The 42,023-nt window shown below is 72.4% G+C and carries 46 protein-coding genes and 1 pseudogene; 23 read left to right on the top strand and 24 right to left on the bottom strand.

The window, feature by feature from the left end:
• Nucleotides 1–317: 317 nt before the first annotated feature.
• Genes ABFX51_RS39660 through ABFX51_RS22710 form a run of 3 tightly spaced genes read right to left on the bottom strand, consistent with a single transcriptional unit; the run spans nt 318 to nt 3,096 of the window.
• A complete protein-coding gene (locus ABFX51_RS39660; RefSeq protein ID WP_177228848.1) occupies nt 318–509 on the bottom strand; it encodes a transposase in 192 nt (63 codons plus the stop codon).
• A gap of 24 nt (nt 510–533) precedes the next feature.
• Nucleotides 534–1,769 carry an LCP family protein gene (locus tag ABFX51_RS22715; RefSeq protein ID WP_091511681.1) on the bottom strand — a complete coding sequence of 412 codons (1,236 nt, stop codon included), beginning with the start codon at nt 1,767–1,769 and terminating at the stop codon, nt 534–536.
• A 55-nt stretch (nt 1,770–1,824) separates the two neighbouring features.
• A complete protein-coding gene (locus tag ABFX51_RS22710) occupies nt 1,825–3,096 on the bottom strand; it encodes an LCP family protein (protein ID WP_428832492.1) in 1,272 nt (423 codons plus the stop codon).
• A 168-nt stretch (nt 3,097–3,264) separates the two neighbouring features.
• Between ABFX51_RS22710 and rfbB the strand changes: the two genes are divergently transcribed.
• Together rfbB and rfbD are read left to right on the top strand one after the other, a co-directional pair.
• Nucleotides 3,265–4,257, top strand: coding sequence for a dTDP-glucose 4,6-dehydratase (gene rfbB / locus ABFX51_RS22705; protein WP_346054845.1), 993 nt, complete (start codon nt 3,265–3,267; stop codon nt 4,255–4,257).
• Nucleotides 4,258–4,265: 8 nt separating this feature from the next.
• Complete coding sequence (rfbD, locus tag ABFX51_RS22700) at nt 4,266–5,156, top strand: dTDP-4-dehydrorhamnose reductase (protein ID WP_346054844.1); 891 nt, start codon at nt 4,266–4,268, stop codon at nt 5,154–5,156.
• On the opposite strand, the gene ABFX51_RS22695 is transcribed toward rfbD, so the two are convergent.
• The 3 genes from ABFX51_RS22695 to ABFX51_RS22685 all read right to left on the bottom strand — a co-directional run bounded on the left by ABFX51_RS22695 (nt 5,132) and on the right by ABFX51_RS22685 (nt 9,748).
• Nucleotides 5,132–6,217, bottom strand: coding sequence for a glycosyltransferase family 4 protein (locus ABFX51_RS22695; protein ID WP_346054843.1), 1,086 nt, complete (start codon nt 6,215–6,217; stop codon nt 5,132–5,134). The two genes, rfbD and ABFX51_RS22695, sit on opposite strands and share 25 nt — an antisense overlap.
• Nucleotides 6,210–8,717, bottom strand: coding sequence for a glycosyltransferase (locus tag ABFX51_RS22690; RefSeq protein ID WP_346054842.1), 2,508 nt, complete (start codon nt 8,715–8,717; stop codon nt 6,210–6,212). Before ABFX51_RS22690 ends, ABFX51_RS22695 begins: the two co-directional genes overlap by 8 nt.
• Before the next feature lie 83 nt (nt 8,718–8,800).
• On the bottom strand, nt 8,801–9,748 hold the full coding sequence (locus tag ABFX51_RS22685; protein WP_346054841.1) for a glycosyltransferase family 2 protein: 948 nt from the start codon (nt 9,746–9,748) through the stop codon (nt 8,801–8,803).
• Here ABFX51_RS22685 and ABFX51_RS22680 point away from each other — a divergent pair.
• Together ABFX51_RS22680 and ABFX51_RS22675 are read left to right on the top strand one after the other, a co-directional pair.
• Nucleotides 9,729–10,766, top strand: coding sequence for a glycosyltransferase family 4 protein (locus tag ABFX51_RS22680; RefSeq protein WP_346054840.1), 1,038 nt, complete (start codon nt 9,729–9,731; stop codon nt 10,764–10,766). The two genes, ABFX51_RS22685 and ABFX51_RS22680, sit on opposite strands and share 20 nt — an antisense overlap.
• A gap of 55 nt (nt 10,767–10,821) precedes the next feature.
• Nucleotides 10,822–11,949 carry a glycosyltransferase family 4 protein gene (locus tag ABFX51_RS22675; RefSeq protein ID WP_091511711.1) on the top strand — a complete coding sequence of 376 codons (1,128 nt, stop codon included), beginning with the start codon at nt 10,822–10,824 and terminating at the stop codon, nt 11,947–11,949.
• 89 nt (nt 11,950–12,038) lie between these two features.
• On the opposite strand, the gene ABFX51_RS22670 is transcribed toward ABFX51_RS22675, so the two are convergent.
• Both ABFX51_RS22670 and ABFX51_RS22665 read right to left on the bottom strand, forming a co-directional pair.
• Nucleotides 12,039–12,581: a hypothetical protein gene (locus ABFX51_RS22670; protein ID WP_346054839.1), complete on the bottom strand. Its 543-nt coding sequence runs from the start codon at nt 12,579–12,581 to the stop codon at nt 12,039–12,041.
• A gap of 165 nt (nt 12,582–12,746) precedes the next feature.
• A complete protein-coding gene (locus ABFX51_RS22665; protein WP_091511714.1) occupies nt 12,747–13,277 on the bottom strand; it encodes a hypothetical protein in 531 nt (176 codons plus the stop codon).
• Between the two features lie 354 nt (nt 13,278–13,631).
• Here ABFX51_RS22665 and ABFX51_RS22660 point away from each other — a divergent pair, with 354 nt between their 5' ends.
• Nucleotides 13,632–14,495: a glycosyltransferase family 2 protein gene (locus tag ABFX51_RS22660; RefSeq protein ID WP_245783215.1), complete on the top strand. Its 864-nt coding sequence runs from the start codon at nt 13,632–13,634 to the stop codon at nt 14,493–14,495.
• Between the two features lies 1 nt (nt 14,496).
• Here the strand turns inward: ABFX51_RS22660 and ABFX51_RS22655 are convergent, their stop codons facing one another.
• Nucleotides 14,497–14,844: a hypothetical protein gene (locus ABFX51_RS22655; protein ID WP_177228850.1), complete on the bottom strand. Its 348-nt coding sequence runs from the start codon at nt 14,842–14,844 to the stop codon at nt 14,497–14,499.
• Nucleotides 14,845–14,985: 141 nt separating this feature from the next.
• Here ABFX51_RS22655 and manB point away from each other — a divergent pair, with 141 nt between their 5' ends.
• Complete coding sequence (gene manB / locus ABFX51_RS22650; RefSeq protein WP_245783216.1) at nt 14,986–16,065, top strand: mannose-1-phosphate guanylyltransferase; 1,080 nt, start codon at nt 14,986–14,988, stop codon at nt 16,063–16,065.
• Nucleotides 16,065–16,961 (top strand): DNA-3-methyladenine glycosylase family protein, encoded by an 897-nt coding sequence (locus tag ABFX51_RS22645; protein WP_091511717.1) that lies wholly within the window; start codon nt 16,065–16,067, stop codon nt 16,959–16,961. The genes manB and ABFX51_RS22645 overlap by 1 nt, the downstream gene beginning before the upstream one ends.
• A gap of 237 nt (nt 16,962–17,198) precedes the next feature.
• Here the strand turns inward: ABFX51_RS22645 and ABFX51_RS22640 are convergent, their stop codons facing one another.
• Genes ABFX51_RS22640 through ABFX51_RS22620 form a run of 5 tightly spaced genes read right to left on the bottom strand, consistent with a single transcriptional unit; the run spans nt 17,199 to nt 21,123 of the window.
• On the bottom strand, nt 17,199–17,555 hold the full coding sequence (locus ABFX51_RS22640) for a GntR family transcriptional regulator (RefSeq protein ID WP_346054837.1): 357 nt from the start codon (nt 17,553–17,555) through the stop codon (nt 17,199–17,201).
• Nucleotides 17,552–18,079 (bottom strand): NUDIX hydrolase, encoded by a 528-nt coding sequence (locus ABFX51_RS22635; protein WP_346054836.1) that lies wholly within the window; start codon nt 18,077–18,079, stop codon nt 17,552–17,554. Before ABFX51_RS22635 ends, ABFX51_RS22640 begins: the two co-directional genes overlap by 4 nt.
• Nucleotides 18,076–19,410 carry a coenzyme F420-0:L-glutamate ligase gene (locus ABFX51_RS22630; protein ID WP_346054835.1) on the bottom strand — a complete coding sequence of 445 codons (1,335 nt, stop codon included), beginning with the start codon at nt 19,408–19,410 and terminating at the stop codon, nt 18,076–18,078. The genes ABFX51_RS22635 and ABFX51_RS22630 overlap by 4 nt, the downstream gene beginning before the upstream one ends.
• Nucleotides 19,403–20,398 (bottom strand): 2-phospho-L-lactate transferase, encoded by a 996-nt coding sequence (gene cofD, locus ABFX51_RS22625; RefSeq protein WP_091511728.1) that lies wholly within the window; start codon nt 20,396–20,398, stop codon nt 19,403–19,405. The genes ABFX51_RS22630 and cofD overlap by 8 nt, the downstream gene beginning before the upstream one ends.
• Entirely contained in the window at nt 20,395–21,123 is a 729-nt protein-coding gene (locus ABFX51_RS22620) for a GNAT family N-acetyltransferase (protein WP_346054834.1), read from the bottom strand. Before ABFX51_RS22620 ends, cofD begins: the two co-directional genes overlap by 4 nt.
• A gap of 108 nt (nt 21,124–21,231) precedes the next feature.
• Between ABFX51_RS22620 and fdxA the strand changes: the two genes are divergently transcribed.
• Together fdxA and dapC are read left to right on the top strand one after the other, a co-directional pair.
• Nucleotides 21,232–21,552 carry a ferredoxin gene (gene fdxA / locus ABFX51_RS22615; RefSeq protein ID WP_091511729.1) on the top strand — a complete coding sequence of 107 codons (321 nt, stop codon included), beginning with the start codon at nt 21,232–21,234 and terminating at the stop codon, nt 21,550–21,552.
• Nucleotides 21,549–22,634: a succinyldiaminopimelate transaminase gene (gene dapC, locus ABFX51_RS22610; RefSeq protein WP_346054833.1), complete on the top strand. Its 1,086-nt coding sequence runs from the start codon at nt 21,549–21,551 to the stop codon at nt 22,632–22,634. The genes fdxA and dapC overlap by 4 nt, the downstream gene beginning before the upstream one ends.
• Here the strand turns inward: dapC and ABFX51_RS22605 are convergent.
• Nucleotides 22,631–23,203, bottom strand: a complete 573-nt coding sequence (locus ABFX51_RS22605) for a TetR/AcrR family transcriptional regulator (RefSeq protein ID WP_346054832.1) — start codon at nt 23,201–23,203, stop codon at nt 22,631–22,633. The two genes, dapC and ABFX51_RS22605, sit on opposite strands and share 4 nt — an antisense overlap.
• Before the next feature lie 70 nt (nt 23,204–23,273).
• Here ABFX51_RS22605 and ABFX51_RS22600 point away from each other — a divergent pair, with 70 nt between their 5' ends.
• Nucleotides 23,274–24,662 carry an FAD-dependent monooxygenase gene (locus ABFX51_RS22600; protein WP_346054831.1) on the top strand — a complete coding sequence of 463 codons (1,389 nt, stop codon included), beginning with the start codon at nt 23,274–23,276 and terminating at the stop codon, nt 24,660–24,662.
• On the opposite strand, the gene dapD is transcribed toward ABFX51_RS22600, so the two are convergent.
• Nucleotides 24,637–25,617: a 2,3,4,5-tetrahydropyridine-2,6-dicarboxylate N-succinyltransferase gene (gene dapD / locus ABFX51_RS22595; RefSeq protein ID WP_346054830.1), complete on the bottom strand. Its 981-nt coding sequence runs from the start codon at nt 25,615–25,617 to the stop codon at nt 24,637–24,639. The two genes, ABFX51_RS22600 and dapD, sit on opposite strands and share 26 nt — an antisense overlap.
• 25 nt (nt 25,618–25,642) lie before the next feature.
• Nucleotides 25,643–26,065 carry a lipoprotein gene (locus tag ABFX51_RS22590; protein ID WP_346054828.1) on the bottom strand — a complete coding sequence of 141 codons (423 nt, stop codon included), beginning with the start codon at nt 26,063–26,065 and terminating at the stop codon, nt 25,643–25,645.
• Between the two features lie 36 nt (nt 26,066–26,101).
• Here ABFX51_RS22590 and dapE point away from each other — a divergent pair, with 36 nt between their 5' ends.
• Genes dapE through ABFX51_RS22575 form a run of 3 tightly spaced genes read left to right on the top strand, consistent with a single transcriptional unit; the run spans nt 26,102 to nt 28,522 of the window.
• Complete coding sequence (dapE, locus tag ABFX51_RS22585; RefSeq protein WP_346054827.1) at nt 26,102–27,166, top strand: succinyl-diaminopimelate desuccinylase; 1,065 nt, start codon at nt 26,102–26,104, stop codon at nt 27,164–27,166.
• Between the two features lie 10 nt (nt 27,167–27,176).
• Nucleotides 27,177–27,953, top strand: a complete 777-nt coding sequence (locus tag ABFX51_RS22580) for an LOG family protein (protein WP_425425853.1) — start codon at nt 27,177–27,179, stop codon at nt 27,951–27,953.
• On the top strand, nt 27,953–28,522 hold the full coding sequence (locus ABFX51_RS22575) for an LOG family protein (RefSeq protein ID WP_346054826.1): 570 nt from the start codon (nt 27,953–27,955) through the stop codon (nt 28,520–28,522). Before ABFX51_RS22580 ends, ABFX51_RS22575 begins: the two co-directional genes overlap by 1 nt.
• Here ABFX51_RS22575 and ABFX51_RS22570 read toward each other — a convergent pair.
• From ABFX51_RS22570 to ABFX51_RS22560, 3 genes and pseudogenes are all read right to left on the bottom strand, one after another.
• A complete protein-coding gene (locus ABFX51_RS22570) occupies nt 28,515–28,790 on the bottom strand; it encodes a PIN domain-containing protein (RefSeq protein WP_346054825.1) in 276 nt (91 codons plus the stop codon). The two genes, ABFX51_RS22575 and ABFX51_RS22570, sit on opposite strands and share 8 nt — an antisense overlap.
• Before the next feature lie 39 nt (nt 28,791–28,829).
• Nucleotides 28,830–29,060: pseudogene (locus tag ABFX51_RS22565) on the bottom strand (type II toxin-antitoxin system Phd/YefM family antitoxin); the annotation flags it as partial.
• 16 nt (nt 29,061–29,076) lie between these two features.
• Entirely contained in the window at nt 29,077–29,748 is a 672-nt protein-coding gene (locus ABFX51_RS22560; RefSeq protein WP_091511747.1) for a lysophospholipid acyltransferase family protein, read from the bottom strand.
• A gap of 98 nt (nt 29,749–29,846) precedes the next feature.
• Between ABFX51_RS22560 and ABFX51_RS22555 the strand changes: the two genes are divergently transcribed.
• From ABFX51_RS22555 to ABFX51_RS22545, 3 genes are read left to right on the top strand one after another with little or no spacing between them, the layout of a single operon-like run.
• Nucleotides 29,847–30,149, top strand: coding sequence for a DivIVA domain-containing protein (locus ABFX51_RS22555; protein ID WP_091511749.1), 303 nt, complete (start codon nt 29,847–29,849; stop codon nt 30,147–30,149).
• The gene (locus ABFX51_RS22550) at nt 30,149–30,604 is read left to right on the top strand and encodes an SRPBCC family protein (RefSeq protein WP_091511752.1); all 456 of its coding nucleotides are present in this window, start codon (nt 30,149–30,151) and stop codon (nt 30,602–30,604) included. The genes ABFX51_RS22555 and ABFX51_RS22550 overlap by 1 nt, the downstream gene beginning before the upstream one ends.
• On the top strand, nt 30,601–31,167 hold the full coding sequence (locus tag ABFX51_RS22545; RefSeq protein WP_091511754.1) for a DNA-3-methyladenine glycosylase I: 567 nt from the start codon (nt 30,601–30,603) through the stop codon (nt 31,165–31,167). Before ABFX51_RS22550 ends, ABFX51_RS22545 begins: the two co-directional genes overlap by 4 nt.
• Before the next feature lie 4 nt (nt 31,168–31,171).
• On the opposite strand, the gene ABFX51_RS22540 is transcribed toward ABFX51_RS22545, so the two are convergent.
• A complete protein-coding gene (locus ABFX51_RS22540; protein WP_091511756.1) occupies nt 31,172–31,966 on the bottom strand; it encodes an enoyl-CoA hydratase-related protein in 795 nt (264 codons plus the stop codon).
• Nucleotides 31,967–32,150: 184 nt separating this feature from the next.
• Here ABFX51_RS22540 and ABFX51_RS22535 point away from each other — a divergent pair, with 184 nt between their 5' ends.
• A complete protein-coding gene (locus ABFX51_RS22535; RefSeq protein WP_081617745.1) occupies nt 32,151–32,318 on the top strand; it encodes a DUF3117 domain-containing protein in 168 nt (55 codons plus the stop codon).
• A gap of 79 nt (nt 32,319–32,397) precedes the next feature.
• Nucleotides 32,398–33,765: a leucyl aminopeptidase family protein gene (locus ABFX51_RS22530; RefSeq protein ID WP_091511759.1), complete on the top strand. Its 1,368-nt coding sequence runs from the start codon at nt 32,398–32,400 to the stop codon at nt 33,763–33,765.
• Here ABFX51_RS22530 and ABFX51_RS22525 read toward each other — a convergent pair.
• Nucleotides 33,756–34,673 carry a LysR family transcriptional regulator gene (locus tag ABFX51_RS22525; RefSeq protein WP_346054824.1) on the bottom strand — a complete coding sequence of 306 codons (918 nt, stop codon included), beginning with the start codon at nt 34,671–34,673 and terminating at the stop codon, nt 33,756–33,758. The two genes, ABFX51_RS22530 and ABFX51_RS22525, sit on opposite strands and share 10 nt — an antisense overlap.
• A 63-nt stretch (nt 34,674–34,736) precedes the next feature.
• Between ABFX51_RS22525 and ABFX51_RS22520 the strand changes: the two genes are divergently transcribed.
• A complete protein-coding gene (locus ABFX51_RS22520; RefSeq protein ID WP_346054823.1) occupies nt 34,737–35,945 on the top strand; it encodes an MFS transporter in 1,209 nt (402 codons plus the stop codon).
• 696 nt (nt 35,946–36,641) lie between these two features.
• On the opposite strand, the gene ABFX51_RS22515 is transcribed toward ABFX51_RS22520, so the two are convergent.
• Nucleotides 36,642–37,430 (bottom strand): helix-turn-helix transcriptional regulator, encoded by a 789-nt coding sequence (locus ABFX51_RS22515; RefSeq protein ID WP_091511766.1) that lies wholly within the window; start codon nt 37,428–37,430, stop codon nt 36,642–36,644.
• 54 nt (nt 37,431–37,484) lie between these two features.
• Nucleotides 37,485–38,117 carry an O-methyltransferase gene (locus ABFX51_RS22510; protein ID WP_091511769.1) on the bottom strand — a complete coding sequence of 211 codons (633 nt, stop codon included), beginning with the start codon at nt 38,115–38,117 and terminating at the stop codon, nt 37,485–37,487.
• 177 nt (nt 38,118–38,294) lie between these two features.
• Here ABFX51_RS22510 and sigE point away from each other — a divergent pair, with 177 nt between their 5' ends.
• The 4 genes from sigE to tatB all read left to right on the top strand — a co-directional run bounded on the left by sigE (nt 38,295) and on the right by tatB (nt 41,610).
• The gene (gene sigE, locus ABFX51_RS22505; RefSeq protein WP_091511771.1) at nt 38,295–38,918 is read left to right on the top strand and encodes an RNA polymerase sigma factor SigE; all 624 of its coding nucleotides are present in this window, start codon (nt 38,295–38,297) and stop codon (nt 38,916–38,918) included.
• Entirely contained in the window at nt 38,915–39,574 is a 660-nt protein-coding gene (locus ABFX51_RS22500) for a zf-HC2 domain-containing protein (protein ID WP_091511774.1), read from the top strand. The genes sigE and ABFX51_RS22500 overlap by 4 nt, the downstream gene beginning before the upstream one ends.
• A gap of 80 nt (nt 39,575–39,654) precedes the next feature.
• On the top strand, nt 39,655–41,169 hold the full coding sequence (locus ABFX51_RS22495; RefSeq protein WP_091511777.1) for a S1C family serine protease: 1,515 nt from the start codon (nt 39,655–39,657) through the stop codon (nt 41,167–41,169).
• A 42-nt stretch (nt 41,170–41,211) separates the two neighbouring features.
• Nucleotides 41,212–41,610, top strand: coding sequence for a Sec-independent protein translocase protein TatB (tatB, locus tag ABFX51_RS22490; RefSeq protein WP_091511779.1), 399 nt, complete (start codon nt 41,212–41,214; stop codon nt 41,608–41,610).
• Nucleotides 41,611–42,023 lie beyond the last annotated feature (413 nt).

Below are 42,023 nucleotides of genomic sequence, written 5' to 3'. Positions count from 1 at the left end.
GCACGACAGGCCACCAACGGTCACCTCAACCCGGGACAACGTCCCTGAACATCACACCTAGGTCATGGCTGACAACGTTGTGGTTCAGGTGATGACGGCGTGCAGGACGATGGCTGCCCGGTAGTCGGTGGCCAGCTTGTGTCCGCACCGGCCCTCCGGATGGGCGGGGCACGTACAGGTGTCGCATCAGGGGCAGGAACGTCGTCGAGTCCCCGGCCTGCCCCGCGGTCAGCAGCGTGACCAGTGGCCGTCCGTTCCCGTCGACGAGCTCGTGAATCTTCGTGGACGGCCCACCTCGTGAGCGGCCGAGCGCGTGGTCAGGCGGCTCGGTCCGAGGATGCGTGTAGTTCGACCCGGCCCCCTGTGGTGCGGGTGATATTCGTCTGCCACGGCCCGAACACCGGCGGCACATCCCGCCACGCGATTCCACACCGGTACCGGTAGATGATGCCCTCGACCATCGCCCGCGCATCCGAAAACGGCCGCCCCGGCTTACCGGTCCGAACCACGCCCGATCTTTCTCAGACACGCCACTAATTCACACACGTCACGCCGTTGATGCTGGTCTGCGCGTACCCGCCCGAGGCCGCCGCGCCACCACCGCCCGTGTGGCCCACGAGCCCGGCGACGTACTGCTGCACCGCCTTCGGGTCCACCTGCACGATGCTCTGCCCGTCCGGGCTGCGGCCGTTGATGGTCAGCACGGGGATGGTCTCGAACGACACGTCACCCGACGCCAGGCCCTTCGCCTTCTCCGCGAACTGCAGCAGGTCGAAGTCCGGGTCCAGCACGAGCGACCGGTGCAGCGCGTCGGTGAGGTCCGTCAGCTTCCCGGGGTTGGTCAGCACACCGGCCGACAGCACCTTGTGCAGTGCCGACCCGAGGAACACCTGCTGCCGCACGATCCGGTCGAGATCGCCCCGGGGCAGGTTCTTCCGCTGCCGCACGAACGACAGCGCCTCGCCGCCGGTCACCGTGTGCAGCCCGGCGGTGAAGTCCGCCCCGGAGTCCTTGTCCTCGGTCGCGTGGTTGAGGCACACCTGCACGCCGCCCAGCGCCTCGGTGATGAGGTAGAAACCGAGCAGGTTGACCTCGGCGTAGTGGTCGATGCGCACCTGCGTGAAGTTCTGGATGGTCTGGACCAGGGCCTTGCGGCCGGCCTGGTCCGAATCGCGCTCGACCGCCGCGGAGTCGCGCTCGCCCCGGGCGCGCAGCTGGTTCGCCGCGGCGGCCTTCGTGGTGCCGAACACCGAGTTGATCTTCGCCTGCCCGCCTTTCGGCACGTCCACCCACGTGTCGCGGGGGATCGAGAGCGCGACGGGCTTGCCGCCGTTCTTGGGGACGCGCAGCAGGATGAGGGTGTCGGTGTTGATCGTGCCCGTCTGCTCGGTGCGCAACGTCTTCAGCATCGACAGCGGCAGCGGGTTGCCCTGCATGTCGGTCCGCGCGTCCACGCCCACCAGCAGGATGTCCTCGGCGCCGTCGTCCGCGGGCGGTGGGGGTGGCAGGTCCGGGCTGTCCGGTTCGCCGAGCACGTCGGTGGTGTGCAGATCGCCCTGCACCTGGTGGTAGGTCAGGTACGCGTAGCCCGTGGCGGCCAGCGCGACCACCGACAGCAGGGCCAGTGCGACCTTCGCCACCCGCGCCGGGACCCGCCCCCGCCGCCGCGGCTCCGGCTCGGTCCCGGCTTCGGGTCCGGCCTCCGGTTCGGTCGTCCTCGGGTGCGGCGTCGGCTTCTGCTGCTCAGCGCCGTCGTCGTCGGTGTCCAAACCGGTTTCTCCCCCTGCTCGCCCCTGCCTGTCGTCCCAGGTTAAGGCACGGGGGTCAGTTCACACAGGCGACTTCGCCACCCGTGATGGGCGGGGGCGCGCTGGACGGCGGCGGCAGCGACCGGCCGGCGGCACCGGCGTTGGCCCGGCCGGCGGAACTCGGTGGTGCCTTCGAGGACGGGGGCGCCGACGAGGTGGTCGGCGGGGTGGCCGTGGTGGACGTCGCGCCGGGGTCGGCGGTGAGCCCGTCGACGAACTGGTGCACCTGCGCCGGGTCGACGCGCAGCACGTCCGCGCCGCCGATGACCGCGTTGCCGAGCGTGGGGATGGTGCGGAACTCGATGCGGCCGCTGTCGAGACCGCGCATCTGGCCGGCGAACTGGGTCAGGTCCCAGTTGTCGGAGAGCACCACGGACTTCTTCACGGCGGTGATCACATCACCGAGTTTCCCGGGGTTCATCAGGACGTCCCGCGACAGGACCTTGCGCGCGAGCCCCGACAGGAACGCCTGCTGCCGCGCGATCCGGTCCAGGTCCCCGTTGGGCAGGTCGTAGCGCTGCCGCACGAAGGCCAGCGCCTGCACGCCCTCGACGGTCTGCCTGCCCGCGGGCAGGTCGACGCCGGACTTGCGCTCGTGCACCGGGCCGTTCAGGCACACCTCGACCCCGCCGAGGGCCCTGGTCACCTCGTAGAAGCTGGCGAGGTTCACCTCGGCGTAGCGGTCGATCATGCCGGGCTTGCCCATGAAGTTCTCGAGCGTGGCGACGAGGTTCTGGCGGCCGGCGTTCTTCGCCTGCCGGTCGGCCTCCTTCAGGTCCACGCCCCGCTGCTGCAACTGGCGGAACCGCTCGTTGTAGGCGTAGACGAACGCCCCGTTGAGCTTGTGCTTGCCGAAGCCCCCGGCGAGTTCCACCCAGGAGTCACGCGGGAACGAGATCGCGACGGCCCGGCGCCCGTCCTGCGGGATGTGCACGAGGATCATCGTGTCGGTCTGCTTCTCGCCGTCGGCGTCCCCGGCGTGCAGCATGTCCAGCACCTCACGCGGCAGCGGGTTGCCCTGCCCGTCGGTGCGGCTGTCCATGCCCACGAGCAGGATGTCCACCGCGCCGTCGAGCGGGACCGCGTGCAACTCGTTGTCCGCGAACACTTCGCTGGTCGTCAGCCCCTGGTTCGGGTCGCCGACGAACTGCCAGCCGTACCACGTCAGCACCAGCACGGCGACGGACACGAGTGCCACGATGGCCTTGCCGCCCCGCAGGGCGAAGACCGCGAACCACGGCCTGCGCCTCCTGGGTGAAGGGATGGGCGGCGGGGGCCATTCGGGTATCTCTTCCGTGGCGTCCTGGCGGGTCGCAACCCCGTCGGTCACGGTCGCTCCTCCTGCCCCCACCATTTTGTGAATGCTTCCAGATTACTGTTCCCTCTACAGAGACGTGTCTCGGCTGGGTTACGTTGCCCGGGTTGCGGGAATCGATGTTCGGAAGGGCGGAAGCCGATGCGGGTGCTGGTGACCGGGGGAGCGGGTTTCATCGGGTCGCACTACGTGCGCCAGGCGCTGTCGGGTGCGTACCCGGCACTCGCCGACGCCGAGGTCGTGGTGCTGGACAAGCTGACCTACGCGGGCAACCCGGCGAACCTCGCCCCGGTCGCCGACAGCCCGCGGTTCGAGTTCGTGCAGGGCGACATCTGTGACGGCGCGCTGGTGTCGGAGCTGATGACGGGTGTCGACCTGGTGGTGCACTTCGCCGCCGAGTCCCATGTGGACCGGTCGATCCTCGGTTCGGCGGACTTCGTGCTCACCAACGTGCTGGGCACGCAGACCCTGCTGCAGGCCGCGCTCGGCGCCGGGGTGGGCAAGTTCGTGCACGTGTCGACCGACGAGGTGTACGGCTCGATCGCCGAGGGCTCCTGGCCGGAAGACCACGCGCTGGAGCCGAATTCCCCCTATTCGGCGTCGAAGGCGTCCTCGGACCTGCTGGCACGGGCCTTCTTCCGCACGCATGGCCTCCCGGTGTGCGTCACGCGGTGCTCGAACAACTACGGTCCGTACCAGTTTCCCGAAAAGGTCATCCCGCTGTTCGTGACGAACCTGCTCGACGGCGCGAAGGTGCCGCTCTACGGCGACGGCCTGAACGTCCGTGACTGGCTGCACGTGGACGATCACTGCCGCGGCATCCAGCTCGTCGCGGAGTCGGGCCGGGCCGGGGAGGTCTACAACATCGGTGGCGGCACGGAACTCACCAACCGGGAGCTGACCGAGCGGCTGCTCGCCGCGCTCGGCGCCGGCTGGGACCGGGTCGAGCCGGTGCCCGACCGCAAGGGTCACGACCGCCGGTATTCCGTGGACATCACGAAGATCAGCACCGAGCTGGGGTACCGGCCCCAGGTGCCGTTCGACGAGGGCCTGGCCGGCACCGTGCGCTGGTACCGCGAGAACCGCTCGTGGTGGGAGCCGCTCAAGGAGCGCGCCGCGCTGGCCGGGAAGTGAGGGCACCGATGCTCAGTGTGCTGGTACCCGGCGGATCCGGGCAGCTCGGCCGGGACCTGGCGGCGCTGGCGTCGCCGGAGGTGGACGTCACCGCGCCGGGGTCGGCGGAGCTGGACGTGACCGACGCGGGTGCGGTCATCGCCGCGGTCGGCGCGCTGGCCGAGCGGGCGCGGGAAGGCGGCCGGAAACCCCTGGTGGTCAACGCGGCGGCCTACACCGCGGTGGACAAGGCGGAGACCGACGAGCGGCGCGCGTTCGCGGTCAATGTGGACGGTCCCCGCGTGCTCGCGGCCGCGTGCTCGTCACGCGGGGTGCCGCTGGTGCACGTGTCGACGGACTACGTGTTCCCCGGCGACGCCGACCGGCCGTACGAACCGGAGGACGAGGTCGGCCCGCGCAGCGCGTACGGGCGGACGAAGGCCGCCGGGGAGGACGCCGTGCTGGGTTCCGGCGCGCGGGCCTGGGTGGTGCGCACGGCCTGGGTCTACGGGGTGAGCGGGGCGAACTTCGTGAAGACCATGATCCGGCTGGAAGGGGAACGGGACACGCTGTCCGTTGTGGACGACCAGCGGGGCTCGCCCACGTGGTCGGCCGACCTAGCCGCCGGACTGCTCGAACTCGGTCACGCCATTGTGGACGGTCGTGGACCCGACCGGCGGGTGCTGCACTGCACCGGCGGCGGCGAGACGACGTGGTACGGCTTCACGAGAGCGATCTTCGAGGAGCTGGGCGCGGACCCGGAGCGGGTGAAGCCCTGCACCACCGAGGAGTTCCCCCGCCCGGCGCCGCGCCCGGCGTGCTCGGTGCTGTCGAACAAGTCGTGGGCCGAAGCGGGGCTCACGCCGTTGCGGCACTGGCGCGAGGCGTTGTCCGCCTACTTCGCGGCCGCCCGCCGGTAGGCCTCGACGGTGGCGTCGGCGCACCGGCGCCACGTGAAGCCACCGGCGTGCGCACGGCGCTCGGCGGACAGCGACGGGTCGCGGACCTCGGAAACCGCTTCCCGCAGTGCTGCGACCAGCGCGTCCACTTCGCCGTAGGGCACCAGGTGGGCATAGCCGCCCGAGATCTCCCGCAGCGCCGGGATGTCGGTGCACACCACCGGCACGTCGCAAGCCAGCGCCTCCAGCACCGGGAGGCCGAACCCCTCCTCACGCGAGGGCAGCACCAGGGCCGAGGCGCCGGCCACCACGTTGCGCAAGTCCACTTCGGACAGGTAACCGGCGTGCCGGGCCCGGCCCGACACGTGCACCGGGCCTGGGCCGGAGAACACCAGCGGCGGCAGCTCGGGGGCGGCCGCGTGTCCCTTGAGCAGCCAGTCCAGCCCCTTGCGCGGGTTCGAGGCGCCGACGTAGAGCAGGTACTCCGCGGGCAGCCGCAGCCGCTCGCGCGTCTCCTTGTTCGGCGGCCGCCCGGTGAACCACGCCGCGTCCACGCCCAGCGGCGTCACCTGGATCTTCTCGCGGGGCACGGCGAGGCGTTCGGCGACCGTTTCGGCCACCGCCTCCGTCGGTGTGCAGACGACCCGGGCCTGAGCCGCACCCTGGCGCACCAGCCTGGGCAGCTCGCGGTCGCTCGGCGCCAGTTCCTCCGGCGCGTCGAGGAAGGCGAGGTCGTGGATCGTCAGCACCCCGGCGGCGCGCAGCGAACGCGGCAACACGAAGTTGGTGCCGTGCACGACGTCCGCCCGCCCGGCGAACAGTTCGACCGGCGGGAACGGCGAGTGCAGCCAGCTGGCCCGCAGCAGCCGCGCCGCGACGGGCATGCCGCGGGCGCGGGCACCGTGCGGGAGGACGTGCCGCAGCCGCCGCCAGCCGCGCAGCGTGAACGCCACCGCGCGAGTGTCCACATCGGAGCGTGAAGCCAGCTCCTCGGCCAGCGAAGCGGTGTAGCGGCCGATGCCCGTCCGCGCCCCGAGCAGGGGGGTGCCGTCGAGCAGGACTTTCAACGGCCGGTCAGCCACGGCTTCTGGCCAGCTTCTTCAGGCGTCCGGCGGCGCGCCGGGCCAGCTCCTTCGGACCGCCGTCGGCGAGGTACTCCCGCACCAGCGCGAGGTCGCGGCGGAGGGCTTCGGTGCCCCGCAACGGTGCCGAGACCACCAGGTCCGCCGACCCCGGCAGCCGGTCGGCGGCGGGACGCGGGTTCCGGCAGAACTCGACGAGCGGCTTGAGCGCCTCCGGCCAGGCGTACCGGCGGGCGACCGCGGCGATCCGCTCCTTGCACGCGGCGGCGAACTCCTCGTCGTACATCGCGCGTTCCAGCGCGTCCGCGAGGGCGTCGGCGTCCTCCGCCGGCACGACCACGCCGAGCTTCTCGTCCCGCACCAGGTCGGCGAACGCGTCGCCGTCGGTCGTCACGATCGGCAGCCCGGCCCACAGGTAGTCCAGCACGCGGGTGCGGAAGGCGAACGTGGTCTCGACGTGCTCGAAGTGCGTCGTCACCCCGCAGTCGGCGTCGAGCAGCCAGTTCTGCCGCTCGCCGTAGGGCACCCAGTGCTCGTTGAAGAACACGTGCTTGCCGGTCAGCCCCAGCCGGTCGGCGAGCCGCATCGTGCGCGCGCCGATGTCCATCTCCGCGACCTCGGGGTTCGGGTGCTTCATGCCGAGGAACACCAGCCGCACGTCGGGCCGCCGCTGCCGCAGCCGGTCGATCGCGCCGACGAGCGTGAGCGGGTCGAACCAGCTGTACACGCCACCGGCCCACAGCACGACGTGGTCGGTCTCGGCGATGCCGTCCAGCGTCGCGCGGAGACCGGGGCCGGTGCGCACGGGCGGTTCGGCGGGCAGGCCGAACGGGACGACGGCGAGCAGCGACTGCGTGGTCGGGTCGGCGTCGTACAGGCGGGGGGTGAGCCTGCCGAGCGCGGCGAGGTGGCCGAGCCAGAAGTGGCGCTGCCGCTCGGAGGCGCAGAGGAAGAAGTCGCCGCGCTCCAGCTGCGCGTCGAGCACGCGCGTGACGCCCACGAGGTCCGCGGCGCGCTTGTCGTCCGGTGCGCTCTTGCCCTGTTCGAGCAGCTCCAGGTGCATCGGGTCGTACAGGTCGCAGACCACGATCTTGTGCGAGTGCTCCGCCTTGAGCGCGGGTGCCATCTCCAGCACGTGCCCCTGCAGGATCACCACGTCGGCCCACTCGACCGGCTCGGTGAGGTCGCGCTTGCGGGCGGCGCTGACGGGGAACGGCGCGGGCGGGGGAGCGGCGACCGGGTTCACGGTGACCAGCCGGACGTCGTGCTCGGGGGCGAGGGCGCTCGCGATGTTCCAGGCGCGGATCGCCGGGCCCGCCATCCGCTCGGTGATCGCGTCACCGGTCAGCACGAGGATCCTGCGCCGCTGCCCGAACACGCTTTCGATGCCGAAGGCTTCGACGAGGATCTCGTGTGCGGCGAGGTAGCGCGGCAGCGGGTAGGCGGGCTCAAGTGCCTTGCGCAGCAACGGGATCAGGTCCGCGTCGGTGCGCACCCTGGCGGCCTGCTCGGCCTTGCGGGACTCGGCCAGCGAGGGCAGCAGCTCGACGAACTGGTCGATCGCCAGCACTCCCGCGAGCGTCGTCCTCGGCACCTCGACCGGCGTCGTGTCGACGGGCTTCACGCCCTTCGCGAGGTCGAGCTGCGTCGCGTCCAGCTCGCCGCGGGCGGTCGCGCGGCGGACGGCCAGCGCGAGCGCGGCGGGCAGCACCTTCGCCAGCGTTTCGTCGGAGACGTTCTTGTACAGCGCGGCGAGTGCGTTGCGCTCCAGCAGGAACGTCTCGCGGCCCGTGTCCGGAGCGTCCACTTCGGACATCGTGGCGTGGTGGCGGTGGTAGGCCAGCGACTCCGGCACGTACCGCACGCGCCAGCCCCGCAGGTTCAGCCGCCAGCCGAGGTCCACGTCCTCGTAGAACATGAAGAAGCGTTCGTCGAAGCCGCCGAGCTCGGTGAACACGCTCGCGCGCACGAACATCGCCGAGCCCGTGGCGAACAGGACGTCCTTGGCGGCCTCGTGCTCGCCGGACGGCAGGTCGGCGAGCGGGCTGCCCGCGTGCCGCTTGTAGCCCATGCCGAACCACGTCAGCCCGGCGTCCACGAAGTCGGTACCGGTGCCGTCCCAGTCCAGCACCTTGCTCGCGACGGCGGCGACGGTGGGTTCCGCCGTCAGGGTCGCGACGGCCGCGCGCACCCAGTTCCGGTCGGGGCGGGCGTCGTTGTTGAGGAACGCGAGAACGCTGCCCTGGGCGTGCCGCGCGCCGAGGTTGCAGCCGCCGGCGAAGCCGAGGTTCTCCGAAGACTCGACCAGCTTGATCCCGGGGACCGCCTTGAGCCGGGCCACGTCGTCGCCGCCGGAGGCGTTGTCGACGCAGATCACCTCGAGCCTGGGGTAGTCCAGGTCCTCGCTCAGGGCGCGCAGGCACGTGATCGTGTCGTCCGCGCCGCGGTAGTTCACCACGATCACCGAGACGAGCGGTAAAGGCGAATCCCCCTGGCCCAATGCCGACCTCCGTGCTCCGGTTGAAAGGAGCTTAGCGGCGCGTCAGCGCCTCCGTTGAGGGCGGTGGTGGGAGACGGGTGGGGTTACTGGCGCGCCCAGTGTCGCCAGACCTGCCCTCGGGGCACTGTCGACCGCCGGGTGATCGCCCGGCGGGCGCGCAGGGCCGCGGGTACCCGGAGGAGTACCTCGGTGAGCACCCGCACACGGAGCGCGATGCGGAAGTTCGCCGCCTCAGGCACGTTGCGGCGCAGGGGAAGCAGTGCGGTGATCGCGGCGAACCGCGCCAGCTCGCGGAGGGCGACCCACGCGGGTGCACACCGTACAAGGGTGAGCAGGCGGTTGCGCTCGTTCCACAGGTGGAACTGCCGCGACCCGGGCCTGGTGCTCACGCCATGACGGTGGGTCACCCGCGCCTCCGGCACCGTCACGATGTCGTGCCCCGCCAGGCGCAGCCGCCACGCGGTGTCGGTGTCCTCGTAGTAGCAGAAGAAACCCGCCGGCACGCCGCCGATCTCGCGCAGCACGTCCGTGCGCAGCAGGGCCGCGCCGCCGCAGAACCCGAAGGCCGGTGCGTCGAGCGTGTCCGCGCCGTAGCCGTCCGCGGTCAGCCGGACCCCGACGCACTGGGGAGTGCCGTCGGGGCGGTTCAGCCGGGAGCTCGCGGCCGCCGCCGGGCCCAGCGCGTCCTCCAGTGCGCCCAGCCAGCCGGGCTCAGGTTCGGCGTCGTCGTTGAGCCACGCCATCAACGGCGTGTCCACAAGGGACAGCGCGGCGGCCATCGCGCCCGCGTACCCGGCGTTGCGGGGCAGGCGCACGACCCGTGGCTTCGACGGGTGCCCGGCGAGCAGGCGGGCGGTGCCGTCGTCCGAGGCGTTGTCCACCACGAGCGTCCGATGTGGACGATCCTGGGCGGCGAGCGCGTCCAGGCAGGCGGTGATCTGCCCGGCACCCCGCCACGTGACGACCACCACCGTGGAGCTGACCTCGGTCACGGCGAGCACAATACGGCTCGTGCCGGAACTCGTGGTCATCGCCGAGCAGCTGCTGGCGCCTGTGCCGGGCGGCACCGGCCGCTACACCGCCGAGCTGCTGCGCGCGCTGGGCGAGACGGCGCCGCCGGGCTGGGAGGTCACGGGTGTCGTGGCTCGGCGACCGAAAGGGCAGGTGACGGGCCTGCGGATGCTGCCGCTGCCGCCGCGGGCGCTGGTCGCCGCGTGGCAGCTGGGGGTGCCGTACTGGCCGGGCGGGGACGCCGTCCACGCGCCCACCCCGCTCGCGCCGCCACGCGGGCCGGTGTCGGTGACGGTGCACGACACGGTGCCGTGGACGCATCCGGAGACGCTCACCCCGCGCGGGGTGTCGTGGCACCGGCGGATGATCGGCAGGGCCGCGCGGCGTGCTCGCGGGCTCGTCGTGCCGACGCGCGCGGTGGCCGACGACCTGTGGCGGTGGATCCCGGTTTCGGTGCCCGTGCACGTCGCCGGGCACGGGGTGGCGGCGGCGTTGTCGGCCCCCGAGGACGTTCCTGACCTGCCGGAACGTTTCGTACTGGCGGTCGGCACGCTCGAACCCCGCAAGGGCATCGACGTGCTGCTCGACGCGATGGCGGAGCTGGACGTGCCGCTCGTGCTGGTCGGCCAGCCCGGCTGGGGCGGCGTCGAGGCGCGGCGGGACGGCGTGGACGTGCGGGTGCTGGGGCGGCTGCCGGACGCGCGGCTCGCGGGTGTGTTGCGGCGGGCGGCGGTGCTGGCGGTGCCGAGCCGGGCCGAGGGGTTCGGGTTGCCGCTGCTCGAAGCGATGGCGGCCGGGGTGCCGGTGGTGCATTCGGACGCCCCGGCGCTCGTGGAGGTGGCCGGAGGGGCCGGGTTGTGCGTGCCGAGGGGCGACGCGCGGGCGCTCGCCGCGGGGCTGCGGGAGGTGCTGGGGTCGCCATCGCGGGCATCCGCGCTGGTCGAAGCGGGCTGGGCGCGGGCGGCGGAGTTCTCGTGGCGGCGGTCGGCGGAAGCCGTGTGGCGGATCCACACCGGGAGCGAAGTTGTGAGTTCCTGACCAAACGGACTTTGATCGGTCGTACTCTGCACTGGTGGGACGGAGCGAACCGAGTGTGCTGATCGACGCCACGGCCGTGCCCGCGGACCGCGGCGGCGTCGGCCGCTACGTCGACTCGCTCGTCCAGGCGCTCGACGAGGGCGGTGCGCCGGTCAGCGTGGTGTGCCAGCCCCGGGACGTCCGGTTGTTCGCGCGGCTCGCGCCGCGGTCGCGGATCGTGCCTGCCGGGCCGTCGACGGTGACCAGGACGGCGCGGCTCGCGTGGGAGCAGACGACGCTGCCGATGCTCGCGCGGCGGCTGAACGTGCAGGTCGTGCACTCGCCGCACTACACGATGCCGCTGGCGAGCCCGGCCGCGTCGGTGGTGACCCTGCACGACGCGACGTTCTTCACCGACGCGGTGCTGCACTCGTCGGTCAAGGCGCGGTTCTTCCGCGGCTGGACGGTGACGGCGCTGCGCCGCGCGACGATGTGCGTCGTGCCGAGCCACGCGACGGCGAACGAGCTGGCGCGGGTGACGCGGGCGAGGCCGAGGGCGCTGGAGATCATCGAGCACGGGGTGGACGTGGAGCGGTTCCACCCGCCGTCGCCGGAGGAGGTTCGGGCCGCGCGGGCGGCGATCGGGCTGGAGACGCAGCCCTACGTGGCGTTCCTGGGGGCGCTGGAGCCGCGGAAGAACGTGCCGGCGTTGATCCGGGGCTTCGCGAAGGCGGTCGAACACCGCGCTTCGCCGCCCGCTTTGGTGCTCGCGGGGCAGCCGGGGTGGGACACGCAGGTGGAGAAGGCGCTGGACGCCGCGCCGCTGCGGCTGCGGGTGATCCGGGCGGGGTACCTGCCGTTCGGGACGCTGGCCGGGTTCCTGGGCGGGGCGGAGCTCGTGGCGTATCCCAGCCTCGGGGAGGGTTTCGGACTGCCCGTGCTGGAGGCGATGGCGTGCGGGGCGTGCGTGCTGACCACCCGGCGCCTCTCGCTGCCCGAGGTAGGCGGGGATGCGGTGGCGTACTGCGGCGTCGGCGCGGGTGACGTGGCAGTGGCCCTGTCGGAGCTGCTGGACGACCCGGGTCGCCGTGCGCAGCTCGCCCAAGCGGCACAGCGGCGGGCGAAGGACTTCTCGTGGACCACCAGCGCGGAGCGGCACCGCGAGGCGTACGGAAAGGCGTGGCTGGCCCACCGGCGGGGCTGACTGGTAGCGTTGGGGGTGCGAGGCCCCCGTAGGGCCGAGAAGTGAGCCCGTGGTGCGTCCGGACGGTCGTGTCGCGGGCTTTGCGCTGTCTAGAGCTGGGTGATCCGCCCGATGCCGGCCGAGACGCGCCGCCGCCAGTCGCCACCCGCGCCGTAACACCAGGCCACGGCGTCGGGGATCCACAAGAGCGGGGTGGCAGTGGATTCGTGGTGTTGATGCACCACCGGAGGGGACGTCTCGTAGGTACCCAGCACCCGGTAGATCGTTGCCTGATCATGCCGGTCCTGCTCCTGCCGACTGTCGATCACCACGCGGTGCGCGCCCGCCGCGACGAGATCGCGCACCGCTTCCGCGAGGCACCGCTGCCGGTCCTGTTCCTCGGTCTTCGGGGTGCACGAGGTCGTGTAGATCCACGAGATCGCCGGAAGCGCCGCGATCCGGTCGGCGAGTAGCCGGCGCCTGCGCGGCTTCTCCTTTTTGAAGTGCAGCTCACGTTGTCCCGGGAGGAGCAACGCGGCGAGCTGCTTCCGGGTGGGGACGAGCTGAGCGGGGTCGACAACGCTCACGCAGACGATGTAGGCACCGTCCCGCCCGGACTCGTCGATGAAGGCATGCACTGGCACCTCGAACATCCTGCTCGGAGGGGGCGACAGTTTTGCGCGGGAACGCGGAGCGCCGCGCAATGCAGTGGCGCTCCGGAGCAGCTCCCTGCTACCGTCGTTGGTGCGAGGCCCCCTTAGGGCCGAGAAGTGAGCCCGTGGTGCGTCCGGACGGTCGTGTCGCGGGCTTTGCGCTGTCTAGACCACGATGACCTTCGAAACGACCGGCATGACCCGGCGGCGCCAGTCGCCGCCGGCGCCGTAGCACCACGCGACGGCGTCGGGCACCCACAGCAGGGGTGCGGATGCCGAGTTGAGGTGGTGGTGGGCCAGCTCGGTCTTCGGGTGTTGCCCCAGCGTGCGGTAGATCGTCGTCCGGTCGTGGATGTCGCGGTGGTCGCGGCTGTCGAGGACGACTCTGTGCGCGCCTAGCTCGACGAGGTGGTGGAACGCCTGCTCCAGGCACCGCTGCCGGTCACGTTCCTCGGTCTTCGGGGTGCACGCGGTCTCGTAGATGTGCGTGACGAGCGGCAGCCCGGCGATCCGATCGGCGAGCAGCCGCCTCCGCGGTGGTTTCTCTGCCTTGAAGTGCAACTCCCGTTGCCCGGGGAGGAGCAGCGCCGACAACTGCTTCCGCGCGGGCGCAAGACAACCGGGGTCGACGACCGCGACGCAGATGAAGTAGCGGCGGTCCCGACCGGACTCGTCGATGAAGGCATGCACCGGCACCCGGAACATCCTGCTTGGAGGGTGCGACAGTTTTGCGCGGGGACGCGGGATGCAGTGGCGAGAGCGCGAAGCTTCCCGCTACCGTCACTGGTGCGAAGCCCCCGTAGGGCGGAGAAGTGAGCCCGTGACGCGTCCGGACGGTCGTCTCACGGGCTTTGCGCTGCCGCGCGGGGACGCGCAATGCAGTGGCGCGCGAGCCGAGCTCCCTGCTACCGTCGACAGCGCGAGGCCCCCTTAGGGCCGAGAAGTGAGCCCGTGACGCGTCCGGACGGTCGTCTCACGGGCTTTGCGCTGTTCGGGGGGCCGATGCGGCCCTGCGGGTCACCGTCGTGGGGGAAGCGGCACAATGGCCCGGTGACCGAGCCGACACGTTATGGCGACGGCCTCGCCGTGGTCGTGGTGACCTACTTCCCCGGGGACGACCTCGCCCGTTTCCTCGACACGCTCGAGAAAGCCACCACCCGCGACGTGCGCGTGGTGCTCGCGGACAACAGCGTCGAACCCGTCGAAACCCTCGATCGCGCCGCCGAGCGGGAGAACGTGCGGGTGCTGCGCATCGGCGAGAACCTCGGCTACGGGGGCGGCGCCAACCGCGGCGTGGCCGAACTCGACGACAGCTACGGCTGGGTCGTGGTCGCCAACTCCGACCTCGAGTGGGAGCCCGGCTCACTCGATGTGCTCCTCGAAGCCGCGCAACGCTGGCCGCGCGGGGGCGCTTTCGGGCCCCTCATCCGCGAACCCGACGGCGCCGTCTACCCCTCGGCCCGCCTGCTGCCCTCCTTCGGCCGCGGCATCGGGCACGCCGTGTTCGGCAAGATCTGGCCCGCCAACCCGTGGACCCGCGCCTACCGGCAGGAACGCGCCCCCGAGGAACGCACCGCGGGCTGGCTCTCCGGTTCCTGCCAGCTGTTCCGCCGCGAGGCCTTCGACTCCGTCGACGGCTTCGACTCGCGCTACTTCATGTACTTCGAGGACGTCGACCTCGGCGACCGGCTCGGCCGCGCCGGCTGGCAGAACGTGTACGTCCCCTCCGCCTCGGTGACCCACATCGGCGGCAAGGCGACCTCCCGCGCACCGAAGAAGATGCTGGCCGCGCACCACCAGAGCGCCTACCGCTACCTCGCCGACCGCCACCGCGGCCCGGCCTGGCGCCCCGTGCTGGCCGCGGTCAAGCTCGGGCTCGCCGTGCGGCTCAAGATCGAGACGCGCGGCCGCTGAATCAGAAGCCTTCGAGACGGCGGGACAGATCGGAGCGGCCGGTGGTCTGCGTGGTGGTGGGGATGAGGCCCCCGACCTCCTCCTCGCGGGAGTCCGGGCGCACCGGCGTCATGCCGACCCGGGTGTCCGGCTTCTCGAGGCTGCCCTGCACCGAGTCGATCACCGACGAGGGCACCACGGCCGTCGTGTCCGGGTCCTCGCCGTGGTCGATCCTGTCGATCGCCGAACGCGGGATCTGCTGGGTGTTCGCCGCGTCCATCGGCGACGTCGCGTCGTCGGGCGTGACCACGAAGGCGCCGCGTGCCCGCGCCCGGGCCAGCAACGCGTCCGCACGCTCGCGGGGGTCCATCCGCTCGGCCTCCCGACTCGACCTGAGGCCCTCTCCGACCGGGGCCGCCCCTGTGCTGTCTAGGGTAGGCCCTCCGGGGCGTCGCCGTCAGCAAAATGCGCGGCCTGTCGCCCGGCGGCTGCTCGATCACGGGAGGAAGTTGTGACGCCGACGGAGAATGTCGACGCCGTGGTGCTGGTGGGCGGCAAGGGCACGCGGCTGAGGCCGCTGACCCTGTCCGCGCCCAAGCCGATGCTGCCCACCGCCGGGGTGCCGTTCCTCAGCCACCTGCTGTCACGGATCCGCGCGGCCGGCATCCAGCACGTCGTGCTGGGCACGTCGTACCGCGCCGAGGTCTTCGAGGACTACTTCGGCGACGGCTCGTCCCTCGGCCTCGACCTGGAGTACGTGGTGGAGGAGGAGCCGCTCGACACGGGCGGCGCGATCCGCAACGTGTACGACAAGTTGCGGGCCGACCACGCTGTGATCTTCAACGGCGACATCCTCTCGGGTGCCGACCTGCACGCCCTCGTGCAGGCGCACCTCGACGCCTCGGCCGACGTGACGCTGCACCTGCAGCGCGTCGACGACCCGAGCCGCTTCGGTTCGGTGCCCACCGACGCCGACGGCCGCGTCACGGCGTTCCTGGAGAAGACGCCCAACCCGCCGACCGACCAGATCAACGCCGGCTGCTACGTGTTCCGCCGCTCGGTGGTCGAGTCCATTCCCGCCGGTCGCCGCGTGTCCGTCGAGCGTGAGACGTTCCCCGGGCTGCTGGCCGACGGGGCACACGTGCACGGGTTCGTCGACGCGTCGTACTGGCTGGACGTCGGCACCCCGGAGGCCTTCGTGCGCGGCTCGGCGGACCTGGTGCGCGGGCTCGCGCCGACGTCGGCCCTGCCCGGTCCCACCGGGGAGTCGCTGGCGCTCGACGGGGCGACGGTCGCGTCCGGCGCGGAGGTGCTCGGCGGGTCCACCGTCGGCGCCGGTGCGCAGGTCGCGGCGGGGGCGCGCGTGACCGGTTCGGTGCTGTTCGACGGGGTCGCCGTCGCGGAGGACGCCGTGGTGGAGGACTCCGTGCTCGGCGCGGGTGCCCGGGTGGGCAAGGGTGCGGTGCTGCGCGGGGTCGTGCTCGGCGACGGGGCGGTCGTCGGAGCGGGCTGCGAACTGCTGCACGGCGCCAGGGTGTGGCCGGAGATGGTGCTGGCCGACGGTTCGATCCGCTTCTCCAGCGACTGCTAGTGCGGTACCGGCCACCGTTCACAGTGGACCTCGGCGCGGTGCTCGGCCCGCTGCGCCGGGGCAAGGCCGACCCGTGCTTCCGGGCGGAGGAGTCCGGCGTCACCTGGCTGACCGGCAACACCCCCGACGGCCCCGGCACGCTCGCGTTCCGGCGGTTCGCCGACGGTGAGATCGAGGCGCAGGCGTGGGGACCGGGCGCGGACAGGATGCTCGCGGGCGTCCCCGCCCTGCTCGGCGCGGAGGACGACGACAGCGGGTTCGTCCCGCACCACGATCCGGTCGCGCGCGCCCGGCGGGACATGCCCGGCCTGCGGCTGGGGGCCACGGGGCGCGTGTTCGACGTGCTGATCCCCGCGGTGCTGGAGCAGAAGGTGACGGGCTACGAGGCGCGGCGGTCGTGGCGGGAGCTGTGCCGCTGGTACGGCGAGCCCGCCCCGGGACCCGCCCCGGCGGGGATGCGCGTACCACCGACCCCGCGCGCAATAATGTCCATTGTGGACTGGAAGTGGCACAAGGCGGGCGTGGACCTGGCGCGGCGGCGTGCGTTGATCTTCGCGGCGCAAGTGGCGCACCGCTTGGAGCGGGCGGCGGAGCTGCGGGGTGCCGAGGGCCGTGCGTTGCTGCGCAAGGTCCCGGGCATCGGCGTGTGGACGGCGGCGGAAGTGGCCCAACGCGCCTGGGGTGACGCGGATGCCGTCAGTTTCGGGGATTTCCACATCCCCACGGTCGTCGGCTACGCCCTGCTGGGCGAACCCCTGGACGACGAAGGCCTGGCGGAGGTGCTGGCCCCCTACGCGCCGCAACGCCAACGGGCCGTCCGATACCTGGAGGCAGCAGGCTTCACCCGCCCCCGCTTCGGCCCCAGATACGCGATAAGGGACTACCGGGCGATCTAACGGAAACCCGGCAACGCGAAGCGAGCGGGCCCCACCGCCCACCCCCGCCCCGATCCCCAGCCGCACTTACGGCCGCTCCGGCGTGTCAAGGGTGAGGCGGAGCCTCATCGCGAAGCGACGCCGAAGGCGCCCTTTACACGCCCCGAGCGGCCGTTGAACCCTAAAGGATCGGGGCGGGGGTGGGGCCGGAACGAGGGCGCCCAGCGCCCGGTCACCGAGGCACGACACCCGCCCCACCTAAACCCCCAAAGCCGCCTTCACGATCGCCAAAGCCTCCTCCGGAGCCACCCCCACCGCCCGGCAAGTTTCCGCGTACGTCACCGCCGCCTCACGCACCACCCGCCGCGACTCATCCCCCGAGGACGACACGAAACTTCCCGCCCGCCCCCGCGTCTCGATGAGCCCGGCCTCCTCCAGCTCCCGGTACGCGCGGGCGATCGTGTTCGGCGCGATGCCCACGTCCGCCGCCAGCTGCCGCACCGTCGGCAGCCGCGTGCCGACCGCCAGGCGCCCGTCGTTGATCTGCTCCGCCAGCGACGACCGCACCTGCTCGTACGGCGGCACGGACGACCCCGGATCGACGCGGACGATCATCGGGCCGCCGCCACCAGCTCCGCCAGGTCCTCCGAGCCCGCGGGCAGCGCGTCGACCGGCCACCACCGCAGGTCGTCCGACTCGTCGCTGCGCACCGGCTCCGCCCCGCGCGGCGCGCGCACCGCGAACCGCACGTCGAAGTGCCGCGTCGGCACGCCGAGCGAGCACGTGATCGGGTGCACGTCCAGGTGCACCGGCTCCGGTTCGATCCGCAGGTCCTCGATCCCGGACTCCTCCCGCGCCTCCCGCAGGGCCGCTTCCACGAGCGAGGGGTCCGACTCCTCGCAGTGCCCGCCGAGCTGCAGCCACCGGCCGACTCGCGGGTGCAACGTCAGCAGCACCCGCGAACCGTCCGCGTCGAGCAGCACCGCCGAAGCCGTGATGTGCCCGGCCTCGCACGAACGCGAGCACGCGTCCTCCCGTGCCGCCAGGAACCCCAGGAACGCCTGCCGCAACGACTCCTGCGCCGCGGAAGCGGGACGCCATTTGTCCAGAGTGGACAGAGCGTCGGCGTGCAGTGTCACAGTTCCACCAGTCCTTCGCCGGGCTCCAGCGGCCCGCGTCCGGGCACCGCAACCGGGTGCCCGACCGCGACGGCGCCCAGCGGCTGCCACTCCGCGCCGAGCCCCAGCACGTCCCGCACCACGTCCGCCGCGAAGATCGTCGAGCCGATCCAGCACGAGCCCAGGTCCTCCGCCGCCAGCGCGACCAGGAAACCCTGCACCGCCGCGCCACCCGCGACCGTGAACATCGTGCGCTCGCAGGCGTTGCGCCGGTCGTCCGGATACGTGTGCGCGCCGTCGGGCACCAGGAACGGCAGGACGACCTCGGGCGCCTGGAACAGGATGTCGCCGCGGCTCACGCGCCGCGCGATCTGCTCGTCCGTGAACCCGTCGCCGCGCAGGTCCGCGCGCCACGACTCCCGCATCGCCTCCAGCAGTTTCGTGCGCAGGCCGCGGTCACGCAGCCACACGAACCGCACCGGTTTCGTGTGGTGCGGCGCCGGCGCGGTGAGCCCCGCGGCGATCGCCCGGCGCAGCGCCCCGGGATCGACCGCCTCGTCGGTGAACCGGCGAACGGACCGGCGGGCGGGCACCGCTTCACGGCGGCCCTGCGCGATCGCCTCCGTGACGCCGAGGCGGAACATGTCCTCCTCGACCGGGCGGACCAGCTTCCGGGCCGTCGAACCGTCGTCCACGAGGGACAGTCCGCGCACCACGGCGACCGGTGTCGCCTTCAGCTTGCCCTTGACCAAATCCGCCGCCGCGGCGATCTCGTCCGCCACGGCGATCTCGGTGACCTGCAGCTCGTTGCCCTGCCCGTCGACCTCACCCTCGTAGGAGTGCAGCACCTCCAGGCCCGACGAGCCGATCGCGGCGTCGGTCTGCCCGACGCGCCACGCGCGGCCCATCGTGTCCGTGATGACGACGGCGACCTCGACGCCGAGCCGTTCCCGCAGCCCGTTGCGCAACGCCAGCGCCGAAGCGTCGGGATCGGCGGGCAGCAGCGCGATCTCGCCCTTGTCCACATTGGAGGCGTCGACACCGGAAGCCGCCTGCACGATGCCGATGCGGTTCTGCGTGATGAGCGTGCGGCCGAACCGGGCCAGCACGCGCACCGCCTCCTCCTCGACGAGCCGCCGCCGCTCCGCGTCGCGCGCCTCCGGGTCCTCCGGCACCCGGACGAGCCGGCCCTCGGCCTTCGACACGATCTTGCTGGTGACCACGACGACGTCGCCGGACCGCAGCCACCGCGCCGCCGAGGCGATCGCGCCCGTCAGGTCGTCGCCGGGCCGGAACTCCGGCAGGCCCTCGACCGGCAGGACCTCCAGCCGGTCCGTGGAATGCTCAGTCAACGTCCACTCCGGACAGTTCGAGTGCCGCGCGGGCCATCGCCGCGGTGGCGTCCACGTCGGTCATCAGCAGCGGCACCGCCTGCACGGCCACCCCGGGGACGTGCACCGTCTCGCCCGACGCGACCAGCCAGCCGTCGAGCAGCCCGTCCTCCGACGTCTGCCGCGAGCCGTAGTGGCGGCCCACCGCCTCCGCCGAGGTCTCCACGCCGATGGCGGTCAGGCACGCGTCGGCCATGCCGCGCACGACCTTCCCGCCGATGATGGGGGAGATGCCCACGACACCGGCCGCGGTCTTGCGCAGGGCTTCACGCACCCCGGGCACGGCCAGCACGGTGCCGACCGACACGACGGGGTTCGACGGCGCGAACAACACGGCGTCGGCCTCGGCGATCGCTTCCAGCACGCCCGGGCCCGGTTTCGCCTCGTCCGCTCCGACCGGCACGATCGAGTGCGCGGGCAGCTCCGCGCGGTACCGCACCCACCACTCCTGGAAGTGCAGCGCCTTGCGCTGCCCGGCCTCCTCCGGGTCGTCGACCACCACGTGCGTCTCGACCCGGTCGTCGGTCATCGGGAGCAGCCGCACGCCCGGCTGCCACCGGTCGCACAGCGCCTCGGTGATCGCCGAGAGCGGGTAGCCCGCGCGCAGCATCTGGCTGCGGATCAGGTGCGTCGCGATGTCCTTGTCGCCGAGCCCGAACCAGCTCGGCTCGGCCCCGTAGGCGGCCAGCTCCTCCTTGACGACCCACGTCTCGCCGCTATGCCCCCAGCCGCGTTCGGTGTCGACCCCGCCGCCGAGCGTGTACATGCACGTGTCGAGGTCCGGGCAGATCCGCAGCCCGTGCATCCACACGTCGTCGCCGGTGTTGACGACGGCGGTGACCTCGTGGGGTGAGTTCCCTGGACCGACCGGGGGGAGGCCGAGCGCGGCCTTGACGCCGAGCAGGAAGCGGGCGCCGCCCACCCCGCCGACTAGTACGACAACCTTCACAGGGAGCGATCCTCGCACGCTGGCACCCAGTACCGGTACCGATGGTGCTCGCGGAACCCCAGCGCCTCGTAGAGCGCCAGCGCGGGCGCGTTGTCCACCGCGACCTGCAGCACGCACTCGGTCGCGCCGCGCTCGGCGGCCCAGACGCCCGAGGCCGCCATCAGCGCCTTCGCCAGCCCCCGCCGCCGGTGCTCCGGGCGGACGGCGAGACGTGAGATGTGCAGCAGGTCGCCGGTGATCGCGGCCCGCACGGCACCCGCCGTGACATCAGCCACGCCGTAGCCGATCTCGCCTGTCGTGAGCACGTGCCGTTGCGCCGGCGATGGCTCGCGTGCGCCCGCCGTCAGCTCCCACCAGTCGGGAGACGGCGCGGGTAGGAACTCGACCCCGTCCGCGCCCCGGCCGAGCGGCCCGAGCAGCACCGACACGAGGTGCCCGGCGGCGTGACCGGTGTTCGGCACCCAGCCCGCGGCCTCCACCGCCTGCTCGGTCTCGCTGCCCTCGACGGCGTGCACGACGGGCGGGATGCCGTGGGCGTGGGCGAAGTCACACACCCGCGCCAGGGCCTCCTCGACGGGCATGCCGGGGTCGCCGACGGCGAGCGCGCTGTTGGCGCGACCGGTGAACCCACCAGCGGCCCGAAGGCGCCAATCACCGAGTTTCTCCTCGGTGACGGCACGCCAGGCGTCGGCACACAGCAGCTCCAGGGTTCCGGTCGCGTCCATGCGGTCCATTGTGCCGACCTAAGGGTGCCCTTACCTGGGAATGGCGGGCCAGGAACGCGTAATGTCCGAGGTCGTAGCTGGATCTCATTCACACAGCAGGAGTGCGCAGTGACCTACGTGATCGCCGAGCCCTGCGTCGACGTGCTCGACAAGGCGTGCATCGACGAGTGCCCAGTCGACTGCATCTACGAGGGTGACCGGATGCTCTACATCCACCCCGACGAGTGCGTGGACTGTGGCGCCTGCGAGCCGGTGTGCCCGGTGGAAGCCATCTACTACGAGGACGACGTCCCCGACGACTGGGCGGCCTACACCAAGGCGAACGCGGACTTCTTCGAAAAGCTCGGATCCCCCGGCGGTGCCTCCAAGGTCGGCAAGACCAGCGACGACCCGCAGTGGATCAAGGACCTGCCCCCGCAGGGCGAATGACCGCACTGCCCGACTTCCCCTGGGACTCCCTCGCCGGGGCCAAGGCGACCGCGAACGCCCACCCGGGTGGCGTGGTCGACCTGTCCGTCGGCACCCCCGTCGACCCGGTCGCGCCGCGCATCCGGGAGGCGCTGGCCTCGGTGTCGGAGATCCCCGGTTACCCGCAGACCCACGGCACGCCCGAGCTGCGGGCGGCCGCGATCGACGCGCTCCGGCGGCGGCACGGCGTCACCGGCCTGGAGCCGGACGCCGTGCTGCCGACGATCGGTTCGAAGGAGCTGGTCGCCTGGCTGCCGAAGCTGCTCGGCGTCGGGCCCGGGGACACCGTGGTGATCCCGGAGCTGGCGTACCCGACGTACGAGGTCGGTGCGTTGCTCGCGGGGGCGTCCGTGCTGCGCTCGGACAGTCTCTTCGCGCTCGGGCCGCAGCGCCCGGCGATGATCTGGCTCAACTCGCCGTCCAACCCGACCGGGCGCGTGCTCGGCGTCGACCACCTGCGCAAGGTCGTCGAGTGGGCGCGCGAGCGGGACGTGCTCGTCGTGTCGGACGAGTGCTACCTCGCGCTCGGCTGGGAGGCCGAGCCGGTCTCGATCCTGCACCCGTCGGTCAGCGGCGGCAGCACGACGGGTCTGCTCGCCGTGCACTCGCTGTCCAAGTCGGCCAGCCTGGCCAGCTACCGCGCGGGGTTCGTCACGGGTGATCCGGCGGTGGTGGCGCGGCTGCTGGAGGTGCGCAAGCACGCCGGGATGATCGTGCCGCGCCCCGTGCAGGAGGCGATCACGGTCGCCCTCGCCGAGGACGACGTGCTCGCGACGCAGCGGGAGCGCTACGCCCGCCGCCGCACGGTGCTGCAGAAGGCGTTGCAGGACAACGGTTTCACGATCGACCACTCCGAAGCGGGGCTCTACCTGTGGGCCTCCCGAGGCGAGGACGCCTGGGCGACGGTGAACTGGCTCGCCGAGCGCGGCATCCTGGTCGCCCCCGGCACCTTCTACGGCCCGAAGGGCGGGCAGCACGTCCGAGTCGCCCTGACCGCGACGGACGAACGCGTCGAAGCGGCCGCGGAGCGGTTGGGCGGCTAGTAGTCCTTGCCCGTGAGTCCCCGGTAGACGAACCGGGTCAGCGCCTCCGTCAAGTCCTCTTCGGACAGTCCCGCCGGGGCGAGTTCCACGAAGCCGTCGACCAGTGCGGACATCAGCGCGACGCTGACCTCCGGCGGGGCGGGCAGGTCGAGGCCCGCCAGGTGGCCGATCAGATCCCGTCGCTGGACCTCGCCGAAGTGGGCGAACTTCTCGGCGAAGTCCTCGTTCACCAGCGCCGCCTGCCGCATCGCCAGCATCGTCGCCGCGTTGGCGCGGTGGAAGTCCAGGTACGCCTTGACGTGCCAGCGGACCGCGTCGGGGTCGGAGAAGTCCGACTTGTGCCCCTCCGTCGCCGCGGCTTCGTCGCTGTCGGCCGAGATGTCCGCCAGCAGTGCTTCGAGCAGTTCCTCCTTGCTGCCGAAGTGGTTGTAGAAGGACCCCGCCGCGCGCCCGGCCGCCGCCGTGATGTCGGTGATCTTCGTGTTCAGGTAGCCGCGCTCGGCGAACAGCCGCTTGGCCGCCGCCTTGAGCGCCGTCTCCGTCTCGGCCGCCTTCTCGCTGCGTTTCACGGCACCTCCTTGACATGGAACGCTAGCAGCGGGCACACTGAATCTAAATTCAGTGAATGGAGATTCATCCATGAACGTCCTCATCGCGGGTGGCGGTCCGACCGGGCTGACCCTGGCCATCGAGCTCGCCAGGCGGGGCATCGACGTGCGAGTCGTCGACAAGGCGACCGAGTTCTTCGCGGGCTCCCGTGGCGACGGGCTGCAGCCACGCACCCTCGAAGTGTTCGAGGACCTGGGCATGCTCGACGACGTGCTGGCCGCCGGGTCCCTGCCCGCGCCGATCCGCGTCCACCTCGGCGGGCGGTACGTGGAGGAGCGGTGGATGGCGCCGCTCCAGGAGCCGCGCCCTGATGTGCCGTACCCCAACAGCTGGATGCTGGGGCAGTCGCGGACCGAGGGGATCCTGCGTGCCCGGCTCGCCGAGTTCGGCGTGCACGTGGAGCTGAACACCGGGCTGACCGGGTTCGAGCAGGACGCCGACGGGGTCACGGCGACGCTGTCCACGGGCGAGGTCGTGCAGGCGGCGTACCTCGTGGGCGCCGATGGCGGCCGCAGTTCCGTCCGCAAGGCACTGGGCATCGCGTTCGAGGGGGTCACCGACGAGTCGATCCGGATGCTGCTCGGCGACGTCGCGGCCGACCTCGATCCGGCCTACGGGTACTGGTTCGCGACCGAGGCCGACCCGATGTCCGGGGTGGTGATGAGCCCGCTGCCGAGCGAGGGGTTGTTCCAGTTCGGCGCGCCGCTCGGCGAGGAGGACGCGGACCCGACGCTCGAGACGTTGCAGGCCAAGCTCGACGAGCTGAGGGCGGGTGTGCGGCTGGAGAAGCTCGCGTGGTCGACGGTGTGGCGGCCGAACGTGCGCCTCGCGGAGCGGTTCCGCGTCGGCCGGGTGTTCCTCGCCGGGGACGCGGCCCACGTGCACCCGCCGACGGGCGGGCAGGGGCTCAACACCGGCGTGCAGGACGCGTACAACCTCGGCTGGAAGCTCGCCGACGGCTCACCCGAACTGCTCGACAGCTACGAAACCGAGCGGCGTGCCGTGGCGGCACGCGTCCTGGGCGTCACCACCGAGCTCCTGCACAAGTACGTCGAAGGCAGCGAGGACGCGCACGAGCGCGGTGAGAACACCCGGCAGCTGGACATCAGCTACCGCACCACGGAGGGGGTGCTGGTGCCGGGCGACCGCGCCCCGGACGCGCCGGTGAAGGACGCGGACGGAAACCCGGTCCGGCTGTTCGAGCTGTTCCGCGGCCCGCACGCGACGCGGCTCGTGTTCGGCGCGCCCGCCCCGGCGGAGCCACACGCGTACGCGGTGCTACGGCCGGGGCAGACGGCGTCGGGCACGTACGTCGTCGACACCGAAGGGCACGCCTTCGCCGCCTACGACGCCTCAGACGGGACCGAGGTCCTCGTGCGCCCGGACGGTTACGTCAGTTCGCGTGCAGAGCGGCGTTGAGCTCGACGGTCGCGCCCGCCCGCGGCACCACCTCGACGGCGCCGGTGGTCGAGTTGCGGCGGAACAGGGCGTTCGAGATGCCCGACAGCTCCCGCGCCTTGACCGACCGGCCCTCGACGGTGACCTTCGTGCCCGCCGTGATGTACAGCCCGGCCTCGACGACGGAGTCGTCGCCCAGCGAGATGCCGACCCCGCCGTTGGCGCCGATGAGGCAGCGCTCGCCGAGCGAGATGACCTCCTTGCCGCCACCGGACAGCGTGCCCATGATCGAGGCGCCGCCGCCGACGTCGGTGCCGTCGCCCACGACGACCCCGGCCGAGACGCGGCCCTCGATCATCGACGCGCCCAGCGTGCCGGCGTTGAAGTTCACGAAGCCCTCGTGCATCACGGTCGTGCCGGGCGCGAGGTGCGCGCCGAGGCGCACGCGGTCCGCGTCCCCGATCCGGACACCGCCGGGCATCACGTAGTCGACCATCCGCGGGAACTTGTCGACGCTGTAGACGGTCACCGGGCCGCGGGCACGCAGCCGCAGGCGGGTGCTCTCGAAGCCCTCGACCTGGCACGGGCCGTGGTTGGTCCACACCACGTTGGCCAGCAGGCCGAAGATGCCGTCGAGGCTCTGCCCGTGCGGCTGGACCAGGCGGTGCGAGAGCAGGTGCAGACGCAGGTAGACGTCGTACGCGTCGGCCGGGGCGTCGGCGAGCCTGGCGATCGTGGTGCGCACGGCGACCACCTCGACACCGCGGGCGTCGTCGGGGCCCAGCAGCGCGGCGGCGTCCTCACCCAGCGCCTCGACGGCCTGCTCGCGCGAGAGGCGCTCCGTCCCCGCCTTGCCCGGGTCGCACAGCTTCGGGTGCGGGAACCAGGTGTCCAGCACGGTGCCGTCGGTCGTGACGGTCGCCAGCCCGACGCCGGAGGCGCCGGTCGTCTCGGGGTTCGGGGTCTCTTCGCTCACGGTCCACACCGTAACCGACCCCGGCTCAGCCGTTGACCAGCTGGGTGTCGACGAACTGCTTGAGGTCGCGCAGCGTGTTCGCGAGGTCCGACAACGTCGCTGAGCAGGGGGTTCCCGCGGTCATGACGGTCTCGCAGTGCGCGCCGCGGTACGCGCCGACGTTCTTGTCGAGCTGGTCGGCGAGGCGGTTCAGCTCGGGGTGCTTGGTGCCTGCCTGCTCGCGCACCATGCCCGTCGAGCTGCCCAGCTCGGTCACGTACTTCTCGCAGCCCTTCGGCGTCTGCTTCGCGGGGGCGGTGTAGCACGTGTCGGCGGTGTACACCCGCAGCTTCGTCGCGAGCGCTTCGGGCGTGGTCGCCGAACCGGCGCCCTTAGGCGTGGGACCGGCTTCGCCACTGCACCCGGCCAGCGCGAGTGCGAGGGCGAGAACTACCAGAGGCTTGCGCACGCTGACACCGTACGCGGCCCGGTTAAGGTCCTGGTCATGGCACTGGACCTGTACGCCGATCCCGTCGACATCACCGCCGAGCTGGTGGACATCCCGAGCGTCTCGGGGGAGGAGGCGGCGATCGCGGACGCCGTGCAGGAGGCGCTGACCAGGCAGGCCGGGCACCTGGAGGTCGTCCGCAACGGCGACGCCGTGCTCGCGCGCACCCACCTCGGCCGTCCGTCGCGCGTCATCCTCGCCGGGCACCTCGACACCGTGCCGGTCAACCAGAACCTGCCGCTGCGCCGCGACGGCGACACCCTGCACGGCCTCGGCACGGTCGACATGAAGGGTGGCGACGCGGTCTTCCTGAGCCTGGCAGCAACGGTGCGCGAGCCGCGCCACGACGTCACCTTCGTCTTCTACGACTGCGAGGAGGTCGAGGCGGTCCGCAACGGCCTCGGCCGCATCGAGCGCGAGCTGCCCGACTGGCTGCGGGCCGATCTGGCGATCGTCGGCGAGCCGTCGAACGCGGTCGTCGAGGCGGGCTGCCAGGGCACCATGCGCGTCGAACTGCGCACTGAAGGCCGTCGCGCCCACACCGCCCGCGCGTGGATGGGGGTCAACGCGATCCACGCGCTCGGCGAGCCGCTGCGGCGGCTGGAGGCGTACCAGGCGCGGGAGGTGGAGATCGACGGGCTGCGGTACCGGGAGGGGCTGCAGGCGGTGCGGATCTCCGGTGGCGTGGCGGGCAACGTCGTGCCGGACGAGGCGGTGCTCGCGGTGAACTTCCGGTTCGCGCCGGACCGCACGCCCGAACAGGCGGAGGCACACGTGCGCGAGGTGTTCGACGGGTTCGACGTGTCCGTCGTGGACTCCTCACCAGGTGCGTTGCCCGGCTTGTCGGCGCCGGCGGCGGCGGAGCTGGTGCGCGCGGCGGGCGGGCAGGCGGCCGCGAAGCTGGGCTGGACCGACGTGGCGCGCTTCGCCGCGCTGGGCATGCCCGCGGTGAACTTCGGCCCCGGCGACCCGACGCTCGCGCACACACGCGAAGAGTTCGTTCACGCGGCGGAAATCAGGCAGGTGGCCAGCGTGCTGCGCGAGTTTCTGTCTCCCGGATAGGCTCGCGAAGGTGACAGTGGACGAAAGCACCGACTACCCGGAGCACCCCCGCGAGAAGCACCGCGGACCGGTCGTGCTGCGGCGGGACAGCCGGCACGAGGACAGCACCACCGACCAGCGGCTGCTCGACGCACGGGGGCCGAGCGACTGGGTGCACACCGACCCGTGGCGGGTGCTGCGCATCCAGGCCGAGTTCGTCGAGGGCTTCGGCGCGCTCGCCGAGGTGCCGCGCGCGGTGACCGTGTTCGGTTCCGCCCGCACCCCGCGCGACCACCCCGAGTACGAGCTGGGCCGCAAGATCGGTGCGGCGCTCGCGCACGCCGGGTTCGCGGCGATCACCGGCGGCGGGCCGGGGTCGATGGAGGCGGTGAACCGCGGTGCCTCCGAGGCGGGCGGGCTGTCCATCGGGCTGGGCATCGAGCTGCCGTTCGAGCAGGGCCTCAACCCGTGGGTGGACCTCGGGGTGAACTTCCGGTACTTCTTCACCCGCAAGACGATGTTCATCAAGTACGCACAGGCCTTCATCTGCCTGCCCGGCGGGTTCGGCACGCTCGACGAGCTGTTCGAGGCGCTGACACTGGTGCAGACCAAGAAGGTCACGAAGTTCCCGGTCGTCCTGTTCGGACGGTCGTACTGGGGCGGGTTGTACGACTGGGTGAAGAGCACCGTGTACGGCGAGGGCAAGATCGGCGAGAAGGACCTCGCGCTGCTGCACGTCACCGACGACATCGACGACGCGGTGCGCGTCGTGCTGGAGTCGTACAAGGCTTGGGAGGACACGCACTAGTGCGCCGGATCTGCGTTTTCTGCGGTTCGTCCACGGGCCGCGACCCGGTGTACGCCGAGCAGGCCGCCGCGCTCGGCAAGCTGCTGGCGGAGCGCGGCATCGGGCTCGTCTACGGCGGGGCGAGCGTGGGCATCATGGGCATCGTCGCCGACGCGGCGCTGGCCGCCGACGGCGAGGTCTTCGGTGTCATCCCGCAGCACCTGAAGCGGGTCGAGATCGCGCACGCGGGCCTGACCGAACTGCACGTGACCGCCGACATGCACGAGCGCAAGGCGAAGATGGCCGAGCTGTCCGACGGCTTCCTCGCGCTGCCCGGTGGTGCGGGCACGCTGGAGGAGCTGGCGGAGATCTGGACGTGGGCGCAGCTCGGCCTGCACGCGAAGCCGCTCGGGCTCGTGGACGTCGCCGGGTACTACCGCCCGCTGCGCGAGTTCGCCGACCACATGGTCGCGGAGGGCTTCCTCCGGCAGGAGCACCGCGACCTGCTGTTCGTCGACTCGGACCCGGCCGCGCTGCTGGACGCCTTCGCGGAGTACGAGGCGCCCGACGTGGCGAAGTGGCTCAGGTAGGGACGGTCCGGACCTCGACACCGGGCCGCTCGTCGAAGCGCGCCGCGACGTCGGTGGTCACCAGGACCCGCCCCGCCGCCCTCGCGATGGCGGCGATCATCAGGTCCAGCGGCCAGCGTTCGTGGCCCGTGCGCCACGTGTGATCGAGCAACTCCGCAGGGACCGTCGCGGTGTGTTCGTCGTAAGGGATCACGGGCATGGCTTCGAGGAGCCGGTCGAGGAAAGCTCGCTGCGCAGCGGCCCGGGCCGGATCCTGGTCCCTGCGCACAGGGGCGAACGGCGCTGATCAGGACACCGGTGTCGAGGCTCAACCGAGCCACGGGTCCCGGTCCAGGGGGCTCGACCGCATCGCGGACTGACGCGACGTTCTCGGCGAATCTGTCGTCGAGGGCGGGCTACCCCGCCACTCAGCCAGGACCTCGTTGACCACAGCGGCATTCGCCCGAGGAGCAGGGGCGATCATCGCGATCCGCTTCCCCTTGCGCCGGACCACGATGGTCTCGCCCCGCTCGACCGCGTCCAGCAGCTCGGAGAAGTGCCGCGAAGCCTCTGCCTCACGCCGCTTCGCCGGGCCGCTTGTGGTAGCGGTCCACGTACTCGAGCTCCGACAGCTCCAGGATCGCGTACATGATCTCGTCCGTCACCGCCCTGCGGATGGCGGGCGAGTTCTCCATGCCCGCGTACCGCGAGAAGTCGAGCGGCTTGCCGAACCGGACGCACACCTTCGCCAGCCGGGGGACCTTCTTGCCGATCGGCAGCATCTTCTCCGTGCCGGTCAGCGCCACGGGCACCACCTTCGCGCCCGTGGTCAGTGCCAGCGCCCCGACGCCGGTGTGCCCGCGGTGCACGCGCCCGTCCAGTGACCGGGTGCCCTCGGGGTAGATGCCGAACGCGCCGCCCGCCTCCAGCACCTTGCGCGCCGCCTCCAGCGCCGCCATCCCGGCCGCCGCGTTGCCGCGCTCGACCGGTACGTAGTTCAGCCCGCGGAGGAAGCCGGCGACCAGCCGCGCCTTGGGACTTCTGCCGGTGAAGTACTCGGCCTTCCCGAGGAACGACACCGGGCGCGGCGCGACGATCGGGATGACGAACGTGTCCACCGCCGCCCGGTGGTTCGACGCCAGGATCACGGGCCCCGTCAGCGGGACGTTCTCCGCTCCGTGGACCTCGGGCCGGTACACCAGCCGGGCCAGCGGTGCCAGCACCAGCCGGATCAACAGCTGCAACAAGACTCCTCCAGACCTCTACCTCCCCAGGATGACATCCCGGCGGCCCCGATTCCCAGTCGCTCCGGACACCGCGGCCGCCGGTGTGCCACGATCGACCCGTGACGACCGCGCTCATCTACCTCGTTGTCATGCTGCTCGTCGCCGCGGTGGTGTTCCTGCTGGCCGCCGTGGTGTTCGGGCGCGGCGAGGAGCTGGCCCCCCTGCCGCCGGGCAGCTCACCCACCCGGCTGCCGGTCCGCGACATCACCGGCGAGGACGTGCGGGCGGTGAAGTTCCAGCTGGTCCTGCGCGGGTACAAGATGTCCGAAGTGGACTGGGTGGTGCGCAGGCTCGGCGCCGAGATCGACACGCTGCGTGACCGGATCGCCGAGCTGGAAGCGCAGCGCGCGGGACAGTCCTGATGTCCGACCTCGTCTTCTCCGTCGACGTCGCCGCCCCCGCAGGGACCACCTGGCTCGCGCTCACCGACTGGACGCGGCAGGGCGAGTGGATGCTCGGCACCGACGTGCGCGTCGTGTCGGGTGACGGGCGCAGCGTCGGGTCGCGGCTCGCCGCGTTCACCGGCGTCAAGGGGATCGGCTTCACCGACCTGATGGAGATCACCACGTGGGAACCGCCGCTGCGGTGCACCGTGCGGCACCTCGGTTCGGTCGTCCGCGGCAGCGGGGCCTTCCACGTGCAGCCGCGCGGGCCGCAGTCCTCCACGTGCGTCTGGACCGAGAGCCTCGACATCCCCTTCGGGCTGCTCGGCAGGCTCGGCTGGCCGGTCGTGCGGCCGGCGTTCGGGATCGGGGTGCACCGCTCGCTGAAGCGGTTCGCCGAGTTCGCCGCCGACTACACGATGGGGGTGCCGTGACCGCCGCACCGGGTGAGGACGGCGTGTTCCGGTGTCCGTGGGGCAACAGCGCCCCCGAATACGTCGTCTACCACGACACCGAATGGGGGGTGGAGCTGCACGGCGACGACGCCCTGTACGAGCGGCTCTGCCTCGAAGCGTTCCAGTCCGGGCTGTCCTGGATCACCGTGCTGCGCAAGCGCGAGGCGTTCCGCCGGGCCTTCGAGGGGTTCGTGCCCGAGAAGGTGGCCGCGTTCGGTGAGGACGACGTCGCGCGCCTGCTCGCCGACCCCGGGATCATCCGGAACCGGGCGAAGATCCAGGCGGCGATCACCAACGCCCGTGCCGTCGCCGGGCTGGACCGGCCGCTCGACGAGCTGCTGTGGTCCTTCGCCCCGGCCGGGCCCCGGCAGCGCCCGGAAACCATGGCCGACGTCCCGGCGATCACGCCGGAGTCGACGGCCATGGCCCGTGAGCTGAAGAAACGCGGCTTCGCGTTCGTCGGCCCCACCACCTGCTACGCGCTGATGCAGGCCACGGGCATGGTCGACGACCACCTCACCGGCTGCTTCCGCGCCGCCTGACCCGTCACTTGCCCTGGAAGACGGGCTTGCGCTTGGCGACGAACGCCTCGACCGCCTCGCGGTGGTCGGCCGTGGCGCCGAGCGCGGTCTGCGCGGCGTCCTCGGCGGCGAGCGCCTCCTCCAGCGTGCTCTCCGCGGCGGTGGTCAGCACCTCCTTGATCTTGGCGTAGCTGACCGTCGGCCCGGCGGCGAGTTTCGCCGCGACGGCGTGCGCCCGATCCGCCAGCTCCTCGTCCGGCACCACCTCGCCGACCAGTCCCAGCCGCAACGCCTCGTCCGCCTCGACGGTCCGCGCGAGCAGCATCAGCTCGGCCGCGCGGCCGTAGCCGACGAGCCGCTGCAACGTCCACGACGCACCCGAGTCGGGGCCGAGCCCGACGTTCGCGAACGCCATCAGGAAGTTGGCCGAGCTTGCCGCGATCCGCAGGTCGGAGGCGTAGGCGAAGGCCGCGCCCGCCCCCGCGGCCGGCCCGTTGACGGCCGCGACGACCGGCTTCGGCATGTCCACGATGGCGCGGACGATGGGGTTGTAGTGCTCGGCGACGGTGCGCAGCGGCGCGTCGTCGCCCGACTGCAGCAGGCCCACGTGCTCCTTCAGGTCCTGCCCAGCGCAGAACGCCTTCCCGGCGCCGGTGAGCACGACTGCGCGCACCTCCGGCGCGGCCGCGGCCTCGCGCAGCGCCGTGAGCAGGCGCTCCTTGAGCTCGACGGTGAGCGAGTTGTAGGCCTTCGGCCGGTTGAGCGTCAGGGTGCGCACACCGTCGGCGTCGGCGGTCAGCAGCACTTCTTCGGTCGTCACGGGTCTCCTCCTGGCAGCAAAGCCTGTTCGCGCGGCACGGAGGCCGCATACCAGCACCTATGCAAACACGAAAAGATCGGTCCGCGTTCGCACGCCCGCGTTGATGAGGGAGAATGACACCGACACCCGGTTGGCTCAGACAAGCGCGACCCGGGCGCGCCGGTTGAGACGGAGGGAGCACGCTATGGCGGCCATGAAGCCCCGGACCGGAGATGGTCCCCTCGAGGTGACTAAGGAGGGGCGGGGCCTCGTGATGCGCGTGCCGCTGGAGGGCGGCGGGCGACTCGTCGTCGAACTGTCGGCCGAGGAGGCCAAGGACCTGGGCGTCGCCCTGCAGGAAGCCACCAGCTAGTACCCGTCTCACCTCCTCCTCTTCCCCGCCGGCTGACGAGTGGTCAGCCGGTCTTTCGCCGTCCCCTCCGGAGGCCTTCTTGCCGCGCTTTCCCCTGCCGCCCGTGCCCAGTCCCCTGATCGACGTCGAGCTCTCCGGGTCGCCGCGCCGAGGCGTGCCGACCGCGGTCGTCGACACCGGCAAGGCCGGGGACGTGCGTGACGCCGACGGCGAGTTCCGCTGGCTCGTCGGCGTGGGGGAGGGCTCGGCGAAGGACTGGCGCACGGCCGGCGCCGCGCTGGTGCGCGCGGCGCGGGCCGACGGCGAGAAGCCGGCCCGGGACGTGCAGGTCCAGCTGGCGCCGGACGCGCGCGTGCCCGAGTTCGTGCTCGGCGCGCTGCTGGGGGGTTACCAGTTCAAGGTCAGCGCGGACACGCGCCCCGGCCTGCGGACGCTGCGGTTGATCACGGCTTCGGCTGACCAGGATGCCGTCGCCCGTGTCCGCGAGCTGGCCGCCGCGACGGCGCTCGCCCGCGACCTGGCGAACACCCCGTCCAACATCAAGAACCCGGCCTGGCTCGCCGAGACGGCCGAGCGGGTCGTGACCGGCGCCCCCGGCGTGCGGGCGACGATCCGTGACGAGGCCTGGCTCGCCGAGCAGGGCTTCGGCGGGGTGCTCGCCGTCGGCGGCGGCTCCGCCAGCCCGCCCCGGCTCATCGAGCTGACCTACCGGCCGCGCGGCGCTGCGAAGCACCTGCTGTTCGTCGGCAAGGGCATCACGTTCGACACTGGCGGCCTGTCCATCAAGCCCGCCGAGGGCATGCACCTCATGCGCACCGACATGGCGGGCGGGGCCGCGGTGATCGCCGCGCTGCGGGCGATCGCCACCCTGCGGCTCGACGTGCGCGTGACCGCGCTCGTGCCCGCGGCGGAGAACCACGTGTCCGGCGGCTCCTACCGGCCGGGCGACGTCGTCCGCCACTACGGCGGGAAGACCACCGAGGTCGGCAACACCGACGCCGAAGGCCGCATGGTCCTCGCGGACGCCCTCGTCTACGGCATCCGCCGGTTCCGCCCGGACGCCGTCGTCGACGTGGCGACGCTGACCGGCGCCATGAAGGTCGCGCTCGGCGTGCGCACCGGCGGTCTGTTCGCCACGGACGACGAGCTCGCGAAGCGGCTCGCGGAGGCCGGGGAGCGCACGGGCGAGGCGTTCTGGCGGATGCCGCTGCTCGAAGCGCACGCCGAAGCCGTCCGCGGCGAGCTCGGCGACGTCAAGCAGGCTCCCGGCGGTCCCGGTGGCATCACGGCCGCGTTGTTCCTGCGGGAGTTCGTCGACGGCGTGCCGTGGGCGCACCTCGACATCGCGGGGCCGGCCCGTGCCGACAAGACGTACGCCGAGGTGGTGCCGGGTGCGACCGGGTTCGCCGCCCGCACGCTGGTGGAGCTGGCCGCCTCCTACGCCTGAGCCCGCACGTGGTCCCGGAACAGCCGGACCGCGGGCGTGAAGCGCTCCGCCGCGGGCCACGTCAGGCAGATGGTGCGGCTGACCTTCGGCGAAAGCGGGATCTCGACGACCCCGGCCGGCGGTTCGAGGCCGAACCGCGGTAGCAGCGCGACACCCAGCCCGGCCGCGACGAGGCCGCGCACGGTGTCGGACTCCTGCCCCTCGAACGCGATCCTCGGCTCGAACCCCGCTTCGGCACACAGGGCGTCGGTGATCTGCCGGAGCCCGTAGCCGTGTTCGAGGGTCACGAACTGCTCCTCGGCGAGCTCGCCGAACCGGATGCGTGAACGCCCGGCGAGGCGGTGTCCCTCGGGAACGGACAGCAGCAGGTCCTGCTCGGCGAGCGCGACCGAGGCCAGTGCGGGGTCGTCCGGGACCGGGGCGACGAGCGCGAGGTCGAGCTCGCCCGCGGCGAGCCGGTCGAGGATGTGCTGGCGTGAGCCCTGCACGAGCGTGAACCGGACGTTCGGGTAGCGCTCGCGGAAGCCCCGCACGAACTTCGGCACCAGCGAGCGGCCGAGCAGGTGCAGGAAGCCGAGCACGACGTGCCCGCGGTCCGGCTCGACCTCTTCCCGCGCCTGCCGCGCCCCGGCCTCGACGGTCGCGAGCGCGCGGGCGGCGGTGTCCGCGAGGATCGTGCCCGCCCTGGTCAGGCGGATGCCGCGGCCGACGGGTTCGGTGATCGGCGCGCCGAGAGCGTCGGCGAGTGCGGCGAGGCGGCGGCTCACCGTGGGCTGGGGGATGCCGAGCAGGTCGGCCGCGCGCGTGATGTTGCCCGTTTCACGCAGGGCCGACAGCAGGGCCAGGTGCGGGGCCAGCGCGGTGACGAGCCGCTGGTCAGCGGACGGTGACGCGAATTCATTCGGCACGGTATCGATACTGCCACTTGAACGTATTAGACGTATTGATTAGGAGTGCTTAGCGTCGACGGGGTGACCGCTGCTGACCTCGCCGTTTCCGCCCCTGCCGAGACCCGGCGCGTCAAGACGGCCGTCGCCGCCGCCGGGATCTCGTCCTTCGCACTGCTGTACGCGCCGCAACCCGTGTTGCCACAGCTCGCCGCGCAGTACCACCTGGACCCGGGTTCGGCGTCGCTCGCGGTCAGCGTCGCGACGGGGGCGCTGGCGCTCTCGGTGCTGCCGATCGCGGCGTTGTCGGAGATCGTGGGGCGGCGGCCGGTGATCCTGACCTCGGTGATCGCGTCGGCGGTGCTCGGCCTGCTGCTGCCGCTCGCGCCGTCGTACGGGGTGCTGCTGGTGCTGCGGGCGCTGCAGGGGATCGCGATCGCGGGGTTCCCGGGCGTCGCCGCGGCCTACCTCGTCGAGCAGCTGGGGAAGAAGGGCGTGGCGGCGGCCGTCGGCGCGATGATCGCGGGCAACACCGTGGGCGGCATGCTCGGCAGGCTCGCGGCGGGCTTCAGCGCGGAGGCGTTCGGGTACCACGGGGCGCTCACGGTGGTCGGCGGGCTGGGGCTGGTGTTCACGGTGCTGACGGTGCTTTCGCTGCCGCCGGCCACGCGGGCGCGTTCGCGGTCTTCATTGGGGCGGCCTTTGCGCGGGGTGCTCGCGGGGGTCGCGGCGGCGCTGGGGAAGCCGATCCTGCTGGCGCAGTACGCGGTGGCGTTGCTGGCGATGGGCTCGTTCGTGGCGTTGTACAACGCGGCGGGGTTCCGGCTGACGGGTGCGCCGCTGGACCTGTCGCCCGCGATCGCGTCGCTGGTGTTCCTGGCTTACGCGATGGGATCCGTGTCGTCGGCGACGGTGGGCAGGCTGGTCGGGCGGTTCGGGCGGGTGCGTTCGGCGGTGGGGGCGCTGCTCGTCACGGCGGCCGGGGTGCTGCTCACGTTGCCGGATTCGCTGGTGGTCGTGGTGCTGGGGTTCGTGGTGCTGACGGGCGGTTTCTTCGCGGCACACGCCGTGGCGAACAGCTGGGCCGCGGCGGAGGCGCCGGAGGGCGCGAGGGGCCAGGCGTCGGGGACGTACACGCTGTCGTACTACCTGGGCAGCAGCGTGGGCGGCACGGTGGGCAGCGTGATCTACGCGAAGGCCGGCTGGCCGTGGCTGGTCGCCGCGACGGTCTGCTGGCTGCTGCTCGCGGTGGCGACGGTGGCGGTGACGGCGCGGCGGGGTGCGGCGATGTGAGTTGTGGCGGCGGTCGGCCGCGGGGTGGTTGGCCGCCGCGGGTGGCGGCTGGAGGCGGCGCGTTGTGGCGATGGCCGTCGGTGGCGGCCGGGGGTGGCGGTCGAGGGTTGGACGTCGGCGCGGGGCGCCGGGCGGCGGGCGAGGGTTGGAGGTTGGCGCGGGGCGGCGGTGCGGGCCGCGGGGCGGGCGGAGGGGGCGTTGTGGCGGTTGGCCGCCAGGTGGCCGGTGGCGGCCGAGGGTTGGAGGTTGCGCGGGGCGGCTGGGCGCGGAGCGCTGCAGGGTGGGTGAGCAGCGGCGGCGGTCGGCGTTAGGCGGGGGCGGGCGCTGGCGGGGCAGCCCCCGCGGCGGGAACCGCGGAGCGGAGGCCGCCGGTAGGCGCGGCCGGGCGCTGGGCCGGGCGGAGGGGCGAGGCGGGGCCGGGTGAGGGGCGAGGCGGGGCTGGGCGGCAGGTGTGCGGCGGGACGCTGCCCGCCGTGCTGCGGGAGGCGATGCGGTGGGAGCCGGTGAGGGGCGCGGCTGAGCGCGGCCGTTCTCCGGGCGCGCCGGAGGTCCGAACGTCGCGGTGAATCGCGGTGGGGCGCGCAGCGGGCGCGGCCCGTGCGAAGCGCTGACGCCGCTGCCCGCCGGTCCCCGGAGGCAGCCACGGTCCCCGGGGCAGCCGTTCCCGAAGGCAGGCCACCCCGGGCCGTCCCGTCGTCAGCTGCCTGTCGGGAGGAGCACCGGGCGTGGTGCGTTCCGGGGCGAGGCCAGCGGCGGGAGGGCGACGAGCACCGGCGCGTCCCACTCCGGGGCCACGTCCAGCCACACCTCGCGGTGGTGCACCGGGCGGCACGGCGTGACGTGCACCGGCTCCCGCGCCGCCCCCGAGATGCCTCGGCGGGGGACCAGCTGCGCGACCGGGCCGTCACGCGCGGGCAGCGCCGAAGCGAGCAGCCAGTAGGCCCCAGGCGGCACGTCGACCAGCAGGAAATCGCCCGTTTCGCCCAGGAGTGTGCCGCACACCGGGAAACCCCGTGCGGTCCGCTTGTGGAACAGCCCGACGTAGACCGACGCCGTGCCGACCGCCGCCTGCGCGGCCGCGCTCAGCCGCACCGTGCCGGTGACCGTGCCGCCACCTCGAGCGGTTCCGGGGACGATCAACGGCTGTGGCGGATCGTCCACCAGGACGTCCGGCAGCTGCCGGAACCGCGCCGGCGACTGCCCGACCGCCGCCGTGAAGCGCGTCGTGAACGTGCCCACCGACGAGAAACCCACCTCGTGGCAGATGTCGACCACGCGCTCGTCCGTGGCCAGCAACAACTGCTTCGCCCGCTGGAACCGGTGCGCCGCCAGGAACTGCCCCGGCGGCTGCCCGTGCGCCCGCTCGAAGGCCCGCGCCAGGTGGAACGGGCTGTAGCTGACGTGGTCGGCCACGTCACCCAGCGTGACCGCCTCCGTGCACCGCCCGGCGAGGAACCGGGCCGCCTCGACCACCGCTTCCCGCACCGCACCTCCTCCTTCCCGTGACGTGCGCCACGGTAGCCGAGGGGTACGACAAAATCAGGCGCGCACGGCCGCGACCAGCAGCCCGGCACCGACGGGCAGCAACGCGGGCACGAGCCGCTCGTCCTCGCGCAAGGCCCTGGCGAGCTCGCGGGCCGCCAGCACACCCGGATCACGGCGGGCCGGGTCCGCCCGCGGCGCCAGCACCCCGTGGAACGCGATGACCCCGCCCGGCCGCAGCAGGTGCACGCCGTGCTCGTAGTAGCTCGGGTACTCCGCCCTCGCCGCGTCGACGAACACCAGGTCGTACCCGCCGCTGGTGAGCCTGGGCAGCACGTCGAGCGCGCGCCCCATGATCAGCCGCGTGCGCCCCGGCGGGAACCCGGCCTCAGCGAACGTCTTCCGCGCGACCCGGTGGTACTCCGGTTCAAGGTCGATGGACGTCAGCACACCCTCCGGCGCCATGCCCCGCAGCAGGTACAGCCCGCTGATCCCCGTGCCGGTGCCGATCTCGACCACCGCGCGCGCCCGCAGGCTCGCCGCCAGGAAGCACAGTGTGGCGCCGGCCGCGGCGTCGAGCGCGCCGCAGCCCAGGTCCTCCGCGCGCAGGCGGGCGGTCAGCAGGACGTCGTCGTCGGGCAGGTAGCTCGCGGCGAAGTCGGTGACGCCGGCGTGCGTCTCGGAGGTCACGCGGGAAAGGTTAGCGCTGGTCGTCGCCAAATTCGTGCAAGACGTGCACACTTCTCTCAGGTGCCTCTCAGTCGGATCTCACTAGACGCATAAGGAGACCCGGCAAGCTCGGGTCTAACAGTTGGGAACACGGCGTGGCCGGACCACGTTGGACCGAGCAGTAGGGAGAACTGCCTGATGGAGGTGCCTTCCCCGCCGATGCAGAAGAGCCCGATGAACGAGCAGCTCGCGACCGAGGGGCGGCCGGTGACGGTCGACGAGGCCGCGTGGACGCCGCCGTCCTGGGACGAGGTGGTGCGGGAACACGCCGACCGGGTCTACCGGCTCGCGTACCGCCTGACCGGCAACACCCACGACGCCGAGGACCTCACCCAGGAGACCTTCATCCGGGTCTTCCGGTCACTGGCCTCCTACAAGCCAGGCACCTTCGAGGGCTGGCTGCACCGCATCACCACGAACCTCTTCCTCGACATGGCGCGCCGCCGCTCGCGGGTGCGCATGGAGGGGCTGCCCGAGGACACCGACCGGATCGTCGGCGACGACCCGAGCCCGGAGCAGGTCTACAGCGACTCGCACCTCGACCCGGACCTGCAGGCCGCGCTCGACGAGCTGCCGCCGGAGTTCCGCGCCGCGGTGGTGCTGTGCGACGTCGAAGGACTGTCCTACGAGGAGATCGGCGCCACGCTCGGCGTTAAGCTGGGCACGGTGCGCAGCCGCATCCACCGCGGCAGGCAGGCGCTGCGCGCCTCGCTCGAACGGCGGCGTGCGCTGAAGGAGGATTCCGTGGAGGCTTCCGCATGACCGATCTGCGAGGCCGGGGTCTGCTTCCCGAGTCGCATCTGCTTCCCGACGCGGTCGTCGCCTTCGTCGACGGTGAGCTGTCGCTGGGTGCACGGGACCGCGCCGCTTCGCACATCGCCGGGTGCCCGTGCTGCGCCGCGGAGGTGGCGGCGCAACGGCAGGCCCGCGCCGCGGTGAAACGCGCCGGGGCCCCCAGCATGTCGGCCGGTTTCCTGGCGAGCCTGCGGGCGATCCCGGAGCACACCGACCTGCCGACGTCACCGGACAACCTCGCGGTCAGCGAGGACGGGCAGCTGGTCGCGATCCAGCGGCCCGACCGCGTCGCCGGGCTGCGGCACATGCCGTCCGTGCTCGGTTCGTCCCAGCCGCTCGGTTCGAGCACGGCGCTGGGCCACGGTTCCGCGGTGCTCAACTCGCACCGGTCCAGCTCCGTCCGCAAGCGCGCCGCGCAGGGCGCCGGCGTCGTCGTGTCGGGCATCGTGCTGAGCGCGCTCGCGATCGTCGCGACCTCCGGTGGCGGCAGCGAGCCGGTCACGCCGCAGCCGGCGGGCACGCCGGGCGTGCTGCGGGCCCAGTTCGGCGGCCAGCCGCCGGCGCCGACCAGCACCACCACGACCACGCCGAGCACGACCACCCCGGTCGCGCCGGGGCGCTGACGCTCGTTTCACCGTACTGGCGAGACCATGTGGCGTAGGGTTCCGCCGAGCCCGCGAAGTCCGTCCAGCCCCGGGGAACGATGAGTCAGCCCACCATGCCAGAGGAGAACCCCGGCGAGTCCAGGCTCGCCCCGAAACCCCTGGACCGTCCCCCGGTCGACCCCGAGCAGGCCGCCGCGTTCGGCAGGCCGCGGGGGGTGGACGGCGCTTTCGACAAGCTCTACGTGCCGAACGGGCGCAGCTCCGCGCCGATCATCACCAAACCGCCCGCGCCCGAGTCGCTCGCCGAGGCGTTCGGACGGCCGCCCGGTGCCGAGGACGTGCTGCTGCAGCGACCGGCGACCGGGACGGGCAGCCCGAACGAGGGGGCCGAGCCGCCGCTGTGGGCCGAGAAGGCGGACCCGTGGCGCGATCCCGGTGCCCCCGCCGTGCTCGGCGGCCCGGCGCTGGAAGCCGAGGACGAGAAGAACGGTGAGGAACGGCCGCGGGGTGCGCTGCTCTCCCTGCCCGAGGTGCTGTTCGGCCGCCGGGTCAAGCCCGTCGCGCTGGGCCTGCTCGGCGTCATCTGCCTGCTGATCGGCGCGGTGGGCGGCGTCGTCGGCTGGGGCATCGCGCGCACCGGCAACTCCCTCACCGGCACCGCCACGATCTCCGAGGCGGAGGCGGGCAAGGAGCGGGCGCCCGGGTCCATCGCCGACATCGCGGCCCGCGTGTCGCCCGCGGTGATCTCCATCGAGGTCAAGTCGGGGGACACGGGCAGCGTCGGCTCGGGCGTGATGATCGACCCGCAGGGCTACGCCATCACCAACAACCACGTCATCTCGCTGGCCACCAGCGACCCGCAGGCCAAGATCACCGCCGTGTTCACCGACGGCACCCGCACCGAGGCCAAGGTCGTGGGCACCGACCCGAAGACCGACCTCGCGGTGATCAAGGTGGCGGTGCGCAACCCCGTGGTGATCCAGATCGGCAAGTCGGCCGACCTGGAGCCGGGTGACTCCGTGATCGCCGTCGGCTCCCCGCTCGGCCTGCAGAACACCGTGACCGCGGGCATCGTCAGCGCGCTGCACCGGCCCATCACGGCGCAGGGCGAGAACGGCGAACCGCCGGTCACCTACGACGCCATCCAGACCGACGCGCCCATCAACCGCGGCAACTCCGGCGGGGCGCTCGTCGACTCCACGGGCGCGCTGGTCGGCATCAACTCGTCGATCCGCACCGACAGCGGCGAGGCCGGGCAGGGCGGCAGCATCGGCATCGGGTTCGCCATCCCCGCCGACGACGCGATGAAGATCGCGAAGGTGCTCATCAGCAACGGTCAGGTCAAGCACGCCGACATCGGCGTCAACGCGGCCTCGGTCTCGGCGGACACGTCGGAGGGCGCGCAGGTGCTCAACGTCGCGGACGGCGGGCCCGCCGCGCGGGCCGGTATCGCCGAGGGCGACGTGATCACGAAGGTCGGCGACCGGCTCGTGCGCAATGCCGCCGAACTCACGGTCGCCGTGCGTGCGCACAACGCGGGCGAGGTCGTCCCCGTTCAGGTGGTCCGGCAGGGGAGACCTCTTGTCGTCGACGTAACCCTGGGTTCCGATTAGCGGGGTACGCTGAGCCCGCAAGGGTCACGAGGAGGTTCGCTGATGTTCGAAAGTGTGGGCTGGGGCGAGATTCTCGTGCTCATCGTGGCCGGGCTGTTCATCCTGGGCCCCGAACGGCTGCCGGAGGCGGCCTCGTGGCTGGCGAAGGGTGTGCGGAAGGTGCGCGAGTTCGCCACCGGCGCGCGGCAGCAGCTGCGGGACGAGATGGGCCCCGAGTTCGAGGAGTTCCGCAAGCCGCTGGAGGACCTGCGGCAGCTGCGCAACTTCGACCCGCGCCGCGCGATCACGAACCACCTCTTCGACGGCGACCCCGATCCGCTGGGGTTGAACGGGATGAGCGGCGGGAGCACGAAGCCGAACGGGTATCCGGCGGTTTCGGGTAAGGCCGAGGAGTCGTTGAAGCCGGGGGAGAAGCCTCCGGTGGATCCGGATGCTACTTGATCTTTGGTTTCGTTTAGGGATGTTTGACGGGTTGGTGGGCGGTGCCGGTCGCCGTGCGGGCTGCCGGTTTACCGCCCTTCGTGCCCGATCGTCTTACGCCCGGGCGGCCGAGTAAAGGGCGCCTTCGGCGTCGCTGCGCGATGGCTTCGCCTCACCCTTGACTCGGCCGCCCGGGCGCAAAGCGGGCTGGGGACGAAGGGCCCGGGGGGCCTAACGGCGTTGCCGTTGGCCGCTGGCGCGGCCTCGGCATACAGGTGGGCGGGTGGCGCCATTGGCCGCTGGCGCGGCCCCGGCATACAGGTGGGCGGGTGGCGCCATTGGCCGCCCTGGCGGGCGGCCTCGGCAATCTGGCGGCTAAGAGCGTGTCTCACTTGGATCTTGAGGGAGGTGTGGGCAAGATCGTGGCGTGATGG

The organism is Amycolatopsis dongchuanensis (assembly GCF_039542405.1).
Taxonomy (GTDB): Bacteria; Actinomycetota; Actinomycetes; order Mycobacteriales; family Pseudonocardiaceae; genus Amycolatopsis_E; species Amycolatopsis_E sacchari.
Note: the sequence above shows the minus strand (reverse complement) of the source record. Positions and strands in the feature narration are given on the sequence as shown.

Bases quoted from the DNA above. Each gene is read 5' to 3' on its own strand.
- rfbD (WP_346054844.1), top strand. From the start codon at position 4,266: ATGCTCAGTGTGCTGGTACCCGGCGGATCCGGGCAGCTCGGCCGGGAC.
- ABFX51_RS22600 (WP_346054831.1), top strand. From the start codon at position 23,274: ATGAACGTCCTCATCGCGGGTGGCGGTCCGACCGGGCTGACCCTGGCC.
- ABFX51_RS22500 (WP_091511774.1), top strand. From the start codon at position 38,915: ATGACCGATCTGCGAGGCCGGGGTCTGCTTCCCGAGTCGCATCTGCTT.
- ABFX51_RS22685 (WP_346054841.1), bottom strand. From the start codon at position 9,748: ATGACCACGAGTTCCGGCACGAGCCGTATTGTGCTCGCCGTGACCGAG.
- sigE (WP_091511771.1), top strand. From the start codon at position 38,295: ATGGAGGTGCCTTCCCCGCCGATGCAGAAGAGCCCGATGAACGAGCAG.
- ABFX51_RS22670 (WP_346054839.1), bottom strand. From the start codon at position 12,581: ATGTTCGAGGTGCCAGTGCATGCCTTCATCGACGAGTCCGGGCGGGAC.
- ABFX51_RS22550 (WP_091511752.1), top strand. From the start codon at position 30,149: ATGTCCGACCTCGTCTTCTCCGTCGACGTCGCCGCCCCCGCAGGGACC.
- tatB (WP_091511779.1), top strand. From the start codon at position 41,212: ATGTTCGAAAGTGTGGGCTGGGGCGAGATTCTCGTGCTCATCGTGGCC.
- dapE (WP_346054827.1), top strand. From the start codon at position 26,102: ATGGCACTGGACCTGTACGCCGATCCCGTCGACATCACCGCCGAGCTG.
- ABFX51_RS22640 (WP_346054837.1), bottom strand. From the start codon at position 17,555: ATGATCGTCCGCGTCGATCCGGGGTCGTCCGTGCCGCCGTACGAGCAG.
- ABFX51_RS22620 (WP_346054834.1), bottom strand. From the start codon at position 21,123: ATGGACGCGACCGGAACCCTGGAGCTGCTGTGTGCCGACGCCTGGCGT.
- ABFX51_RS22535 (WP_081617745.1), top strand. From the start codon at position 32,151: ATGGCGGCCATGAAGCCCCGGACCGGAGATGGTCCCCTCGAGGTGACT.
- dapC (WP_346054833.1), top strand. From the start codon at position 21,549: ATGACCGCACTGCCCGACTTCCCCTGGGACTCCCTCGCCGGGGCCAAG.
- rfbB (WP_346054845.1), top strand. From the start codon at position 3,265: ATGCGGGTGCTGGTGACCGGGGGAGCGGGTTTCATCGGGTCGCACTAC.
- ABFX51_RS22495 (WP_091511777.1), top strand. From the start codon at position 39,655: ATGAGTCAGCCCACCATGCCAGAGGAGAACCCCGGCGAGTCCAGGCTC.
- ABFX51_RS22655 (WP_177228850.1), bottom strand. From the start codon at position 14,844: ATGGACCCCCGCGAGCGTGCGGACGCGTTGCTGGCCCGGGCGCGGGCA.